This is a genomic window from Lysinibacillus sp. UBA5990 (genome assembly GCF_002429815.1).
In the GTDB taxonomy this organism is placed as follows: domain Bacteria; phylum Bacillota; class Bacilli; order Bacillales_A; family Planococcaceae; genus Lysinibacillus; species Lysinibacillus fusiformis.
Genome location: NZ_DJAY01000015.1, coordinates 812,119 through 869,789 on the forward strand (window position 1 = coordinate 812,119; position 57,671 = coordinate 869,789).

General features: G+C 38.3%; 58 protein-coding genes, 1 pseudogene and 1 riboswitch (2 of these 60 only partly in view). Of the genes and pseudogenes, 44 read left to right on the top strand and 15 right to left on the bottom strand.

Translation table 11 applies throughout. From position 1 onward, the window contains the following. Positions 1-380, top strand: partial view of a CcdC family protein gene (locus B3D94_RS16400; protein ID WP_291758425.1) — the 3' portion only. The gene continues 115 nt to the left of window position 1, outside the view; the window shows 380 of its 495 coding nt (coding positions 116-495); its start codon lies beyond the left edge, outside the window; its stop codon occupies positions 378-380. A 417-nt stretch (positions 381-797) separates the two neighbouring features. On the opposite strand, the gene B3D94_RS16405 is transcribed toward B3D94_RS16400, so the two are convergent. Further along, entirely contained in the window at positions 798-1,226 is a 429-nt protein-coding gene (locus B3D94_RS16405) for a DUF2621 domain-containing protein (RefSeq protein WP_193833627.1), read from the bottom strand. A 120-nt stretch (positions 1,227-1,346) separates the two neighbouring features. Here B3D94_RS16405 and B3D94_RS16410 point away from each other — a divergent pair, with 120 nt between their 5' ends. From B3D94_RS16410 to B3D94_RS16440, 7 genes are all read left to right on the top strand, one after another. Beyond that, positions 1,347-1,562 (top strand): DUF1659 domain-containing protein, encoded by a 216-nt coding sequence (locus tag B3D94_RS16410; RefSeq protein ID WP_036125071.1) that lies wholly within the window; start codon positions 1,347-1,349, stop codon positions 1,560-1,562. Positions 1,563-1,575: 13 nt separating this feature from the next. After that, positions 1,576-1,800 carry a DUF2922 domain-containing protein gene (locus tag B3D94_RS16415; RefSeq protein ID WP_069480900.1) on the top strand — a complete coding sequence of 75 codons (225 nt, stop codon included), beginning with the start codon at positions 1,576-1,578 and terminating at the stop codon, positions 1,798-1,800. Between the two features lie 67 nt (positions 1,801-1,867). Then, positions 1,868-1,990: a YvrJ family protein gene (locus tag B3D94_RS16420; protein ID WP_081791145.1), complete on the top strand. Its 123-nt coding sequence runs from the start codon at positions 1,868-1,870 to the stop codon at positions 1,988-1,990. Positions 1,991-2,093: 103 nt separating this feature from the next. Further along, a complete protein-coding gene (locus tag B3D94_RS16425) occupies positions 2,094-2,702 on the top strand; it encodes an SCO family protein (RefSeq protein ID WP_069480901.1) in 609 nt (202 codons plus the stop codon). A gap of 110 nt (positions 2,703-2,812) precedes the next feature. Further along, a complete protein-coding gene (locus tag B3D94_RS16430; RefSeq protein ID WP_291758431.1) occupies positions 2,813-3,325 on the top strand; it encodes a sigma-70 family RNA polymerase sigma factor in 513 nt (170 codons plus the stop codon). Beyond that, a complete protein-coding gene (locus B3D94_RS16435) occupies positions 3,318-4,205 on the top strand; it encodes a hypothetical protein (RefSeq protein WP_291758433.1) in 888 nt (295 codons plus the stop codon). The genes B3D94_RS16430 and B3D94_RS16435 overlap by 8 nt, the downstream gene beginning before the upstream one ends. A gap of 60 nt (positions 4,206-4,265) precedes the next feature. After that, positions 4,266-4,805: a DUF1572 family protein gene (locus B3D94_RS16440; RefSeq protein WP_291758435.1), complete on the top strand. Its 540-nt coding sequence runs from the start codon at positions 4,266-4,268 to the stop codon at positions 4,803-4,805. A gap of 39 nt (positions 4,806-4,844) precedes the next feature. Here the strand turns inward: B3D94_RS16440 and B3D94_RS16445 are convergent, their stop codons facing one another. Beyond that, positions 4,845-5,399: a delta-aminolevulinic acid dehydratase gene (locus B3D94_RS16445; RefSeq protein WP_291758437.1), complete on the bottom strand. Its 555-nt coding sequence runs from the start codon at positions 5,397-5,399 to the stop codon at positions 4,845-4,847. Between the two features lie 104 nt (positions 5,400-5,503). On the opposite strand from B3D94_RS16445, the gene B3D94_RS16450 reads away from it, so the two are divergent. The 3 genes from B3D94_RS16450 (at position 5,504) to B3D94_RS16460 (ending at position 10,490) form a co-directional block, all read left to right on the top strand. After that, entirely contained in the window at positions 5,504-6,328 is an 825-nt protein-coding gene (locus B3D94_RS16450; protein WP_291758438.1) for a hypothetical protein, read from the top strand. Between the two features lie 156 nt (positions 6,329-6,484). Further along, positions 6,485-8,164, top strand: coding sequence for a methyl-accepting chemotaxis protein (locus tag B3D94_RS16455; RefSeq protein ID WP_291758440.1), 1,680 nt, complete (start codon positions 6,485-6,487; stop codon positions 8,162-8,164). Between the two features lie 364 nt (positions 8,165-8,528). Next, a complete protein-coding gene (locus B3D94_RS16460) occupies positions 8,529-10,490 on the top strand; it encodes a methyl-accepting chemotaxis protein (protein WP_069480908.1) in 1,962 nt (653 codons plus the stop codon). A gap of 45 nt (positions 10,491-10,535) precedes the next feature. Here B3D94_RS16460 and B3D94_RS16465 read toward each other — a convergent pair whose 3' ends face one another. Further along, positions 10,536-11,930, bottom strand: a complete 1,395-nt coding sequence (locus tag B3D94_RS16465) for an alanine/glycine:cation symporter family protein (protein WP_069480909.1) — start codon at positions 11,928-11,930, stop codon at positions 10,536-10,538. Between the two features lie 186 nt (positions 11,931-12,116). Here B3D94_RS16465 and B3D94_RS16470 point away from each other — a divergent pair, with 186 nt between their 5' ends. The 13 genes from B3D94_RS16470 (at position 12,117) to B3D94_RS16530 (ending at position 25,159) form a co-directional block, all read left to right on the top strand. Continuing rightward, complete coding sequence (locus B3D94_RS16470; protein WP_291760607.1) at positions 12,117-12,815, top strand: aspartate/glutamate racemase family protein; 699 nt, start codon at positions 12,117-12,119, stop codon at positions 12,813-12,815. Between the two features lies 1 nt (position 12,816). After that, positions 12,817-13,875, top strand: a complete 1,059-nt coding sequence (locus B3D94_RS16475) for a P1 family peptidase (RefSeq protein ID WP_291758443.1) — start codon at positions 12,817-12,819, stop codon at positions 13,873-13,875. A 317-nt stretch (positions 13,876-14,192) separates the two neighbouring features. Continuing rightward, positions 14,193-14,894, top strand: coding sequence for a M15 family metallopeptidase (locus tag B3D94_RS16480; protein WP_291758445.1), 702 nt, complete (start codon positions 14,193-14,195; stop codon positions 14,892-14,894). Continuing rightward, the gene (locus B3D94_RS16485; RefSeq protein WP_291758446.1) at positions 14,891-15,685 is read left to right on the top strand and encodes a M55 family metallopeptidase; all 795 of its coding nucleotides are present in this window, start codon (positions 14,891-14,893) and stop codon (positions 15,683-15,685) included. Before B3D94_RS16480 ends, B3D94_RS16485 begins: the two co-directional genes overlap by 4 nt. Before the next feature lie 197 nt (positions 15,686-15,882). After that, positions 15,883-17,712: a peptide ABC transporter substrate-binding protein gene (locus B3D94_RS16490; RefSeq protein WP_291758448.1), complete on the top strand. Its 1,830-nt coding sequence runs from the start codon at positions 15,883-15,885 to the stop codon at positions 17,710-17,712. An 83-nt stretch (positions 17,713-17,795) separates the two neighbouring features. After that, entirely contained in the window at positions 17,796-18,740 is a 945-nt protein-coding gene (locus B3D94_RS16495; protein ID WP_069480913.1) for an ABC transporter permease, read from the top strand. Next, on the top strand, positions 18,740-19,714 hold the full coding sequence (locus B3D94_RS16500; protein WP_069480914.1) for an ABC transporter permease: 975 nt from the start codon (positions 18,740-18,742) through the stop codon (positions 19,712-19,714). Before B3D94_RS16495 ends, B3D94_RS16500 begins: the two co-directional genes overlap by 1 nt. Beyond that, positions 19,707-20,780: an ABC transporter ATP-binding protein gene (locus B3D94_RS16505; protein WP_291758451.1), complete on the top strand. Its 1,074-nt coding sequence runs from the start codon at positions 19,707-19,709 to the stop codon at positions 20,778-20,780. Before B3D94_RS16500 ends, B3D94_RS16505 begins: the two co-directional genes overlap by 8 nt. Continuing rightward, positions 20,767-21,720: an ATP-binding cassette domain-containing protein gene (locus tag B3D94_RS16510; protein ID WP_349679803.1), complete on the top strand. Its 954-nt coding sequence runs from the start codon at positions 20,767-20,769 to the stop codon at positions 21,718-21,720. The genes B3D94_RS16505 and B3D94_RS16510 overlap by 14 nt, the downstream gene beginning before the upstream one ends. Continuing rightward, entirely contained in the window at positions 21,717-22,649 is a 933-nt protein-coding gene (locus B3D94_RS16515) for a S66 peptidase family protein (RefSeq protein ID WP_291758455.1), read from the top strand. The genes B3D94_RS16510 and B3D94_RS16515 overlap by 4 nt, the downstream gene beginning before the upstream one ends. 7 nt (positions 22,650-22,656) lie before the next feature. Continuing rightward, entirely contained in the window at positions 22,657-23,442 is a 786-nt protein-coding gene (locus B3D94_RS16520; protein ID WP_291758458.1) for a serine hydrolase, read from the top strand. Next, the gene (locus B3D94_RS16525; protein ID WP_291758460.1) at positions 23,439-24,269 is read left to right on the top strand and encodes a C40 family peptidase; all 831 of its coding nucleotides are present in this window, start codon (positions 23,439-23,441) and stop codon (positions 24,267-24,269) included. Before B3D94_RS16520 ends, B3D94_RS16525 begins: the two co-directional genes overlap by 4 nt. Positions 24,270-24,823: 554 nt before the next feature. Next, entirely contained in the window at positions 24,824-25,159 is a 336-nt protein-coding gene (locus B3D94_RS16530) for a histidine kinase (protein ID WP_069480919.1), read from the top strand. 747 nt (positions 25,160-25,906) lie between these two features. Here the strand turns inward: B3D94_RS16530 and B3D94_RS16535 are convergent. The 3 genes from B3D94_RS16535 to B3D94_RS16545 form a co-directional block, all read right to left on the bottom strand. After that, positions 25,907-26,350: a hypothetical protein gene (locus tag B3D94_RS16535; protein ID WP_291758463.1), complete on the bottom strand. Its 444-nt coding sequence runs from the start codon at positions 26,348-26,350 to the stop codon at positions 25,907-25,909. Positions 26,351-26,459: 109 nt separating this feature from the next. Beyond that, positions 26,460-27,245 carry a glucosaminidase domain-containing protein gene (locus tag B3D94_RS16540; protein ID WP_291758465.1) on the bottom strand — a complete coding sequence of 262 codons (786 nt, stop codon included), beginning with the start codon at positions 27,243-27,245 and terminating at the stop codon, positions 26,460-26,462. Positions 27,246-27,374: 129 nt separating this feature from the next. Then, entirely contained in the window at positions 27,375-28,769 is a 1,395-nt protein-coding gene (locus B3D94_RS16545) for a hypothetical protein (protein WP_291758467.1), read from the bottom strand. 273 nt (positions 28,770-29,042) lie between these two features. Between B3D94_RS16545 and B3D94_RS16550 the strand changes: the two genes are divergently transcribed. From B3D94_RS16550 to B3D94_RS16590, 9 genes are all read left to right on the top strand, one after another. Further along, a complete protein-coding gene (locus B3D94_RS16550) occupies positions 29,043-29,996 on the top strand; it encodes an ABC transporter ATP-binding protein (RefSeq protein WP_291758469.1) in 954 nt (317 codons plus the stop codon). Beyond that, positions 29,989-31,506, top strand: a complete 1,518-nt coding sequence (locus tag B3D94_RS16555) for an ABC transporter permease/substrate-binding protein (RefSeq protein ID WP_291758471.1) — start codon at positions 29,989-29,991, stop codon at positions 31,504-31,506. Before B3D94_RS16550 ends, B3D94_RS16555 begins: the two co-directional genes overlap by 8 nt. A gap of 136 nt (positions 31,507-31,642) precedes the next feature. Then, complete coding sequence (locus B3D94_RS16560) at positions 31,643-32,281, top strand: DUF2975 domain-containing protein (protein WP_291758473.1); 639 nt, start codon at positions 31,643-31,645, stop codon at positions 32,279-32,281. An 11-nt stretch (positions 32,282-32,292) separates the two neighbouring features. After that, on the top strand, positions 32,293-32,505 hold the full coding sequence (locus B3D94_RS16565; RefSeq protein ID WP_008175687.1) for a helix-turn-helix domain-containing protein: 213 nt from the start codon (positions 32,293-32,295) through the stop codon (positions 32,503-32,505). Between the two features lie 45 nt (positions 32,506-32,550). Further along, a complete protein-coding gene (locus tag B3D94_RS16570) occupies positions 32,551-32,874 on the top strand; it encodes a DMT family transporter (protein ID WP_069480925.1) in 324 nt (107 codons plus the stop codon). A gap of 12 nt (positions 32,875-32,886) precedes the next feature. Next, the gene (locus B3D94_RS16575) at positions 32,887-33,258 is read left to right on the top strand and encodes a DMT family transporter (RefSeq protein ID WP_069480926.1); all 372 of its coding nucleotides are present in this window, start codon (positions 32,887-32,889) and stop codon (positions 33,256-33,258) included. 68 nt (positions 33,259-33,326) lie between these two features. Beyond that, entirely contained in the window at positions 33,327-33,989 is a 663-nt protein-coding gene (locus B3D94_RS16580; RefSeq protein WP_414673995.1) for an HAD family hydrolase, read from the top strand. Positions 33,990-34,148: 159 nt separating this feature from the next. Further along, positions 34,149-34,580, top strand: coding sequence for a hypothetical protein (locus B3D94_RS16585; RefSeq protein WP_193831594.1), 432 nt, complete (start codon positions 34,149-34,151; stop codon positions 34,578-34,580). A gap of 79 nt (positions 34,581-34,659) precedes the next feature. After that, positions 34,660-36,894, top strand: a complete 2,235-nt coding sequence (locus tag B3D94_RS16590; protein ID WP_291758480.1) for a YheC/YheD family protein — start codon at positions 34,660-34,662, stop codon at positions 36,892-36,894. Positions 36,895-36,976: 82 nt separating this feature from the next. Here the strand turns inward: B3D94_RS16590 and B3D94_RS16595 are convergent, their stop codons facing one another. Further along, positions 36,977-38,188 (bottom strand): ATP-grasp domain-containing protein, encoded by a 1,212-nt coding sequence (locus B3D94_RS16595; RefSeq protein WP_069480930.1) that lies wholly within the window; start codon positions 38,186-38,188, stop codon positions 36,977-36,979. A 140-nt stretch (positions 38,189-38,328) separates the two neighbouring features. Between B3D94_RS16595 and B3D94_RS16600 the strand changes: the two genes are divergently transcribed. Continuing rightward, positions 38,329-39,723, top strand: a complete 1,395-nt coding sequence (locus B3D94_RS16600; RefSeq protein ID WP_291758483.1) for a Mur ligase family protein — start codon at positions 38,329-38,331, stop codon at positions 39,721-39,723. Between the two features lie 146 nt (positions 39,724-39,869). After that, a complete protein-coding gene (locus B3D94_RS16605; protein WP_291758485.1) occupies positions 39,870-41,258 on the top strand; it encodes a UDP-N-acetylmuramoyl-tripeptide--D-alanyl-D-alanine ligase in 1,389 nt (462 codons plus the stop codon). Between the two features lie 50 nt (positions 41,259-41,308). On the opposite strand, the gene B3D94_RS16610 is transcribed toward B3D94_RS16605, so the two are convergent. The 4 genes and pseudogenes from B3D94_RS16610 to B3D94_RS16625 all read right to left on the bottom strand — a co-directional run bounded on the left by B3D94_RS16610 (position 41,309) and on the right by B3D94_RS16625 (position 44,608). Next, complete coding sequence (locus tag B3D94_RS16610) at positions 41,309-42,655, bottom strand: C40 family peptidase (RefSeq protein WP_291758487.1); 1,347 nt, start codon at positions 42,653-42,655, stop codon at positions 41,309-41,311. Positions 42,656-42,899: 244 nt separating this feature from the next. After that, positions 42,900-43,265: a VOC family protein gene (locus tag B3D94_RS16615; protein WP_291758489.1), complete on the bottom strand. Its 366-nt coding sequence runs from the start codon at positions 43,263-43,265 to the stop codon at positions 42,900-42,902. 83 nt (positions 43,266-43,348) lie between these two features. Next, positions 43,349-43,933: a TetR/AcrR family transcriptional regulator gene (locus tag B3D94_RS16620; RefSeq protein ID WP_193831599.1), complete on the bottom strand. Its 585-nt coding sequence runs from the start codon at positions 43,931-43,933 to the stop codon at positions 43,349-43,351. A gap of 11 nt (positions 43,934-43,944) precedes the next feature. After that, positions 43,945-44,608 (bottom strand): annotated as a pseudogene (locus B3D94_RS16625) (MBL fold metallo-hydrolase). Positions 44,609-44,793: 185 nt separating this feature from the next. Beyond that, a riboswitch (cobalamin riboswitch) is annotated at positions 44,794-44,982 on the top strand. Positions 44,983-45,199: 217 nt separating this feature from the next. Between B3D94_RS16625 and B3D94_RS16630 the strand changes: the two are divergent. From B3D94_RS16630 to B3D94_RS16665, 8 genes are all read left to right on the top strand, one after another. Further along, positions 45,200-45,367, top strand: coding sequence for a hypothetical protein (locus B3D94_RS16630; RefSeq protein ID WP_008175715.1), 168 nt, complete (start codon positions 45,200-45,202; stop codon positions 45,365-45,367). Positions 45,368-45,449: 82 nt separating this feature from the next. Next, positions 45,450-46,094, top strand: a complete 645-nt coding sequence (locus B3D94_RS16635) for a TetR/AcrR family transcriptional regulator (protein WP_291758493.1) — start codon at positions 45,450-45,452, stop codon at positions 46,092-46,094. Positions 46,095-46,110: 16 nt separating this feature from the next. Then, a complete protein-coding gene (locus tag B3D94_RS16640; RefSeq protein WP_036225052.1) occupies positions 46,111-47,130 on the top strand; it encodes a 2,3-butanediol dehydrogenase in 1,020 nt (339 codons plus the stop codon). 418 nt (positions 47,131-47,548) lie between these two features. Next, positions 47,549-48,910, top strand: a complete 1,362-nt coding sequence (locus tag B3D94_RS16645) for a PepSY-associated TM helix domain-containing protein (protein WP_291758496.1) — start codon at positions 47,549-47,551, stop codon at positions 48,908-48,910. A gap of 183 nt (positions 48,911-49,093) precedes the next feature. Next, positions 49,094-50,572 carry a sensor histidine kinase gene (locus B3D94_RS16650; protein WP_291758499.1) on the top strand — a complete coding sequence of 493 codons (1,479 nt, stop codon included), beginning with the start codon at positions 49,094-49,096 and terminating at the stop codon, positions 50,570-50,572. Next, complete coding sequence (locus B3D94_RS16655) at positions 50,550-51,236, top strand: response regulator transcription factor (RefSeq protein WP_291758501.1); 687 nt, start codon at positions 50,550-50,552, stop codon at positions 51,234-51,236. The genes B3D94_RS16650 and B3D94_RS16655 overlap by 23 nt, the downstream gene beginning before the upstream one ends. Before the next feature lie 141 nt (positions 51,237-51,377). Further along, positions 51,378-52,088: an ankyrin repeat domain-containing protein gene (locus B3D94_RS16660; RefSeq protein WP_291758503.1), complete on the top strand. Its 711-nt coding sequence runs from the start codon at positions 51,378-51,380 to the stop codon at positions 52,086-52,088. Between the two features lie 306 nt (positions 52,089-52,394). Next, on the top strand, positions 52,395-53,480 hold the full coding sequence (locus B3D94_RS16665) for a hypothetical protein (protein ID WP_291758505.1): 1,086 nt from the start codon (positions 52,395-52,397) through the stop codon (positions 53,478-53,480). 92 nt (positions 53,481-53,572) lie between these two features. Here B3D94_RS16665 and B3D94_RS16670 read toward each other — a convergent pair whose 3' ends face one another. The 4 genes from B3D94_RS16670 to B3D94_RS16685 all read right to left on the bottom strand — a co-directional run bounded on the left by B3D94_RS16670 (position 53,573) and on the right by B3D94_RS16685 (position 57,278). Then, positions 53,573-54,178, bottom strand: coding sequence for a response regulator transcription factor (locus B3D94_RS16670; protein ID WP_069480942.1), 606 nt, complete (start codon positions 54,176-54,178; stop codon positions 53,573-53,575). Continuing rightward, the gene (locus B3D94_RS16675; RefSeq protein WP_414674010.1) at positions 54,175-54,801 is read right to left on the bottom strand and encodes a sensor histidine kinase; all 627 of its coding nucleotides are present in this window, start codon (positions 54,799-54,801) and stop codon (positions 54,175-54,177) included. The genes B3D94_RS16670 and B3D94_RS16675 overlap by 4 nt, the downstream gene beginning before the upstream one ends. A 499-nt stretch (positions 54,802-55,300) precedes the next feature. Then, on the bottom strand, positions 55,301-56,431 hold the full coding sequence (locus tag B3D94_RS16680; RefSeq protein ID WP_291758509.1) for a DUF418 domain-containing protein: 1,131 nt from the start codon (positions 56,429-56,431) through the stop codon (positions 55,301-55,303). A 139-nt stretch (positions 56,432-56,570) separates the two neighbouring features. Continuing rightward, positions 56,571-57,278 (bottom strand): class I SAM-dependent methyltransferase, encoded by a 708-nt coding sequence (locus B3D94_RS16685; RefSeq protein WP_291758510.1) that lies wholly within the window; start codon positions 57,276-57,278, stop codon positions 56,571-56,573. A 181-nt stretch (positions 57,279-57,459) separates the two neighbouring features. Here B3D94_RS16685 and B3D94_RS16690 point away from each other — a divergent pair, with 181 nt between their 5' ends. Further along, positions 57,460-57,671, top strand: the 5' portion of a protein-coding gene (locus B3D94_RS16690) for a hypothetical protein (RefSeq protein WP_036225075.1). It continues 34 nt past the right edge of the window; the window shows 212 of its 246 coding nt (coding positions 1-212); the start codon lies at positions 57,460-57,462; the stop codon falls past the right edge of the window.

Below are 57,671 nucleotides of genomic sequence, written 5' to 3' on the forward strand. Positions count from 1 at the left end.
AGAAGAAAATTATTATTCCGCCAATCGCGATGTCTTCTGGTGCGCTCATGTTTTTATTTGAACAATTCCGAGTGCCACCCATGCAAATATTAGAAGCAGCCGCTGTAGGAATGGTGTTCTCGACCATATTAATTGCCACTTCCAAATTTGAAGTGAAGGGTCGAGATATTTATTTAAAACGTTCAAAAGCATTCGTTTTTATATTATTTGGTTTATTAATATTCCGAGTAGTGGCCAAAATGATTTTAAGCAACTCCATCGATGTCGGCGAATTAGCAGGCATGTTCTGGATCCTAGCCTTCGCCATGTTAGTACCTTGGCGAATTGCCATGCTGATCCAGTTTAAAAAAATCAAAAAAACGATTCCTCAACTACACTAGTACTCAAACTGGTGTAGTTTTTTTATGCTCTGAGTTAGGAGGTGGGGCAGATTGACTTGTCATGCTTGTGGTGGATTGAATGGTCATAGTGGTGGGTGGAGCGAGGAAAGTGACGGATAGAGCGCCAAATGAGGATGTTCCGATAAATGAGACGGATAAAAACCAGCAAAGTGACGGATAGATCGAGTAAAGTGGTGGCTAGGGCACCAAATGAGGCTATCTCCGCAAAAGAGGCAGATAAAACCAGCGAAGTGGTGGATAGAACTTCAAATGAGGCTAGCCCAACAAAAGTGGCGGATAGAGCCATCATAGGGCCGTAAAACCGCAAATAAGGATGCCACGCTAAAAAAGAAACGAAGAACAACCCCAATCGATCCAAAAAAACGCTGCACAAGTTTATGTGCAGCGTAGCTTACTTTATTCAAATAAATGTTCGTAGGGGGCGATGTCAATTTGCATTTGCTCTAATTTTTTGCGTAAAAATTTGTGATCGCGTTTCGGCGTTGCTTGGATGTAGCCGCGAATAATGAGGTCATTATTTATGGCAGATGCTTTTTCCTCTAAAGCGAGCTCGCCAATTTTCCCTGCAATTTTCTCCTTTGCTACTTGTCTAAAGAGCTCAGGGACAGGGCTTACAAGCTCATAGAGTAACTCTTTTTCAGCTTGTCCCCATAAATGGATTGTTTTATCTAAATAAAATTCCTGCCAATCTAAATCAGACTTTCCATCCTGCTTTGGGAGTGCTTTTAAAAACTTGCGGAACATGAAAAAGCCGCCAATCGCCATCAATGAAATGAGGACAACTACCCAAAATAAAATAAACCATAAAAACCAACCTTGTAACAAATCGTTCACCTCTTTGCCTTCTCTGATTCTATTATAAGAGCTTCCGAAAGAAAATTCATCCTATAATGTCCCTTTTTTAGCAATTCGTCTTTATATAGTGTTTGAAGGGAGGTGAGATGTATGGCGAATGAGAATTTTTTACATGCTACACTGCGACTTAAATATGTGGAAGGCTACAATGAGCAAAACGAGCCAACATTCACTACTAAATCGTATCGTAATATTGCTAAGACACATAGCGTAGAAGATTTAGTAGCTGTCGCACAAGGGATGGCCAGTCTCTCATCACAAGCACTGGCTGGTATTGAAAAGCAAGAGACAAGCGAATTAACTTAAGGGGGATCAGAAGATGGCACAAGTTTTAGAGTTACAATTTGCTACAGTGGATGGTAAAACATCTACGCTGACGATTGATGCACCGAAGCCAGCAATAACCGCAGCTGACATTCAAAAGGTCATGCAAACTATTTTGGCTAAAAATGTATTTTCTGGACAAGCTGGGTCGTTAGCAGCTATCAAAGGTGCACGCATTGTAGACCGACAAGTAACAGAATTCGATGTAGCAACAGAATAATGCAAAAATGGTCTTTGCTAAGAGAACTGCAAAGGCCATTTTTATCTTAGTGAGAGGGGGATAATTAATGGAACAGTGGTTAAGCATGATTTCGGATATTGGTTTTCCGATTTTAGTGTCCTTTTATTTATTACACCGTGTCGAAGTAAAGCTAGATGCGATTCATGAGGCACTTGTTTCCTTAAAATGAAATTAATTTCACAAATATGTACGAAAGCTGTCACCTAGAAGTTCTTGTCAATGCTTACAGCCTAAGTTAGGATGAGGATAGTTAGGTTAGGGAGAGTGTTAACATGAAACATAAACTAATTGGGCTAGTATTGCTTTTAGCCTGTGCGACTGTACTAGGTGCCTGTGGGAATTCCAAATTTAAAGCAGATTATAGTTTGGAAATACCTGATTTTGAACATGTCAATCAGCGTGGAGAGACGGTTTCGCTTGAAAGTTTAAAAGGCAAGCCATGGATCGGTATGTATATTTTCACGAACTGTGTATCGATTTGCCCACCAATGTCCTTGAATATGGCACAAGTCCAAGAAAAGCTTCAGAAAAAAGGGGTAGAGGATTATAATATCGTCGCCTTTTCCGTAGATCCAGATGTTGATACGCCAGAAGTATTAGCCAACTATATTAGTAAATATAATGTGCCAGATGATTCTAAATGGAATCTTCTTACAGGTTATTCACAAAAATATATCGAACAGTTTGCGGTTAAAAATACGAAAATTTTAGTGAAAAACGATCCTAATAGTGATCAAGTTATCCATGGTAATCAATTTTTCCTAGTCGATAAAGATGGAACAATCGTTAAAATGTATAATGGCTTCGCTGAAAATATTGAAGATGTACCAATTGATACAATAGCTTCTGATATTGAAACATATGTTGATGAAAATTTATAATTAGCAACCGTCTCGAACTTTTGAGACGGTTTTTTTATGTCCTGTAAAATCTGGAAAAATAATCTTTTTCTGGTTGGGAATCGTTTATAGTGTAGAAGGAGGGAATGTATATGTCTGATATAGAAAAATTGGAGCAGCTGATGGCTATACATACGGAGAGTTTGTTTCGTATTGCTTATTACTATACAAAGGATTTACAAATAGCAGAGGATATTGTGCAGGATGTTTTTATTAAATTTTATCATCAAAAACAATATGAGGAACGAGGAGAAATGAAGGCATACCTTGCCCGCATGACAATCAATAAATGCAAAGATTATTTAAAAAGCTGGGCCTATCGAAAAATTAAATTTCAACATAAATTTTTAAAGCAAAAAGCCATTTTTGAGGATACACTCATTCTTCAAGATGAACATGCTTTATTAGATGAAGCCATTTTGCGCTTACCCATCAAGCCGCGAGAAGCGATTGTTTATTATTACTTGGAGGAAATGACGATTAAAGAAATTGCTGAACTACTGGCAATCCCAGAGGGTACGGTGAAATCACGTTTGAAGAAGGGGAAGGAACTATTAAAGATAGATTTACAACATATTGAATGGGAGGTACTTTTCCATGGATAATCATACAATGCAGGTGTTACAGGATGTCACGGCACATAAAGAGGCGATTATTCAAAAGGTTCGACAACAAGTTCAGCACGAGTCGTATCCTTCCAAGTCAAAATGGACGAATCGTGCATTCACGATCATGATCACATGCTCTATTTTATTTTTCATTGCTTGGCAAGTAACACAACCAATGGATCAGGTGACGACAGAGGTAGAGGATGAAGGCAAAAAACTTCTATTCACCGATTTATTTCATACAGAAGTAGAAGGAAAAGATACAACGTTCAGTCAGTTTTTTCCGATAGCAAATTATTTAAGTCAGGCAAAAAATATCAAGTACTATGCACCACTTCAAGGCTTCGAGGCTATGCAATCAGTAGCAACTTTGCTGGGAAATGCTATCCATCTCACTAATTCTGAAAATCTGCCATTTAAACCGAACATTCAGGAAGTATATGCGGTAACATCAAAAATGGATGATGGTAGTCAGCAAACGCAATTCCAATTTAGTTTTAAAGAAAAATCTTACACTGGCGTGGATCTACAATATATTAATTTTACGGTGACAAATGTTGATCGAAATCCCTTAGCAGACTATGTAAAGTCTCAAAATATTGAAGATACTGCGGACATTAAGATCTCCAATGTAGCATTAAATTTTATGAATCCTTTGTTATTTCGGGAGATGACACCAAATCAAGGTTTTCCTTATATTTACTATAATTATGACGCAGCGGATAAGAGAATCTATCAAATGACTACAAGAGCCAACGAATTTTATTCATATTACAATGGCTATGTCTATCATATTGGTTACCAACTAAATGGAGATCCACAAGAAATGCAGGAAAAAATGGCAACCACCATCAGAGAATTTATTCTTGGTAATTAGCTAGTGAACTATAAGATTTTCCATTTATAATAATAAAAAAGAGGGGATGGGGGTTTGCTTATGACGATTGCACAAACGTATTTACAGGTCGTCCAAAAAAGGTTTAAAAATGTGAAAGAGTTAGGGGACGGGGCTCTTGCCCAATTAGAGGGGGCAGAGCTGCACTGGGCGTATAATGAAGAATCCAATAGTATCGCGGTCATTGTTAAACATGTTAGTGGTAATATGATTTCACGCTGGACTGATTTTTTAACGACAGATGGTGAGAAAACGACACGAAATCGAGATGATGAGTTTATCAATAGTCTGAATACAAAAAAAGCTATTCTCGCGGTCTGGGAAGAGGGCTGGCAAGTATTTTTAGGTGCTTTGGCGACTATTACAGAATCCGATTTGGAGGGGCATGTCACAATCAGGGGGGAAAAGCTAGCAGTAATCGATGCGATAGAAAGACAAATGGCTCATTATTCACAGCATATTGGTCAAATTATTTATATCGCGAAGCAAGTAAAGGGATCTGACTGGCAAACGTTAAGTATAGCGAGGGGACAGTCGCAAGCGTTTAACAAGGCTATGCTTGAAAACATCCACGAAAAATAAGAGAGATCGTAGCAATTTTTTAGTTGCTACGATCTTTTTTTATGACAAATAAAGCTTGTACATTGCAGTCTCCGAATCAATGGCTTGAGCTAGTTCAAATGCTTCCTGCTGATTTTTATGATGAGAGATTATTTCATAGAAAAAGCGAATAAGAAACATAAGGTTCGCGTTACCATCGATATAGTCATCTGGTGCTAAATAGGAATGACAGCCACTTTGCATAAATGCTGTTGCGAGCTGTTCCCACCCTAATGTACAGCCTGCTGCAATAACCTTTACATCTTGGAGGCGGCTATAAGTTTGTACATCCAATGGACCAAAGTATATACTCTTTGGTTCATTATCTTCATAGACATCCTCCCCTAACTCAGGCAGACAAAACCGTCCTTCATCTCCGTGAAAGTTCAAAATTAGATAATCCATTTTGCCATGAAGATCAACGCCCGATAAGACATCAATCAAATCATTGGGTCTACCAATCAAATGAAGTGTTACCCTTGCACCAAAGGACTCAAGTGCAGCTCGAATGGCCATTGATTCAAAATCACAATTAGGTCCTACTACTAAGTTAACATATAATTCTGGCTTGCTCATTTCACGTTCCACCTCCATCCTTTAGTATAGATGAAACTTATTGGATGAGTAAACCGTATATGACAATAATTACTATATGTGTAAATATTAAAGGAGTTTTAGCTATGAAACGGGTTGGACATTTATTTACATTACTACTTGGTGTGACGCTTAGCTTCATCACCCTCTTACTATTTTTGGACAATGAGAGGCAAAGAGACGAACTAGTATCTCTACCTTATAGTCAATTTCAAACTATCCAACAGGCATGGTATATGTCTGGAAGTGATGGCAAGGAGCAATATATATATCCATTAAAGCATGTGTTCTACCTTAACCGTTATGAGGTAAAAGAAACAGAACACCTTCAACAAGCTTTACGGTCTAAAAAAGTCCTTATCAGTCGACCAGCCCAACCTACCCCAACAAGCGATTTATATATACGTTTCGATAATGGAAAGGAAATGGCCGTCAAAGTGATGGTGGAGGACGAACAATTATTCCTCATGGATCAAAAAACGATGCAGTATTATCAACTGCCTACAGAAGAAGTGGTAGATTATTTTCGTTTGTTGAATGAAGAAAGCCGAATGCCGTTGTTATTATTTATTATTTATACAATTTTATTTTTTAGTCTAGCTTATATGCTTGCAAAGAAATTAATAGGAGGTAAATCAAACTCTATTCCGACAAAAAAATTAATGAAAGAGAAAGGGAAGCGACTTACTTCTGATTTTCTTCTTCCTGTCATCTTGCCTTTAACCGTCACAATTTCGATGCACATATATGGGGCTCAGCATAGCTTATTATTACTAAGTGTCATGATGCTTACTTCAGGTATTCGAGAATATGTTGAAAAAAGAAAGCTTTTCATGAAAATGGTACTGCTTCTTCCGCTCTTTTCGCTTTATCTCCATGGCTTTCAATGGATTACTTCCTATTTTAACTAGCGAGATAGTGGATATTATTGTCAATAGTTTTCAGGTGGAGTTTTCATTATTGTTAAATTTTAGCGATGTTTTGTGAGGAAAGGTACATATTCTATAGGATAATAGATTTAGGTAGGATATACTCAATGGTGATTACAGTAGAATTGAGGGAATCATATGAGATTAACTGTGGAACGAAAACTACAAATTGCTTTTGGTATAGTGCTAGCCTTCTTATTAATGATTACAGCTATTGCGATGTATTTCTTAACTAATAATAATAAGACACTAGCTGAAATCGAAGACAATACGGAATTAATCCATCTATATCAAGATATCTCGTTCCAAACAGTGCGTGCAAACGCAGCTATTCGAGGATATATATTATATGGTAAGGAAGAAATGTTGAACAATCATCATGAAATTCGCAATACCTTGCATACATCCATTAATCGCCTCCAAGAAATAGGCGCACGCAATCAAGATTTTGAGCAATTTTTACAACAGCTTGATGATTGGGAAAAGGCGATAGATGGACAGATTATTCCGCTTTATAAACGTGGCGCAATAGAACAGGCTCAGCAAGTAGCCTTGCCGATTTTAGGGGATGGATCTTTGAAGCTGGTGGTCTTTGGAAAGACGATGGCTACTGCACAACAGGAAGACATGCTAGCACATATAGAGGCGACCAAGGAAAAAGGGGAAAGAAGTGGTATTGAAATCATGATATTGGCGGCAATTTCTCTCCTCATTAGCATCATTATTGCTACTGTATTTGGTAGAAGAATTGCTAAAAACATCCAACTAACGGTCAGTGAAATGGATACATTCTCAGAGGGGAATTTACACGTTCATCTACAATTCAAAACAAAGGATGAATTTGCACAACTAGCCGAGTCATTCAACAGCATGTCAGAAAAACTTCGTCAAATGATGAAGCAAGTAGGAGATTCCTCTGAGCAAGTAGCAGCGACCTCTGAGCAGCTAACAGCTAGTAGCTTGGAGGTCACACAGGCAACAGAAGTCGTCACTGAATCGATTCAAGATATTGCACAAGGAATTGATGAGCAGGATACTTTAACAGGCGATGTACGAAATTTATCGGCCCATATTTTGAAGAAAATGAATGATATTTCCACTAGCATTCAAAACGTTAATGATGCAACCGTCGAAACAAAAAATATGGCGAGTTTAGGTCGTTCATCTGTCCATGATGCCACGGTACAGATGGATGAAATTTCAGCTAACACGAGTGAATTAAATACGCGTGTCCAAGATCTAGATGATAATTCTGCAGCCATTGTAGCAGCTGTGAATGTCATAAAAAGTATTGCGACACAGACCAATTTACTTGCTATCAATGCCTCCATTGAAGCAGCACGAAGCGGTGAACATGGGAAAGGGTTTGCCGTTGTCGCTGAGGAAGTACGCAAACTGGCAGATGAGTCGAGTCTTGCAGCAGTAGAAATTGAAAAAGTAGTAGCACAAATTACTGACAGTACAAGAATAATTGAAGACGATATAGTCAATAGCAATGATTCGGTGCATGTAGGTCGTAATAAGGTCAATGTGGCAAGAGATAATTTTATACAAATTGATGATGCCATTACTGATGTACAAGCACAAACGGAGTTAGTTACCGCTGCTATAAGTACCATCCATCAAGATATTGAACAGCTGGTACAAGAGATTGATTATATAGGTGAAGTATCTATGAAATCTAGCCGTCATGTGCAAAGTGTTGCCGCTTCTTCGGAAGAGCAAAATGCGGCAATGGAGGAAGTAGCGGCAGCTTCCACACATTTAGCGAAAATGGCGATAGATCTACAGGAATCCATACAAACATTTAAATATTAGGTTCATGATAAAGGGGGTGTCTAGTGGTCGAATAGATCATTGGGCAACCTCTTTTTATTTACTCTCCAATCATATCGGCAAGTTCAAAGTCCATTAGAGTTTGGATTAATAGTTGCCATTTTTCTTGTAGTCATGATTAGGAAGATATGGGCTAATAGTTCGTTCTTCCTGACAATTATAGGGATTTGTGGTTATCTGTAAGACTAAATAATAAAAAAATCATAAATATGTTTGAAAAATAATATTTCATCCGATAAAAGATATGGGAGAGATGTAAAACAGATACAGAGTGGGGAACGGTTTTAGCAAATATCAGGCTGACAAGTGATATTTTTCACTTCAAGAAACAAAAGGAGAATAATATATGAAAAAAATATTTAGCAGTTTTAAGGGCAAGCTTTATACGCTATTTGCGCTAGTATTACTAATCCCTGTTATATCTGTAGGTAGTTTATCTTATTTATCAGCTAAAGATTCTATAGAAGAAGAAATCTTATTTAGTGCCAATGAAAGTGTGGGCATTTTAAATAAGCTTATCGATCAAACTATTACTGATAAGATGAATGACATTCAAGTGTTTAGTAGTGAAATAGATGCACAGCAAGTTAAGCAATCACAAGCTTCTTTAGAATCGAAGTTTAAGCAATATGGACAGCTTAATCCAGACGTTTTAAGTATTTATGTTGGAACAAATGATGGTTCGTTTTCTCAGGTACCAAAATTGAATGATGCGGACTATAATCCATTAGATCGAGATTGGTATAAACAAGCAACTGCTTTAAAAGGTGAAACTTTAATTACTAACCCTTATAAGGATGCGGGAACTGGTGATATGGTTGTAACGGTTGCTAAACAGATCAAGGATCGGTCAGGGGTTGTTGCTATTGATATTAAGTTAACAAACCTTCAAAAAATTGCAGATTCCATTCGAATTGGGAAAAATGGTTATCCCTCTATTTTTGGGGAAGACAATCTGGTCATTTCACATCCTACATTAGAAGCGGGTGGCAAGCTAAAAGAAAGTTTCCTCGATAAAATGTACGAAAGCCCCTCTGGTACCTATGAATACGTCTTTAACGGCGATGATCGTATTTTGTTCTATACGACGAATGAAGTAACCAATTGGAAAATCACAGGTACGATCTTTTCCAAGGAAATTGATGAGTCTGCTTCATCCATTTTATCTCATACCATCATAGTTCTGCTTGCAGCTGTCGTTATTAGTTCTATAATCTTCTACTTCGTGATGAAGGCTGTCATTAAACCAATTAAAGCATTAAAAGATAGCGCCGTTACGATCAGTAAAGGTGACCTGACAGAGACTGTTACAATAACTTCGAAGGATGAAATTGGACAATTAGGACAAGCTTTTAACGATATGCAGGAAAGTTTGCGGACGCTTATTCAAAAAATTGAACAAAATGCAGAGGAAGTGGCATCGTCTGCTGAAGAGCTAACAGCTAATGCGAATCAAACAAGTATAGCAACCGAAAAAGTCGCTATTTCTATTCAAGATGTTGCGTCAAGTGCAGATGGTCAGACTATTAGTGCCAATAAAAATGCAGAATCATTACATGAGCTTTCAACAGCCATTCTTCATATTGCTGAAATTTCTTCTGCTGTGACGGACCTTTCACAGCATGCGACATTACAAGCAGATGAGGGCGGACAAGCTGTACAAAATACAAAGGATCAAATGCAGTCTATTCATTTATCTGTTGCTGATTCCAATGCTAAAATTCAAACCTTACATGAGCGTTCACAGCAGATTACATCCATTTTAGATGTAATTACAAGCATTGCGGATCAAACTAATTTACTGGCTTTAAATGCCGCTATTGAAGCAGCGAGAGCAGGGGAGCATGGCAAAGGCTTTGCAGTTGTCGCAGATGAAGTCCGTAAGCTAGCCGAGCAATCACAGGAATCGGCTAAACAAATTTTTGATCTGATACGTGGGATTCAACAAGAAACAGAGCAATCTGTTAGTATTATGGCTAAGGTAACGGAGGATGTTCAAAGTGGTTTACATATTTCTGATGAAGCCATTACGAAATTCCATGTAATTATGGCAAGTATGAATGAAATTACACCGAAAATGGAAGAGGTTTCTTCTGCCTCTGAGCAAATGTCTGCGGGTGTACAAGAGGTAGCTGCTGTGACGGAAGATTTGGCCTTCTCAGCCAAAGGCAATGCTTCTGCTTCTGAAGATGTTGCAGCCTCAACAGAGGAGCAGTTAGCATCAATGGAAGAAATCAACGCCTCGGCACAAGCACTTGCACATATGGCGGATGAATTAAAACAACTAATTAGCCAGTTTAAATATTAAAACAAAACGCCCTTCCATTCATTTAAATGGAGGGGCGTTCCTATTTTATCGATCTTCTTCCCAACAATCTGTATTTTTTAATGTCGGAATTGATTTGGCATAAAAGACAGGATTTTTACCCGCTTTGCGTTGGCCTGTAAAATCATCTAATACAAGGAAGGCAATTTTACCAAGAATCATGATAATAGCAATATTGATGAGAGCCATGAGTCCCATAAACAAATCTGCTAAATTCCATACAAGTTGAACTTGTGCTACGGAGCCAAACATAACCATAACTAGTACTAAAACACGATAAATAATCATCCAACCCTTATGGGCATTCATAAATTCGATATTGGATTCACCATAGTAATAGTTACCGATGATTGAACTGAAGGCAAAGAAGATGATGGAAATGGCAATAAAATAAGGAGCCCAATCCCCTACATGAACAGCTAGGGAGTTTTGCGTCAAAATAATGCCATCGCTTTCACCTTTATCATATAAACCAGCTAAAATAATGATAAAGGCTGTTGCTGTACAAATCATAATCGTATCGAAAAAGACACCTAAGCTTTGTACAAGCCCCTGCTTGGCAGGGTGTGAGGTATTGGCAGTTGCCGCCGCGTTTGGCACACTACCCATCCCAGCCTCATTCGAAAATAAACCACGACGAACCCCTTGCATGATAGCAACTCCAATTGCTCCACCAGCAGCTTCTTGTAGACCAAATGCATGTGTGAAAATTAATTTAAAGACATTCGGTATTTCTGATAAATTTGTCACCACAACAAAAAGGGCTACAAGTAAATAGAAGATGGCCATAACCGGTACAAGAACTTGTGTTACCTTTACAATTCTTTGTACACCACCAAAAATTATTAATGCTGTTAGTGCTACTAGCAAGACGCCAATGAGCTTTGGACTTATATCAAATGCTTCCCCAACTGAAGTGGCAATTGTATTAGATTGCACTGCATTAAATATAAATCCAAAACTTAGTGTTAATAGAATACTAAAGATAATACCTAGTTTTCTTTGACCTAACGCTTTTTCCATGTAATAGGCAGGCCCACCTCGGAACGTATCGCCATCCTTTACTTTATAGACCTGTGCTAATGTACTTTCAATGAAGGCTGTTGCCATCCCTAATATAGCAATAATCCACATCCAAAATACTGCACCTGGCCCACCGACACCAATGGCTAAGGCAACACCTGTAATGTTACCAGTGCCTACACGTGAAGCGGCACTAATCGTAAAGGCTTGGAACGGCGAAACTCCTGAATCGCCTTCTCTTTTTTCGACAATTAGACGAAACATTTCAGGAAAAAGACGAATTTGTACAAATTTTGTACCAAATGAAAAATATAGTCCTGCGGCTAATAGTAAGATAATCAGGATATATGTCCATAAAATATTATTTCCACTATCAACAATATTTGAAATCCATTCCATAAGTTATTCCTCCTTTCACAGTACGCTTTAGTCTACACTGTTTTTTTATGAAAAATCAACCTTTCTAATATAATAAATTATAATAAAGTTTTGACTTTTCCTATAAGAGTGATAAATTCCGAAAATTCTCTTATTTTTATTCTACTAACGCGTATAATAATAGAATAAAAGGAGGGAGATTTGATGATGAAAACAATCGGATTGATTGGTGGGATGAGCTGGGAGTCCTCAGCCGAATATTATAGGCTTCTAAATGAACAGGTCAAACAAAAGCTTGGGGGCCTTCATTCTGCAACATGTATTTTGTATAGTGTTGATTTCCAGCAAATTGAGCATTTTCAAGCGAGGGGACAATGGGACAAAGCTGGCTTCGTGCTTGCTCAAGCCGCACAGTCACTGGAACGGGCAGGTGCAGATTTTATCGTTATTTGTACAAATACGATGCATAAGGTCGTAGCAGTTATTGAGGAGGCCATCACTATCCCCATTTTACATATTGCTGATGCCACGGCTAAGCAAATAAAAGAGGCTGGCCTACAAAAAATAGCACTCCTTGGCACTATGTATACAATGGAACAGGAATTTTATAAGTCGAGGGTAGAGGGGTATGGAATAGAGGTCATCGTGCCGAATCACAACTCACGTATGGAAGTAAACCGGATCATTTATGAGGAATTATGTTTAGGGAGCATTGTACCAAATTCGAAGACCTATTATATCCAAGTGATCAATGAGCTTGTGCAGGCAGGAGCGCAAGGAGTGATTCTTGGCTGTACCGAAATTGGCTTGCTCATACAACAGCATGATATCGATGTACCAGTATTTGATACAACGGCTATTCATGCACAGGCAGCTGTATCTATGGCGATTCAGGAGGAAACGTAATATGCAGGGAAAGGTAAGGCAATTCGGCATTGAAGTGGGGACATTGCCAGTTGGGCAGAAAAACTGTATTACCGATGTTGCAGGGGTACGAGTAGGACATGTCACATTGGATAAGTCGTTAGATCATGAAGGTGGTTATGCTTGTACAGGTGTCACAGCTATTTTACCGCATGGGGGGAATTTATTTCAGCACAAAGTTACAGCGACTAGCTATGTGTTAAATGGTTTCGGCAAAACAACCGGACTCGTGCAGGTGAATGAGCTAGGTGTAATCGAATCACCGATTATGCTCACGAATACATTCGGGGTACCAGCGGTTACGCAGGGAACATTGCGATATATGCTCGACATGAATCAGGACATAGGGCAAACGACTGGCACCATCAATCTGGTTGTAGGCGAATGCAATGATAGTTATTTAAATTCCATCCGAGCATGTCCAGTAACAGCTGAGCATGCCATAGAAGCCATCAGTAATGCCTCTTCGAATACAGCGCAAGAAGGGGCCATTGGCGCAGGAAAAGGGATGATGTGTTTTGGCTATAAAGGGGGAATTGGTTCCTCTTCTCGTATTGTCAAAGTCGATAACGATGAAATTAGCTATACGGTGGGCTGCATGGTGCTTAGTAATTTTGGTCATAGTTCCGAATTTTTTGCGGAACGTTATGTTGCCCCTACAATACAATGTGCCTCGACACTAGCTCCAACAGATGGTTCGATTATTATAGTCCTTGCCACAGATGCTCCACTTAGCAGTCGTCAATTGAAGAGAGTCATTAAACGTTGTGGGATAGGTTTAGGTCGGACAGGCAGCCATTACTCTCATGGCAGTGGAGACATTGTGATAGGCTTTACAACTGCGCTCAACATCCCACATATGTCTGAACAGCTTGTAGAAACAAGAACACAGCTCCGTGAGGATCATCCTGTTATGAATTGGTTATTTGCAGCTGCGGCAGAGGCAACTGAGGAAGCCATTCTCAATTCACTAGCTCAGGCACAAACAACAATTGGTCGCAACGGACATCGAGTAGAAGCCTACTCTTTTCAAAAGGCATAGCGAAAAGGTTATTGAGACATAGACAGTGTTTCAATAACCTTTTTTGCGCAAGTATACAAGATTCATAATTTTTTTAGCATGTGTGGGGCATGTGATGAATAAAATCCTTAAATAGAGGATAAAGGAGATTTTTCGACGATATGTTGCTGGATTATAAGTCATTATAAGAGAATAACCATTATTTTGTAATAATTGTGTTTTTGTCTAGTCAACGATAGAGAGATGTGATAATATTCATTTTAAAAAAACTGAATTATCTAATAATTTAGTGGGGGTGTTCTAGTATTGTAAACCTCTTTCAATCGATTGGAACGGCTTTGAATGGAAACTCTCCTGAGAGCCCATCTGTTAGCGAAAGCCAAGAGCCTCTAATACAGATTACAGCTGCACATAGAAGAATTTTTATAGAACCTATCTACTATCAGCAAAAAATTTCTAATAGTTTACGAGCCATTTATGTACGTGAGGGTGTAGTTGAACGCTTGCAGCATGCTTTGACATTATTACCTAAGGATTATAGCCTGCTCCTCTATGACGGCTATCGCCCATTCCAAGTTCAGCAGTATTTATTTAATCATTTTTCAAAGCAATTGGCGCGCATCATGCCAGATGCCGCGGAACAAGAATTACTACAGGCAACCAAAAAGTATGTCGCCTTGCCAAGTGTAGGTGCTGCTCATTTGGCACCCCATTTAACAGGAGGTGCTATTGATATAACGCTTGCTGATAGACAAGGGAAAGCTCTGGATCTCGGTACAGCCTTTGATGAAATGAATGAAAAATCAGCTACACGCTATTTTGAACATAACCCAAAGGAGAATCCAGAGGCTTGTCAACATCGACGTTTATTATATAACTGTATGACACAAGTAGGCTTTAGTAATTATGCAGAGGAATGGTGGCATTACGATTTTCACAATGTGGCCTGGGCGAGACGAGTTCAAGCAAAAACAGCCTTTTATGGAGCTATTCAGGTAACGATTTTAGATCATGAAATAAAGGAGATTCGATATCAATGAAAGTTTATATTAGCGCCGATATAGAAGGTATTACCGGTACAACTACATGGAGTGAAACAGAGTTAAATGCACCTGACTATCAATTTTTTCAAAAACAAATGACTCGAGAAGTAGAAGCTGCAATTGACGGGGCGATAGCGGGTGGAGCAACAGAAATACTATTGAAGGATGCGCACGATTCAGCACGCAATCTTGATATTTCATATTTACCTATCAACTGTAAGGTAATCCGTGGCTGGACTTACGATCCGATGTGTATGGTAGCAGGTCTCGATCAAAGCTTTGATCGTGCGATTTTTATTGGCTATCACAGTAAAGGGGGAAGCGAGCGTAATCCGCTAGCCCATACACTTTGCACGTATGCTGATGTCAAAATAAATGGTGAGTATGCGAGTGAATTTTTAATCAATACGTATGCAGCGGCATTACATGGTGTTCCTGTTTCATTTGTCAGTGGAGATGTAGGCTTGACCGAAGAAATTCATGCAGTAAATGAAAACATTGTGACCTTTGCGACCAAAGAAGGAATAGGGAATGCAACTATTAGTGTCAGTCCGAAGCTAACGCTTATGGAAACCAAGCGACTGGTAGAATCCTCGATGAAGGTGCCACGAGAACATATTCAGGTACCATTACCAGAACGCTTTATAGTAGAAATCATATATCGAGATCATACACGTGCTTTTCGTAATTCCTTTTATCCAAATGCCACATTTAAACCACATAATACAGTAGAATTCATCACAGACGATTTTTATGAGGTATTACGTATTTTACAATTTTTAACTTGACTGTGAGGCTGGATTTTTACTTAGGCACGTGTGAGCCAATAGGACACGCTGTTGTCATGCTGAATGAGTAGTTTTGGATTGCGTATATAGAGAGAAGGTCATATAGACGGACCTAGCTAATGTTTGAAAAATCCTATTGAAGGTCATGACATCGGCCCTTCCAATAGGATTTTCATTATAAAAAGATAACTAGGGGGATGCATGTGAGAAAATATTGGTGGCTTTTCGTATGTCTGGTCGTATTGTTTTGTGTAGCCTGCAATGATGAATCATCGAGTGAAAAAGCATCGGAATATCGTGTCGTGTATTCAGGGGAAATTAAAACATTAAATTATTTAAAAACGTCTGAAACAAATGAATTTGCGGTGGCGGCGAATATGGTGGATGGTCTTATTGAGTATGATAAATACGGTGTAGTCCAGCCGGGATTAGCGAAAGAATGGTCGGCAAATGAAGATGCAACGGTATGGACCTTCAAATTGCGTGATGATGCCAAATGGGTGACACATGAAGGGAAGGAATACGCAGATGTAGTTGCACAGGATTTTGTAGACGGTTTGCAGTATGTCCTTGATGCCAAAAATGAATCCTCGACAGCCTGGATTGCGACAGTTGTAAAAAATGGAGAGGCTTTCTATAACGGTGAAATGACGGATTTCAAGCAGGTAGGCATAAAGGCGTTGGATGAACATACAGTAGAATATACTTTAGAAGCTTCTACACCTTATTTTCTTTCTATGTTAAACTACGTTTGTTTCTTCCCAGTGAATGGTAAGTTCATTGCAGAAAAAGGGGCGGACTTTGGAACAACACGTGAAAATTTCCTTTATAATGGCGCTTATATTTTAGATAAATTTGAGCCACAAAATGAGCGTGTTCTAGTAAAAAATAATACGTATTGGGATAAAGACAAAGTACTGATTGACCGTATCCGCTACAAATATAATAAAGAAGCAGCAACGGTAGCACCCGAACTGTTTTTACGAGGAGAAATTGATTCCGCTAGTATTCCTACTTCCATTATTGATGAATGGTTTAAGGATGATAAGAAAAAATCTCAAGTTCGCCAAACACAAAATAACTTCTATACCTACTTCTACGCTCTCAACTTTAACCCACAATTTGACGCAGAATATGAACCAGATAACTGGAAGATCGCCGTCAACAACAAAGATTTCCGAAAATCAATATTCCATGCAATGGATCGTGTTTCCGCAATGCTAACGGTGGAGCCTTATAATCCAGCCGATTTGCTGAGCAACACGATTACTCCAAAAAACTTTGTAGATGTTGCAGGAGTAGACTACACACAATTAACGCCACTTGCGACAATTTCCAATGAAGATTCCTTTAATAAAGAACTAGCACTTGAGTTCAAAGAAAAAGCTAAAGCAGCGTTAGCGGGGAAAGCTACATTCCCTGTGAAAGTGTTATTGCCATATAACGCGGGTAGTCCAGACTGGGCAAATCGTTCTCAAGTAGTGGAGCAGCAAATTGAAAAATTACTGGGGACAGATTATGTCGACATTATTGTAGAGGCAGGTCCAGCGACAGGCTTTTTATCTGAGGTGCGTCGTCCTGGCAAATTTGCGCTTTTAGAAGCAAATTGGGGTCCAGATTATGCCGATCCATCCACGTATACAGACCCATTTACAGTGGATGGTACTTATAATAAACCTGAATTAGCTGAGGGTTACACAGAAGCCAATGGAAAAACTACGTATCAAAACTTTGTGGATGAAGCAAAAGTAACGATTGATGTGGCAAAACGTTATGAGCTATTTGCAAAGGCAGAGGCCTTTTTAATTGAAGAAGCCTTTGTGATTCCATATTCCGTTGGTGGTAGTGGCTATGTTGCATCCAAATTAAATCCTTTTGAGGCACAGTATTCACCATTTGGTGTGACTGCTGAGAAATTTAAAGGTCAGCAAGTTTTGGAAAAACCAATGAGTAATGAAAAATTTAAGAAAGCGCTTGCTCAGTGGGAACAAGAGCGTGCTGACGCTTTAGCGAATGCTAAAAAGTAGTAGGGGATCGTAGATGAAAAAGGAGATACCGAAAGGAACAGTCGGCATCTCCTTTAGTCTTTTTGACATAGGAGGATGGCGCGATGTTGCAATATATAGGAAAACGACTCTTACAATCCGTGTTAACCCTTTTTATTATTATTACTATTGTCTTTTCGTTATTACGATTAATGCCAGAGGAAGGATATTTAGGTGCGGCAGCCGATAAAATGTCCCCTGCTCAGCAAGAAATCTATTTAACGAATCTAGGATTACGGGATCCATTGCTTATCCAGTTAGGGAACTTTTACACGAAATTATTACAAGGGGATCTCGGGAAATCGGTGACCTATCGTACGGATGTACCTGTTACAACGATTATTGGGGACAAAATTATGTATTCACTACTTTTTGGTTTAGGAGCCGTTGCCCTTTCACTCCTAATTGGTGTGCCGCTAGGTATTATGATGGCTTATCGTAAGGGGCGTTGGCTCGATCGACTTGGGACAGGCTATATAGTTTTTGTCGTAGCTGTACCTGCAGCTGTTTATTATTTAGTGATACAAATGTATATTACAGATTTCTTTCAATTGCCGATGCTCTTTGATGAGTATAGACCGATTACATGGATTCTCCCACTAACTTCTATGGCATTGGCTCCTACAGCCTCCTACGCGATGTGGATGAGGCGTTATATGGTGGATGAATTGAACAAAGACTATATTAAACTAGCGAGGGCTAAAGGAATAAAGGAACGAACATTAATGTTCAAGCACGTTTTGCGAAATGCCTTTATCCCAATGGCGCAATATTTACCTGCAACCATTTTGTTCACCATTACTGGCTCCATTTATATCGAATCTTTGTATTCCATTCCAGGGATGGGGGGCTTACTCGTAGATGCGATTCAACGACAGGATAATACGATTGTTCAAGGCTTAGTGCTGGTGTTCTCCTCCCTTGGTATTATCGGACTTGTTTTAGGGGATATTGCCATGGCACTCGTGGATCCTCGGATTAAACTGGGCAAGGGAGGTGGAGTACGTTAATGGGCATGTATTCGAATGAAATTCATAATATTTCTAATAAATCACGGGACACATTGTTTGAATTTGCGGAAGTCGATGCGCGACAAGCAGAAGAAACAGGTCATTCTAATTACTCCTATTGGCGTTCCACATGGCAATCCTTTTTGAAAAATCGACTAGCTGTTTTTTTATTAGTAGGCGTGCTTATTATTGTTGGCTTTACGATCCTTCAGCCGTATTTACCAGTACAAAAATCACCAACGGAAATTTACCTAGATGAGCAAACCGGGATGCAGGCACGTAATATTGCCCCCAATGCTGAATTTTGGTTTGGTACAAACTCAATTGGGCAGGATTTATGGTCACGAATTTGGGCGGGGACAAGGACATCCTTATTCATTGGCTGTGTAGTCGCCTTGGTAGAAGCCGTGGTTGGAATTACAGTTGGTACACTATGGGGCTTTTCGCGAAAGTTAGAGGTGCCTATTACACAACTGTATAACGTAGTTGATAATATTCCAACAACCATTGTACTCATTTTAATGTCTTATATTTTGCGACCAAGTATATCAACGATTATTATCGCCATGTGTATAACGGGGTGGGTGGAAATGGCTAGATTTATTCGCAATCAAATTGTTATTTTGCGGGACCGTGAATACAACTTAGCCTCTAAATGTTTAGGGACTCCTGATTACCGTATTATTGTTAAAAATTTATTACCCTATTTAATTTCTGTCATTATGTTACGCATGAGTCTAGCTATTCCCTTTGCCATAGGGGCAGAAGTATTTTTAACGTATATTGGCTTAGGGCTGCCAATTAGTGAACCATCCTTAGGTAATTTAATTAATGAAGGGCGTGTGCTCATGATGTCGCCAGACTTACGATATCAACTGATTTTTCCGAGTATTGTGTTAAGTGTCATTACTATTGCATTTTATATAATTGGTAATTCCTTTGCAGATGCAGCAGATCCGAAAAACCATGTATAAGGAGATGAAATCAGTGACATCTAAAAAATCACGCCTATTAGTGATCCAAAATCTAATTATTCAATTCACAGTACGTGGTCGTGTTTTAACAGCAATTCGAGATATTTCTCTTGATTTATATAAAGGAGAAAGTTTAGCTATTGTTGGTGAATCCGGTTCGGGCAAATCTGTACTAATGAAATCCATTATGGGCTTGCTCGACAAAAACGGCAGCATTAAGCAGGGCAGAATCATTTACCAAGCACAGGATTTAGGACAATTTACGACAGAGCAAGAATGGCTCCGTATACGAGGTAAGGAAATTGCGATGGTGACGCAGGACCCGATGACATCTTTAAATCCGCTAAAAACGATTGGTAAGCAAATTGAGGAATGTGTGGTGCTACATCAAGGCTTAAAGGGGAAGGAGGCTTATGAAGAAACATTAAAACTACTCACAGATGTTGGAATTCATGATGTGAAAAAACGCTATAAGCAATATCCTCATGAATTTTCTGGAGGTATGCGCCAACGTATTATCATTGCGATTGCGATTGCCTGTAAGCCAAATATTTTAATATGTGATGAACCAACAACCGCTCTAGATGTAACGATTCAAGCGCAAATACTGCAACTATTAAAAAATTTACAGCATAAGTATGGCTTAACGATCGTCTATATTACGCATGATTTAGGCGTGGTCGCCAAAGTGGCTGACCGTATCGCGGTGATGTATGCGGGTGATGTGATTGAAGTTGGGAAAACTCATGAAATTTTCTTTAATAGTAAGCATCCTTATACATGGGCCCTTATTTCCTCTCTGCCGCAGCTCGGCTCTAAGGGAGAGGCGTTGTATTCGATCAAAGGGACGCCGCCCAATCTTTTTCAGGAAATAAAGGGGGATGCCTTTGCGCCACGTAATCAGTATGCGCTGAAAATCGATTTTATCGAGCGCCCTCCTTTTTTTCAGGTTAGTGACACGCATTATGCACGAACTTGGTTATTAGATCCACTTGCACCAAAGGTAGAACCTCCAGCTGCCTTACAAGCCTTTTTTGCAGAGGGGAGGGAGTATGCTAGTGAGTGAAAAAGAAATAGTACTGGAAGTGAAAAATTTAACCGTCGATTTTGGCAAGGGGAAACATAAATTTACGGCCATCGATGATGTAAGTTTTCATATTTTTAAAGGCGAAACATTTGGCTTAGTAGGTGAATCTGGGTCAGGAAAAACAACGATTGGTCGGTCTATTATGCGCATCAACGAGGTCACCGAAGGGCAAATTTTGTATCATGGCAAAACTATTCATGGGAAAATTCCAAAAGATTGGGATAGGGAAATTACGCAGAAAATCCAAATGATTTTTCAGGACCCGATGGCATCGCTCAATGAGCGTGCCAAGGTTGATTATATAGTGGCGGAAGGTCTATATCCTTCCAAAAAATATAAAGATGAAGCGGAACGTCAAGAAAAGGTACGCAAGGCATTATTAAACGTTGGTCTACTTCCAGAATTTTCGAATCGATTTCCTCATGAATTTTCGGGTGGTCAACGCCAGCGTATTGGCATTGCTCGTGCTTTAGTGATGGAGCCAGAATTTATTATTGCTGATGAGCCAATATCCGCCTTAGACGTATCCATTCGGGCACAGGTGTTGAATTTATTAGCAAATCTTCAACGACAAAATCATTTAACTTTTTTATTTATTGCTCATGATCTATCCGTTGTACGTTTTATAACGGATCGGACGGCCGTCATTTATAAAGGGAAAATTGTAGAGCTAGCCGAAACAGAACAGCTTTTCACCCATCCGCTTCATCCATATACGAGAGCTTTGTTATCAGCTGTACCTGAGCCAAATCCTTATAAGGAGCGAGAGAAAATTGTAGAGATTTATGATCCAACACAACATCGTTATGATGATAGTCCTCCTTCATTTGTGGAAATTGAGGATGGCCATTTTATTTTAGCTAATGAAGAAGAGCTAACAGTTTATCGTACTTCATTGAAACGGGAGGTAAATGAATGATTCGTCCAAAGGCATTGAAAAAAGGTGACACAATTGGTTTAATAAGTGCTTCAGGTGCTACTCCACCTGAAAGATTACAGCCAGCTATAGCTAGTATTGAAAAGCTTGGGTTGAAGGTGGTCGTAGGAGAGACGTGTCACGCGCGACATGGTTATTTAGCAGGCACTGATGATCTGCGGGCAGCGGATGTTCATCGAATGTTTCAAGATCCAACGATTGACGGCATTTTTTGTGTTCGCGGTGGCTATGGGGCTACGAAAATTTTACCGCTTTTAGATTTTGAGGTAATTAAGGCGAATCCTAAAGTCTTTGTAGGCTATAGTGATGTGACTGCTTTACATATAGCCTTCAACCAGCTTAGTGGCTTAGTTACGTACCATACACCAATGCCTTCAACTGAATTTATTAGGCAAGAGATGGACGATTATACATGGCAATCCTTTTGCCAGCACATAATGGCGGCAGAGGTGGAGGAGTATGACTTAAAAAATCCTGTAGATCAACCAATGTCCAAGCTCGTAGCTGGAAGTGCTACAGGTACACTTATTGGGGGCAATTTAACATTAGTGACAGCATCACTTGGTACACCCTATGAAATTGATACAAGAGGAAAAATCCTATTTTTAGAAGATATTGATGAAAGTGAACAACGAGTTGACCGGATGTTAACGCAATTAAAACTGGCGGGGAAATTAGATGGCGTAGCGGGTATCTTATTAGGAGCATGGACAAATTGTGGACCTGAAAATCCACATAAGCCCGAGCAAAGTTTATCGCTACAAACGATCTTCGAGGAAATTCTAGTGCCTTTTAACAGACCTATTATTTCAGGAATAGCGTGTGGACACTGTTTACCAACGATGTCACTGCCTTTAGGAAGAATCATTATGATGGATGCAGACAATCACCAAATTCGTGTTGTTAGGTAGGTGTTATATGGAGAATCAAATCCAACACCTCATCCAAAAAACTCCCTATAAAGTGCATCTCTTTGTAAAAAATCCAAAAACCGAGCAATTTCTATTTAGTCATCAAATAGAGGAGTCATTTTCTAGTGCTAGTATTATAAAAGTGCCGATTCTTCTAGCTGTTTTAGCGTATATCGAGAAACACAACATATCCCTTCATTCATCCTTAACAATTGCTCCTGCTGATTGGGTAGATTTTAGTGTATTAAGGGAGCAACGTATGACGCAAAGTACGCTTTATGAGCTACTAGTATGGATGATTATAACAAGTGACAATACAGCAACAAACGTCTTAATTGATGTAGTGGGAATGGAATTTTTAAATGATTATTTCCGTCAAATAGGCTTACAGGAAACGATGTTACAGCGAAAAATGATGGATGTCGAGCGACTTGCAATGGGTGTAGACAATTTTACGTCTGCACGGGACATGGCTCACCTTTTTACCCGTATTTATCAACAGGATTTACTAGCATCTCCTTACAATGGGCTTGTCATCGATATTTTAAGTAGACAACGCGCACATGAAGGCTTAAAGCGCTACCTCGTAGATGATATAAAACTAGCCCATAAAACAGGAGGGCTTGACACAGTCGATCATGATGTAGGTATTGTCTACAGTAGCTCGATTGATTATATGATTGGTGTTTTCATAACAAACGTAACGGAAAATGATCTGGCTCGCCAACTTATTGGTCGTCTTTCAAAAGTTGTTTATGACCATATGATGAAGCAGAGGGAGGAACAACAATGAAGTCTATCATTAAAGCCATGATTGCCAATTTGCATGCCAAACCTGATGAAACTTCTGAATTAATCGATGAAGTTTTTTATGGCATGACAGTAGATATTCTGACAGACTGTCATGAGGATTGGGTATATGTCCAAACTTCCTATCGTTATAAAGGATATTGTCAGAAGGCTGATTTGCTACTGGATGAAAAAAAGGCAGCTATATGGCACAGCGAAGCACAGCATATCATTATTCAAAGCTTTGCAGATGTTTTACAGCAGCCTCGTATCCAAAGCACTAAGCTGATGACTCTTGTGAAAGGTTCTAGTCTAAGCATTGTTACGCAAGAGGACGTACCAGAAGAATGGTCTGCTGTACAATTAGTGTCGGGGAAAATAGGCTATGTTCGCACTAAGTGGCTACAGGCAAAGCGATCTCAAACGCAAATAACCGAGCATTCTTTTCGAGAAAACGTGATCGAAACAGCGTTAGGCTATCTAGCTACACCCTATCGCTGGGGTGGCAAATCACCATTAGGAATTGACTGCTCCGGTTTATGTTCAATGGCCTATATGTTAAATGGTGTTACTATTTTTCGGGATGCCAAAATGGTAGAGGGATTTCCTATTGTGAAAATAAAGAAAGAGGTTAGACAAAAAGGTGATTTGCTCTATTTTCCAGGCCATATCGCTTTATATATGGGCGATAATCTGTATGTCCATTCTTCACTTGGTGGTAATGAAGTGACCATTAATAGCTTAGATAAACAGCATGCACTCTATCGCCACGATTTAGCCACAACACTAACAGAAGTAGGTACTTTATTTCCGGAGAAGCCAAAGCTATAGGCTTCTCTTTTTGATTTCAATGTAGCAACACTATTAAACTCAAAGGACAGAAGGGGAGCAGTTGGGGCTGATTTGAAATAAAGTCGTACCGTTTATAAAAAAGATGTTCCGTTTAAAATAAAGTTATACCTTTTGTAAAAGTTGCACCGTTTTACTCCTAACAGAAATCCCTTTTCTTTCACACTTGTCATTTTGATACCGTTTGGATAGCATGTTTAAAGCTTCTAATACATCTTTTTCAAAAATACTATTCTTATCAGTGTTGGAATGGAGAATTGTGATTGAAGAAAGAAGAGAACATAAATACAATAAACGCGTAATTTACTTTTAATTACAAAATAAGAAATATTAATGTTATATCTATTAAATTCGATTTTAGTTTAGGTTTAAAAAAATCTATAAGAATGGTAAGTTTTTCAATTAATAATTAATAACTAATTGTAGTTGTAAAATTTCTTTATTGTTAAATTGGTAGGTAAAGACACTAAAATCGAATTTTTATAGTTGACAAATTGTTGCAATCTTGATATTTAATAGGGCGGAAGGAGAGGAAAATGAAAAAAAAAATAATTATCTTTAATCTATTATTTTGTATAGTAGTTATTTTTGTTAATTACAATTATTTTAATTCTAAATCTCGAAACGCTATCGTATACAACTATGTGGAAAACTATATTGAAACTAACTATGGCATTGCTAAAGAAAATTTAAAATCTGAAGAAATCGATTACATGAGAGGAATGGGCTTGTTTGAAATAGAAGTTAAAGATATAGAAACTAAAAATTATTATTTTTTCGAAGTGGATATTAACGATGACTATTCATTATATTATATAAAAGATCTTACTGAGCTTCATCGTAAAAATCATCCTAAAAATCAAGCTAATTAAAGAAAGTTTATAACAACAGGTATCAGCAATATTTTGAGATAGATATAAAGGTTAACATACCACAATATATCCCGACTTATAAAGCATTCTTGAGAGAGTGCTTTTTTATTATGTTTAAAATTAACTGAATCAATTTCATAAATCATCATTTTCAAAATTTCAAAAGGCAACTAAACCGATACCTGCATTTTAAGAGAGGAAAAGGGATAGGTATTTGTTAAAAATTAGATCACAGAAAATGCTCAAACTTTTTTATAAAAATTAAACAATACTTCACAGAGGAAGAATCCGTTTTGATCAATCTTTTTTCAAAAGGGATACTTCTTATTTAACATAAAATAAGGGTTTTCGAGGTATTTTTGCTCGAAATTTATTTCAAAGCAACAGTTAGGGCAAGATTAACAACAATTATTACGTTCCGTTTTAAGAGAAGAATTAGCACTCGCCAATCACCGGCTTGATGAAATTGAAATTGAAATTGACACGCAAGAAATAAAGACAGATGTTCATGTGATAAAGAATGAGGCCACGAGCTAAAGACAGAGGTTCATACACTTCAGAAGGATACTAAATAGCTAAAGGATAGACAAGCAGAACTTCAAAAAACATTGTCGAGAATTTGGGTCAATTTACGGAAAAAATCGGGCTTCCGATAAAGGATCATACAGGGGCGTTAAATATGCGTATGTTTGGAATAGAAACCGTCATCCACCGACTAACCAATATATAATGTCTTGCTTTATTAGGTCAAATCCTATAAAGCTTTTTTTTATGGTCATTATTTTGGAGGGTTTGCCAAAATAAATAAACGACAAACGTACAGATATTGATTACAAATAATGCGACTAGCTGCCATAATCCAATTAAAAAAGTGACCATGTATAAATCAAAGGCTGCTTCACCGAGAGGCATATGTGGGAAGGGCGTTAACTGACTATAATGCCACACAAAATAACAGGCTAATGCAGTACCTTGTCCTACATAAATAAAGATCCAATGGATATAAAATGATATTTTAAGTCGACAACAACAAAGGAACACGTTCATTACAATAATGAACAGTGGGAACAGGAATATTTGAAAAAAACTTTCAGCTATTTGAGTCATAAATAATAAATTGTAGCTAAGCTGAATGAATGGCAAAAGTACTAGGTTGATGATGATTAGGCTGAGCAGTTGTGTACGAGTCACTATATTCCTATCCTTTCCTTGCCTCATTTTTACATAAGGACGTTTGAAAAAAAGAATGGTTTCGCACAAAAAATCTCCATGCATAATTTCTACGCATGGAGATTTTCGCCTAATAGTGATAAATATTTAATTGCATACCAGCCTCAAGTCGATCTGACCGCAACTGATTCCACTGCTTAATAGAAGTCACATTGACATTATAGACCTCGGCGATATCAACTATGGAGTCCCCATCCGTGACCGTAATTGTTTTCTTATCCTTTACGGGGCTGTCATATTGTTGTAGGTCATACTGAGCGATAAGTGAATTCAATTTTTCGTTATATTTTGAATCAGTGGCATAGGAGCCTGTTAAAAACTTGGTCGCATCTGTATAGGATTTGGTGTTACTTTTGAAAACACCTGCATAAAATTCCTTGTTCCACGAAACACCATTTCGCATTAGCTTTACATAGTCCTGCATAGAAGCCTCGTAGGAAGGGTATTTACGGAAATCAGCCATAATGGTCGACAAATTACCTGATCCATCATCCTCTGACGTTTCAAGTTTTACGGAATTATTTTGATAGCTGCCTTTCATGCCAAACAGATTATAATTGGGGGCAGAGCCAAGGCCACTTTGTCCGCTCTCGCTTTCGAGAATGGCTTGTGCAATCATCACGGATGCATACAAGTCATTATTGGCACCAAGATGTCGTGCAGTTTCAGCGATTTTGCCAATAAATTCTTCCGCACTCGGGCGATCATCAATGACGACAGGCTCTTCTTTTTCTGTCGTATTAAACAACTGTGTCACCATAAAAAACGAAATACAAATAACAACGACAGCAATCATAAGTCCTTTAAAAAAATTAACAACGTATTTCATGGTAGGCTTGATGTTGGTAGTGACCACATCTCCCTCCCTTCTATTAAAAGTTTAGCTATCTCTTATTATGACAAAGAGTGAAAGAGAAATAAAGAAGTGTAAAAATAAATAGCTTTTATCATTAATAGAACGTTGCGAACGTTAAATAGTTCCATGTCATTCCGCTGAAATGTCTATCTTAAAATTTTGAGACATAAATTGTTTAAATCTCTCAAAATATTGTTCGGAAGCCTCCCAGCGCCTAGTATTTAAAAAAGCTATTTCGTGGCGACCAAAATGGTTAGGTGGTTGGTAGTGCCGGGAAACATAGGATGGATTTTCTAATGAATAAAAATAATACGCTTCATCAGGCGTTTGAATTTCAATACGAGCATGAATGAAATCACCATCTTCATCTGTATAGGCATGGCGGAAACTATAATATTTAGAGCCGTCCCAGAAACCATCTTCATCCTCGTCAAGCCCTTGAATTTCCGGATGTTGTAAAATATGTTCTACATATTGAATCTTGATTGTAGGCACATAAAGGGTAGCAACATTTACACAAGTTAATAACATGATCCAGTGATCCTGAATATCCACTAAATGCTCCTGAGGTAAATCCGTAATGTCCCACCATTCATCTCCTTCATCTAATGATTTTCTTAATAGGGAGACGGTTTGATCCTCATTGAGCCAAATAAAGTAATGATACTGGGAAGTTTTCATATAAATGCTATCATTCGTGTTGTCTCCGTCACCTCCGATATGAGCTCGCTGAACAGTGAAATGCACACCTTGTTCCTCAAAATCAAAATAAGGCTTGTCTCCAGTCATCAAAATACACTCAGTTAGCTTTAGAATATTTTCCACATCGATGTGATTGTCCGTAAAATATACATGAGTTGCCTTCTTGATTTGGGGGATTCCCTGTAAATTAGACAGAGCGGAACGTCCTTCTTTAAGGATACTCACCAATGTGACGAATGAAAATTCAATATCTTCTTCATCGTCATCCATATCATAAAAAACCTCGTCTATTAACACATGTTCTATACGGATGGGGAGTTCCTGATAAACACCATCTCCGTGCCAAACGTTGACGATACATGGCAGTGACTTCTGTCCATTGACGTTGAAGCGATACTCATCATCTTGAACTAATACTGTTGCCTGAAGATGACCATTGACAATCGTTTCCCCGTGATTATAGGAGCCACACAAAATATCCTCTACTGTCAGGTGTCCGTGAACATAGATTTCCTGGCCACCTACAGCTATATTTTTAGCTGTCAAATTGCCCATCACCATAAGTCCTATTGCACCATCTGTCTCTGCATTGTATAGATTATCTACCGTCAAATGACCTTCAATAAAAATAATGATCACATTGTCTTGCTGTGGGAAAGGAATGTCCCAATCCAAATCAAGAAAAGGAAGCTGCAAATCGCCTTTATAGTACGCTGCGAGATCATCATCACTAAAATCCGTGTAATGGGTTGCCCACCAAGAGTTTTCTGGGAACTTATCAGCCAGTTTGCTAATAGGTATAAATTGAAAGACATTACTCATATTTCATAACCTCCCAATTGCCGTTTTTTTTATCTTCTCATACGGAGGAATTAACAGTCAATTTAGTAGATTGGTAGAGTTATGTGTAATTGGGATTAAAATGATATGATAAATCTCAAAGAGGTTTTACTACCATTTTTACCAATGGTTGAGAAGTTAGGGGTAAGGTGAACCAACTAGCTTTCGTACAATGTTTGGAAGGGCTACTATTTGTGAAATATATAGACGAATACGAATTTACTATTTCATGAGCGAATTATAAGGAGATGACAGATGATAACATTTGATAATGTCTCAAAAATGTATAGTAACGACCATGTGGCTGTCAAAGCCCTCAATGTGGAGATTAAAAGAGGTGAATTCTTCGTTATTATCGGCCCGAGTGGATGTGGCAAAACTACTTTATTGAAGATGATCAACCGATTAATTCCATTGACTGAAGGAACTATTTGGATAAATGGAAAAAGAGTTAGTGATTATAATATTCACGAGTTACGCTGGAGTATTGGCTATGTGTTACAACAAATTGCTCTTTTTCCGCATATGACCATCCAAGAGAATATTGCAATTGTCCCAGAATTAAAAAAATGGAGTAAAACAAAAATTCAAAAGCGAGTAAATGAGCTATTGGAATTGGTGGGACTTGAGCCTGAAAAATATCGTCACCGCAAGCCAAAGGAGTTATCTGGAGGGGAGCAGCAAAGAGTGGGCGTTATTCGGGCATTAGCAGCTGATCCAGAAATTATTTTGATGGATGAACCTTTCAGTGCATTAGATCCCATTAGTCGTACGAAGTTACAGGATGATCTACTGGATATGCAGCGTAAGATTCAAAAAACCATCGTCTTTGTCTCACATGATATGCAGGAGGCACTGAAGCTAGGTGATCGACTATGTGTCATGAAAGATGGAGAAATTGTTCAAGTTGGATCTCCCCAAGAAATTGTAGAAAATCCTGTGAATGATTTTGTCCAACAATTTATAGGGGTAAATTCAGTCAACAATAGGTTTGATATTCGGACTGTTATGCAACCATTCGTAAATGTTAGTGAGCTAGGGGATACTATTGCTATCAATGAGCCCATCACAACCATTCTTGAAAAACTTACGGAGCATAACGTTCTTGGCGTGGAAGAAGATGGAGAGATGATTGGGTTGGTGACTCGAACAACTATACTGCAATTTGTAGCAAAGGATTTCAGGGAAAGAGGTCGAGCGCATGACTAATTTTGTGGCAATGTTTCAGGAACGAAAGGAACAGCTTCTGTCAGCCTTACTCGAACATATACAAATCTCCTTCATAGCTCTATTTTTTGCCATCATTATTGCCATTCCTCTAGGTATCTATTTAACCAATAAAAAGAAAATAGCGGAAACTATTATTGGTATTAGTGCAGTGCTACAAACGATTCCATCTCTAGCGTTACTTGGGCTATTAATTCCACTGTTCGGTATTGGGAAAGTTCCTGCCATCATTGCCTTAGTGGTCTATGCGCTTTTACCGATTCTCCGAAATACTTATACAGGGATTAAGGAAGTGGACCCTTCATTGAAGGAGGCAGCATTGGCAATGGGCATGAACACACCTAAACGTTTATTGAAAGTTGAATTGCCTCTTGCTTTGCCTGTCATCATGGCTGGTATTCGAACAGCTATGGTATTAATTGTTGGAACAGCCACATTAGCTGCTTTAATTGGAGCAGGTGGTTTAGGGGATATTATTTTACTAGGCATTGATCGTAATAATACCGCACTCATTATTTTAGGGGCTGTGCCTGCTGCGATATTAGCATTGATCTTCGATGTTTTACTGAAAAAGCTTGAATCGCTGTCATTTAGAAAAACAGTAACAACCGTTAGTATAGTAAGTATCGCTGCTTTGATGATGATCTTCATTCCACTGCTAAATAGCAAAGACCAGGATGAAATTGTCATCGCTGGAAAACTTGGAGCGGAGCCTGAAATCCTCATCAATATGTATAAGTTATTAATTGAGCAGGATACAGACTTAACGGTGCAATTAAAGCCAGGACTTGGAAAAACTTCATTTGTATTTAATGCGTTGAAATCTGGTAGCATTGATATATACCCAGAATTTACAGGCACAGCCATCTCGGAATTTTTAAAGCAGGAAGCAATCAATAACAACGAGGCAGATGTCTACCAGCAGGCGAAAGATGGTATGCTAAAGCAATTTGATATGGTTATGCTTAGTCCGATGAACTATAACAATACGTATGCGTTAGCAGTATCGGAGGATTTGGCTGAAACATATCAACTACAAACGATTTCGGACCTTAAATCGATAGAACAGGCTGTTAAAGCAGGATTTACATTAGAATTTAATGATCGTGAAGATGGATATATCGGGATTCAAAAACGCTATGATATTGCCTTTCCATCTATTGCAACAATGGAACCTAAGCTACGCTATCAAGCGATTGAATCGGGAGATATTAACCTACTTGATGCTTATTCAACGGATAGTGAAATTCGTCAATACAAGCTCCGCGTATTAGAGGATGATCAAGCGCTGTTCCCGCCCTATCAAGGAGCCCCATTATTACGGCAAGAAACGCTTATCGAGTATCCAGAAATTGAAGCATCTTTGAATAAACTGGCTGATCAAATTTCTGATAATGATATGCGAGAAATGAATTATCAAGTGAATGTAGAAGGAAAGCTAGCGGCAGAAGTAGCAAGAGAGTATCTACTAAATGCCGACTTATTGAAATAAACGATCAGGACCCTCTAGCATTAATGTGCTAGAGGGTTTTATTTCTATCAATAATAATTTAATGATAAACGTTAATTTATTATTGATAGAGACAAATGAAACTGTATAATAAAATAGAAGGAAGGGGATGCTGACAATGGAGAAAACGATTCAGAGTAAAGAATTTCAATTGTTGACTAAGGGACTTCGTACGATTTTTACGATCATCATGGTTCTCATGATTTTTGGCATGGCGTTAATGACAGTTATTTGGGTTGGCGCAATGATTGTGTCAGAAAATGATGTGAATGTTTGGTTAGCCAAGGCAAGTGTGACTGCTTCCATCCATTTTGAGGGGTTGGAAATGCTGCTGTCCGAGCAGACAGTTCAAGATATGCACTACTCGAAAATAGCTGTCGTGAAATTATTATTAACTGCTACAATATACATAACTATTTTATTTTTGATGGTTGTTCAAGTAAGGAATATTTTAAATAATTTATCAAAAGGGATCATATTTTCGTTAGATAATAGTAAAAAAATAGAAAGAATTGCGTATTGTGTGATAGTCTTGAGCTTAACTGTGAATGCATTTCGTACATATATCGTTTATCTAATGATGCAACCATTTAAGCTTGAATCGCTTTTTGTACAAACGGATTTTATTACAGGGATCAGCTATCATTTCACAGGCATTAATTGGACACTATTACTATGTGGTTTGGTGATTTGGACCATTGCGCGTATTTTCCGTTACGGTGCTTTTCTCCAAGATGAATATGATGCAACAGCTTAGGAAGTGAAAATATGACCATAATTATTCGCTTAGACCGGATGCTAGCGGATCGTAAAATGCAGCTGAGCGAGCTTGCAGAGAAGGTTGATGTGTCGATTGTCAATCTTTCAAATTTAAAAACAGGCAAGGTAAGAGCCGTGCGTTTCTCTACTTTAAATGCCATCTGTAAGGCTTTGGGCTGCCAGCCGGGGGATATATTAGAGTATGTTGAGGATGAAGATTAGTTATCGTAGCATCTAAACATAGCAGCAAGAAAGGGTTTTTGAAAAATGAAGGTTTTCAGTTTTTTATTCATCGCCATTGTAGCAGAAGTTTTTGCTAGCTCCATGCTCAAGCGTACCGAAGGCTTCTCCCGTTTTTGGCCATCTCTCGGTGTGGTGGTCGGCTATGGAACGGCCTTTTATTGTTTAGCCTTAACCTTAAAAACCATCCCCATTGGCACTGCCTATGCAATATGGGCAGGGTTAGGCACAGCACTAACGGCTATTGTAGGAGTTGTGCTATATAAGGAAATATTCAATCGTAAGAAGGTACTAGGGATTCTTTGTATTATTGTAGGTGTCGTGGTGCTCAATCTTGCGGGTGGTCATTAGGAGGCTAACGCGATGAAAGGCTATTTATTTTTATCACTTTCGATTATTAGTGAGGTCTTTGCGACAACAATGCTGAAGCTATCGGACGGCTTTACTGTTCCAGGACCATCTGTGGCGGTGGCGCTTGGCTATGGAATATCATTCTATAGTCTATCATTATGCTTAAAAACCTTGCCATTAAGTCTAGCCTATGCCATCTGGTCAGGTGTCGGCACCGCCTTGACAGTGATTGTAGGCATTGTCATTTGGAACGATTTGTTTAACCTCTATTCTGCGCTTGGAATCGCACTCATAATAGGCGGCGTTATTTTGCTGAATCAAGGAGATCGAAATGGCAGAGAGACCGATAGCAAAGTGGAAGTAACGGATAGCATGCGAGAATAGACGGATAGAACCAGCAAAGTGAAGGCTAGCATGCGGGAACGGGATATTAGCTTTTTTGGGGGAGGAGGATGTTAATGAAGGCTATTATTTTTGATTTTGACGGGACGATTATTGATACAGAAACAGCTTGGTATACGGTTTTTAAGGATGCTTATGCATCATATGGTGTGGAATTATCGTTAGAGACGTATGCGAAATGCCTGGGGACAAATCTTCAGGATTTTAATCCTTATACTTATCTCATTACACATCATCAGATGGATTTGGATGTGGAGGCATTTCGAACAACTATTCAGGGAAGGCATGCGGAGCTGATGGAATTGGAAGTGATACGACCTGGTATTTTAAATCTTTTGCAGCAAGCAAAGAAAGCGGGTTTAAAAATGGGTCTTGCAAGTAGCTCAAGCCGTCAATGGATTGATCGGTTTGTGGATGCATTGGATATACGAGAGTTTTTTGATTGTTATTGTACGGCTGATACGGTGACAAATGTTAAGCCTGATCCTGAGCTGTATTTGCAGGCGCTTGAACAGTTAGGTGTAAGTGCTAGTGAAGCGATAGCTATGGAGGATTCGCCAAATGGAGCACGTGCAGCTTTGGCAGCGGGCCTTCATACGGTAGTTGTTCCCAATACCATCACCAAGCAATTACCTTTTGCTACAGGTCATCATACAATAGATGATTTAGAACAATATGATTTAGAAGATCTACTGGCATGCTTTGTCAAATAATGATTTGCTTCGAACCTCTAACCATTCATTTCGTTTGGTAGAGGTTTTTTTAGTTTCTTTGTGAAAAAGTCGTCATATTATTTATCTGTACATATTATAACGAGAGGGCAACTTACGGGGACCAAGATACTTATTCAGACTAGAAAGGGGGGCTACGATTTGAATAGTGAGAAAAGAAGAAATCATTTTTTATGCGAAGCTTTGTGCGATTTGAAGGATCTTCAGGATATTATGATGGATTTTCATTCTAAATATTTCGGTCAGCTGCTTGTAAAAATAGTTGGGAGTGATACGATTCCGTTTTTTTTAATTACCAATAGTGGCGCTCATTTAAGGTTAATGGATACGGTAAAGAATTTTGAAACGGAGTTTTTCCGTATAGAGGATGTCGATAAAGATCGATATCGGGGCACGGTGTCATTGCTGCGCGCCTTTGACTATGAGGGGAACGATACAAATTTCCTTGCAGATGTAGTGAGGCTAGAAAAAACAAGTACAGAAAAATCCATTGAACTTAGTGGCATTTCAGCGATTCAGCTATTGAAGCCAGATATGCTAAAAGGGAAATTTATCATAGAACCTAAATGGTAGCATCATATTAAACTACTAGAGCTAGAGCATCTGTCTATATGAAAGGGATTAAGAGTGAATGTATTAGAGAGAGAATCTAATGAAAGGAAGTTTAGCTATGACGATTATTGGTATGTTGCATCATCGACTTGATCCAACGACAGTTCTCAAGTCTTATGCGTATGCAGCAGTTGCGAAGGCAGAAGGGGCACAGTTTTTTTATTTTACACCTAAAAGTGTTGATTTTGCGAAACGTTCCATTCGAGCTAAGGTTTATGAGGATGGGCAGTGGCAGGAAAAATCAATGCCCTTTCCAGATGTTATTTATAATGCGGGGAGTCCCGAGAAGTTATCTGTGTCCAAAGAGATTATTGGTCGTTTAAAAGAAGAGATTCCCTTTACGACGTATTCGATAGGGAATAAATGGAATGTAATGAAGAGATTAAAGGAAGCTAAGGAATTTGAACAGTATTTGATTCCTTCTGAAATTGTCAAGGATGCCGATGTATTTCATAAGTTTATTAATTATTATAAAAGGGTTGTGTTTAAGCCAATTGATGGTCGTAAAGGAAAAGGAATTTATTTTATTACGAAGGCGGGACCGAAGAATTTTGAGGTGAAAAAGGATAGTACGAATACAATCTATTCAAAGCCTCAATTAGATGCCTTATTAAAAGAGCAGCTTGCGTCAGGTACTTTTATTATGCAGCCTTATATTCAATCGATTACAAAGGCAGGTCAAGTATATGATTTCCGTCTGCATGTGCAAAAGAATGGTGAAGGTAAATGGGTGGTGACGACTGTCTATCCTCGGATTGCTCCAAATGGCTCTATCATCCCGAATATTAATAATGGAGGATTCACCAATTACTTAGATCCATTTTTAGAGCAAGAGTTCAAGGAAGAAGCTTACAACATTCGGCGAATGCTAGAGCATTTTTCTTTAGCACTGGCACATCATCTAGATGAAATACAAATGGAGAAATTCGGGGAGGTCATTGATGAAATTGGCATTGACGTCGGTTTAGATCATCAACAAAAAATTTGGATGTATGAGGTTAATTGGCGCCCAGGCTGTCCTCCTGCTTTTTATTTAGAATTAGATGTTGTGATTAATTCCATTCGCTATGCGATGTATCTAGCAAAAAATCAAAAACCTGTAAAAAAGAAAATTGTTCAACAGAAAAGCAATCAAACGGACGTCAAAAAGGATATTGTACAACCAAAAAGCAATCAAGTGGAGATCAAAAAGAACCTACCTATTATTGCCATTACGGGAAGTGCGGGAAAAACAACAACCAAAGCATTTGTCGGTTCGATTTTATCAAAAAAATGGAATGTGTTTGAATCAAAGGATTATTGGAATACGACAGAGCATACAAAAAAGCATAAGGAAGAAATCAATGATTCTCATCAGGCTGTCGTATTAGAATATGGGATGGCCTACCCAGGTATTATTACGAATCACTGTAGCATTATTCAGCCGAATATTAGTATTGTGACAAATATTGGTTTAGCCCATGTAGGTAACTTTGATGGGGATGTAAGAGGAGTTGCGAAGGCGAAATCTGAATTGATTCATGGAATGGATCAACAAGGGCTATTAATATTGAATAAAGATGATGAGAATTCAAAATATTTAGAGACACAGCAATTTAAAGGGAAAATGTTAACGGTAGGTATAAAAAGTGATGCTGATTACCGAGCATATGATCTTCAGTATAAGGATATTGGCATGTCCTTTAAAATGAAGCTACATGGGCAAGAAATAGAATTGTATATTCCTATACTGGGAGAGCATCATGTTTATAATGCCCTTAATGCTGTAGCGGTAGCTGATTATTTAGGGTTTAGTCCATTGGATATTCAGGCGGGGCTCAACTTTAAAAAGCCACCAAGACGATTAACGATTTATAACTTGCGCGATGATATTACGGTCATAGATGATACGGTTCACTCCCATCCACAAGGAGTCCGAGCAGCCATTGATGTACTGACGAATATTGCTAAGAAACGAAAAGTGGCGATTATTGGACAAATGCGTGAGCTTGGGGTGTTGAGGGAAGAAGAATATCGGAAGGTTGGCGAGTATATTTATGAGGTAGGCATCGATGAATTCATCACCTATGGATTTAGGACAGATGAAATGAGCAATGCAGCGATTGAAATGGGCATGGACCCATCTAGGGTACACCATTTTATTAATAAAGATGCCTTGCATGCACTGCTAGATAAACTGATCAAGCCTCATGATACGATTCTCGTCAAGGGTGCTAGTAAAACGAATATGTTTGAAACGGTGAAATATTTGGACCAAACATTAAAAGATGAATAATTAATTACGTTAAGGTAACTGAATGGATATAAAAACCCGAGTAACTGTCCACTGGCAAGCGGCAATTATTCGGGATTTTTTTTCATACTCTTAAAATAAACTTAATTTCTTTGGCGGCATTTGTTGCATGATTCCGAGCTTCAGATAAGGTTGAACCTTGTGCAATGACATAGGCATAACGGTGACCCATTGATAAAGGGGGGGTTAATAAAGTACCTTTCCTTGGCTTAACATAAACCTCAACCACTCCAGTTGAATTCGTCGCTCTTGTTCTGCCAATCACTTTTTCTAAAATTCCTTTGCTTTCCACAATGACATATTTTGTGTAAACAAACTTTTTATGTCTAGGCTTAAGATTAGGCTCTTCGCCAAGTAGGAGCTTGAGTGTTTCTTCCACTAAACTAAATCCGAGAGCTGCATGAAGCATATTGTTCATGGCACCTCCAGAAATCCTTGGGTTAATCTCAATGAGTTTCCAGCCGTTTTTTGTCAATCGTAGCTCCAAATGAAGAGCGCCATTTTCTATATCAAAAGCTTTGACGATGGACTGAAGAACTTCCTCAATGCCTGCCTGAATATCCACAGGAGCTTTCACTAATACTCCATAGCCTGTTATGATAAACCGTTTCCCTTGAGTAATTTCCTGCTCAATAATGCCAATTACATGTGATTGCCGTTGATATACGACCGCCTCCACTAAATATTGAGGGCCTTCCAAATATTCTTCAATCATAATCGTTTCATAGGGGTTTTTACTGCGCAATGCTTTGAGGTGGTTATTCAGCTGGTCGGCATCTGTTGCTAATAGTACATCTTTTGAACCTGTTGACTTTGGTGATTTCACGATTAATGGAAATGTTAAATTTTTCGCAATGGGTTCATTAGGCCTCATGAGTGAAAATTTTGGAGAGTATGGTTGGTCTTTTAAATAATTTCTGGTTTTTTCTTTATCCTCCATAATTTCAATTGCAGAGGAGGATGTATAGTTATGACAAAATTCATCACATAGCATTGAAGCAACATGGACAAATGGATCAACAAAACTAACGATACTTTTTATCTCTAATCCGGTTTTCCCTAGTTTATCAATTTCCTCTTTCATTCTCTCGATATTCAAAGTATCAATGAGTATCATTCTATGAATATCGGGGTAAGATCGGCGCTGCTGAAGTTGTTTTTCATTATTGGTGAAAAGTATTGTGAAATAGCCTAATCTTTCTGCTGCTCTTGTTGCTTCACGACTAGACCCGGATTTGTTTGTACCGATAAATACAATCGCTTTCAGGTATATCACTCCTTCTATTGGTACTTAGATACTTAATCACCTTTATATATATGCTACGAAATAGTTTTCTTCTAGTTGTGTATCTTGTCTACATCCAAGCAACTTTTAAGAGGTTACATATACTAGAAAAGAAAGGAGGGAGAAAAGATATGAAGCCTCTTTCGGTGAAAAATTTAGCAATGATTACGGCGGGCTATTTAGTGCAAGGGTCTGAGGAAATGCTAATACAGCATGGTGCTTATCGATTAAAACAAGTGAAAAAGCCCAATACGGCCCTTTTTACAAGTAAACGTATTGTTAATTGGAAAAGTCTTGAGCCACTTTCTCCTCTTGTAATAGTGACCGACAGAGCATATCGGCCAAATGACATTCCAGCCCAGATCTTCATCATACAGGTTGCGAATGTAAATGAGGCATATTGGAAGTTTGTTCATTTTTATCGCAATCAGTTTCATATCCCCATTGTTGCGATTACTGGTACTTCAGGCAAAACAACGACGAAAGAGATGATTAAACATATTCTATCTGCTGATCGACAAGTGACAGCAACGACATTAAGTAGTAATTCAAGAACGGCTTCATTACAATACTTACTGAATATTGAAGAAGACACAGGAGCTGCTGTATTTGAAACAGCTGTTGGCTCACCAGGGGATGTCACGAATGCCGGGAAGTATTTCAAGCCGACTATTGGGATTATTACTAATATTGGTGCCCATCATTTGAATTATTGTAAGACGCTTGAAGGCTATATTCAGGCAAAGGGAGAAATGCTAGACATCATTCAACCTAAAGGAACCCTCATCATAAACGCCGAAGATATGAATACTCAAAAATTAGATATCTCTAAGTTCAATGGGCGCATAGTGAAAGTAGGCATCCATGATTCTTGTCACTTTCGGGCGAGCCATATCCAATACTATCAAAAGGGTATGAACTTTAAGTTGCATCATAATAGAAAAATCTATGACATTTTTGTACCAGGATTTGGTCAACATCAAGTATACAACGCCCTTGCTGCCATTGCAGCTGCCTATGAAATAGGAGTACCCATTCCAGTTGCCGCCAATCAACTTCAATCTTTCCGACAATTGAAAAAGCAATTACAGCTCTTTGAGGGCATTAATCATTCCATGCTTTTAGATGATACATGGAGTATTACTACAACTTCCTTAGAGGCGGCCTTAAAAGTGTTGAATGAGCTCGGAGAAGGTAAGAAAAAAATTGCTGTTATTGGCACTATTACCGATTTGGGTTCATGGGGCTATATTATTCATGAGCAGGCGGGTGAATTAATTCAACGTATTGGTGTGGATGTGCTCATTACTATTGGAGAGCATGCGCGAATTATGGCTGATCATGCGGTGAACTTAGGGTTTAACGCTCCTGTGTATACCTATAAAAATAGCACGCTTGTTTATCCATTGTTGCAGAAAATTGTGGATGAAAATACGATAGTCCTTATAAAGGGTGATATGTATAGTGAACAGATTTCGAAATTAGCAGCTGATCTTAAACTTAAACCCCCACCTCCCACAGTTTAGCTCACTTCTTCATTTATAGGATATTAACTGTGTCATATAGAATGCCACTCTAATAAGGTATAGTAATTGATCAGAAATGAAGCATTCGTGATCAAGAGAATTAATAGGTCTGAACAAGATTGATAAAGAAAGGAGGCGTAGTACACTTGCAATCCATTAGTGTGCAAAAAATTAGAAGCGTCCTACAGGGGGAAATTATCCATGGATTAGATCAATGGTCTGTGAAGCATGCAATCTACTATAATCGACATGATTTAACTCACAATCATACACTTATGTTTGTTAGTCGAAGTGATAAAATCAATTGGCAAGAGATTGATAGAAAGGGCCCCTCCCTTGTCATTTCCGATAAACCGGCTACTGAGTTGAAAAATGCATTAGATAATACAACGGTTTTACACGTCAAAAGCGTTGCGCAGGCATACTGGACATTTATCGAATATTATCGTGGCCTTTTTCAAATACCGGTTGTGGCATTGACTGGAACCTGTGGTAAAACGACAACGAAAGAGATGCTAAAACATATTGCTAGTAAACATTGGCAAGTGCAAGCATCTGTTAGCAGTAAAAATGAGCCAAGGCAATCATTGCCCTATTTGACGGGCGTTGATGAAAAAACACAGGCTGCCATTTTTGAACTAGGCTTGGGGAATACGGGTAACATAAAACATCAATGCATGATCTATCAGCCGACTATCGGCATTATTACGAATATTGGTGTTCACCATTTAGATGGCTGTCTCAATCTTGAAGGTTATATTAAAGCGAAAGCAGAGATAGTAGAGGGAATTCGAGCAGATGGTACACTAATAATTAATGCAGATGATGCCAACATCCAAAAAATATCATTACAAAAATTTAAAGGGAAAATTATTAGATTTGGCTTACAGAATACGGCTGATTACAAAGCTTCCGCTATCCAATTTGCTCATACAGGCATGAAATTTGTGCTAGAAGTAGCAGACACTAAGTATAATGTGTTTGTGCCTGGTTACGGCGAGCATCAAGTATATAATGCGTTAGCCGCCATTGCTGCCTGTAGCGAAATGGGACTTTCCATACGTCAGGCTATTGCAGGGTTAAGAACCTTTAAACAAATGGCGAGACATTTAGAATTTACGACTGGTATAGGTGAAAGTACGATTATTGATGATACGTGGACCAACAATCCGACTTCTGTCGAAGCAGCTTTGAAAGTGTTAGACACAGTAGGAAAAGAAAAAAAAGTCATTCTTGTGCTGGGGGATATAAAGCGATTAGGAAATTTTGAAGAAAAATATCATCGGGAAATTGGCTCCAAAGTAGCTGAAAGACAGATAGATACATTAATTACGATCGGCAAAAGGGCAGAGGCAATTGCCGACCAAGCAAAAAAAGATGGAACTAAAGCAGAGGTTCATACGTTTAAAGATGTAACAGGTGTTTTAGAATTATTGAAACCAAAGCTTGACGCGGACACGATTGTTCTCATAAAAGGACCGATGTCGAGTAGATCCATGATTGAATTTGCCAACAATCTTAAAAATTTATCCTAAATAAAAAGGGTGTCTCTACTAGTTGAGACACCCTACCATTTAAAGCTTTGTTATTTTAACACACGTCGAGCTGTAACAAAATTCTTTTGCGCCCAAGTGGAGCTTAAATTTTGTTTAACAACATTGTTAGTTGTCATACTAATATATTGATTATTTCCTAAATAGATGCCTGTTTGCGTGATATTTGCTCCTCCATCATTCGTTGAGAAGAACAATAAATCACCTTTTTGAAGCTGAGCTTTAAGCACTTTTGTACCGACTAAAGCCTGTTTGCTCGCTAGTTTATCCTTTAAATCAATGCCGTTTTTGTTAAATACATAGTACGTAAATCCCGCGCTTGTGAAAGTTAGTGCACTCTCATTATACGTATAACCAAATTTTGCTTTGCTTGTTAAACCTGAAGCTGTAGCAATAATCTTATCGGCCGACGTATTTGCTGAAGGTGCACTTACAGAGGGGGTGTCAGAGAAAACCCGCTTAGCTGTAATATAGTGTTCTTTATAGTAATCAACTAATAAAACTCTCGTCATCACGCCATCGGAATTAGGGATGATAATACGGTGATCACCGGCATAAATCCCAACAATTGAAGGATTTTTTGAGCCTGTCACACTATTAAAGAATACTAAATCACCCTTTTTCAAGTTTGCACGTGCTACTGTTGATCCTTGGTTCATTAAATCATTTAACGTTTTTGCCCCAAGTGTCACACCGCTTTTACGATAGACAAAATCAACAAATGCTGGGGCTGTAAAGCGTAGACTCGATTCATTCGTTGATGAACTAATCGTTGCTTTATTTTTATAAGTTAGCGCATTCTCTACAATTTTATCACCTTTTGTTGCTGGGTTGGCAGATAGAAGGGTAGGTAAAACGCGTCGTGCTGATACATAGTTTTCAGTATAATAAGGTTTACTATTTAAATCTGAGATCACAATATTTTGCTTGGAATCAGCCATGTGGATCATTTTATTGCCACCGATATACATACCAACATGGTCGGGATCCGTTCCTGTTTTTTTACTCTTAAAGAATAGTAAATCACCTTTTTGTAATTGGTTTCGCGCTACATATGTGCCTTGTTGAATCATATAGTTTTCATTATACGTCCCAAGATCTACACCATTTTTCTCGAAGATATACATTAAAAATGAAGCACAAGAAAATTTATATGGATATGTAGGCTTGTAAACCGTATTGCTATATGTCGATTGACCCATTAAGCTTTTACCAGTTTGAATCAATTGATCGGCTTTAGCGGCAACTGCCTGTGCGTTGTTTTGTGCATTTGTTGTAGCTGCCTCTACTTGAATTGGCTGCATCGCTGTTTGGACTAATCCGAATGAGCTAAATCCAATTGTTAATGCAAGTGTTGTAGATAAAAATCGTTTATTCATGTTGATTATAACCTCCTGAAGCGTCTAGTAGGATTTCTCCTGTATCGTCTTGCCTTGGAAATAATCGTAGCATGAAAATATAGGGCTTCTCGGCGGTAAATGTTTCCAAGGTGAAGTAGAGGAGTGCCTCAACGCCTGCTATAAATGGCTTTATCGAAGGAATTTACAGTTATATTACAAATGTTTCAGTAAACTGTAATATGGGAGGATTTCATATAAAAAAACTGCCCCAAAATAGGACAGTTTAGGCAATTGCCTGAATGATTTCTACTCGATTACCAAATGGATCTCGACATTCAAAACGCTCATAATATGGGATAGGTACAGATTCTACTATTTCGATTTGATGTGCGGCTAGTTTCTTCTTCCAGTAATCAATATCTTCAACTTGATACGCAATATGAGCCTTTGTCGACAATCGATCAAAGTCATCCTCTGTTCCTACATGTACCTCTTGGTCACCAAGCTGTAACCAAAATCCGCCTCTACCTTTAAGAGAATCGGGTTTTTCTTTTTCTTTCAGACCTAAGACACCGCAATAAAAATCTTTTCCTTGATCCTCTGAACCTTTTGGAATAGTAATTTGCACATGATGTAAAGCAATAATCATAGTTAGACCTCCTGTTTCAAATACTCATAGCTAATTATAGATTTATTTCTAAATATTAACAATTGAAGACGGTGTGGCAACATCTACGTTTCAGGCTGATTCAACATAACTGCATGAATGCCTTCTATAAAAGTATTTATTAAGATGGAGAAGCTTTTATTACTATCAAGCGGCATCCCGAATCCCCCTAATTGTTCAATGGAAGTGAATCCATGAAGAATACTGCGTAATCCTCTGACCATATGAATCGCCATTTCGTCTTGCAAATGATAGGTATCTAATACACGAAGAACAAGCTGCACGATAGATTCTTGAGCCTGCTGTAATTCAGGATCATTAGCATCTGGAAAACGAGTGGTAGCATCATATAACCCGGGGTGCTCCCGAACAAATTGAATATAAGCTTTACTAATTGCACGAATGGCATCATCACCTGAACGTCCCACTGCAGCTTGAAGCATATATGCTTGCAAGCTCTTGATGCCTTGAATGGCTAACTTTTGCTTCAATTCAGGTAATCCATCAAGATGGTTATACAGGGAAGGAGGTCGCACTTCTAATTTCTCTGCTAAAAGCCCAATTGACAGTTGGTCCAATCCGTGTTCATCCACTAATTCTGTTGCCATTTGTACAATAATAGATAAATCTAATTTCATACGACGAGACATTTCCTCAGCTCCTATTGTCTTTGTAAACTTTTTTCTGCTTCTGCAATAGCTGTTTCCAAAAGCTTTTCTGGCTGCATTAACATCTTTCCATGTCCGACGGCTAGTAGACTTGGCTTTAATTTACTTAATTTTTTTGCGCTTTCAAGTGCCGAGCTTTTATCCCATGTAGCAAGGTCTTGTTATAAGGGCGTCTCCAGCAATTAAACTTCTATTGCGTGTGTCGAAAAGAGTAATAGAACCAGGAGTGTGACCTGGGGTTGCAATTACTTCTAATGAACCTACACGTGCACCATCTTCCAGTAATATATCTGGCTTAGTTTTAATGTTTTTAGGAAGGCCTCCCTTGATGGGTACAGGCTTTTCATTGGGAAGCAAGGTTTTATTCCCCTCCAATAATAGGGCATCCCTTGAAGAAATGTACACCTGACAATCAGGTATTACTTCTTTTAATGTATCTAAAGCCCCTATATGATCATTATGTGCATGGGTAATAATGATCTTTGTTATTGGTTTTCCTATAGTTTTAGCTGCATCCATAATACTTTTTGCACTATAAGGTAATGCAGCATCAATCAGTGTTAGCTCATGTTGCTCTTCTACAAAATAACAATTAACAGGAAATATTCTAGGCATAAATGACAATTGATACACGGTATTGATAGAAGAAACCTTCATTCTCATAATACCTCCTATAAACTAATTATATTTTCATTTTAACTAATACAATTAGTTTTCGCAATATTCTCTTTAAATGGGGTGTATAGCGCTAGAAATAATGTGGCAATAGCTGAATGGGTGAATAAATTATAGTTTTTTGGAATCTAGTAAGATCGTATAAACCTTATGGTATAATAATAAAAACGGAATAATAGGATAGAGGTACAAACCAAATTGGGTTTGTTTAAAAGGGAAGATCGGTGAAAATCCGACGCTGTCCCGCAACTGTAAATGGGAGCACATTTCAAGAGACCACTGTTACGCCTTGTAATGGGAAGGTGAAAGGTGTGAAGAACATAAGCCAGGAGACCTGCCTTTATCTAGTACAGCCAAAAAAACCTACGCGGATAGGGGGTGTTGAGTGTGACTAGAGAAATTCTCCTGCATGCTCATAGTGCGATGAATGCTAAAAGGGTAGCTTCTATGAAGAATAGAAAGCTCATTTCCATACGGCAAACATCGTATTATGTCGTGTATTTGTCATAAAAGACATCTTTCTAATGAGGGAAAGATGTTTTTTTTATGTAAATTATTAAAGGAGTGGTCCACATGAATCCACAAGTTGTTGAGTACTATGAAAGTTTATTTAAATTTGAAATTATGCAAGAGCCAAAGCCCTTGAAGGAGCTTGTTGAACAATATGTTGGGCATGATACGGCACATGAGCAATCTATTTTAGCAGCGTACGCAAATGTGATGAAAGAATTAATTGGATAATCAATTGAAGGCTACTTCTTATGGGGTAGCCTTTTTTATTGCGCATTTGTTGACAACATTTTGTAGGAGGCGTAAGATTCTATTGAACAATTGTTTTGAACGTTTGTTCAAAAAAGAGGTGAGACCTGTCGATAAGAAAGATTTAGTACAAAAAGAAAAAAATAAAGAGGTAAAAGATCAAATTTTACAGGCGGCAAAATTATTATTTTCTTCAAGAGGATACGATGGAACGACGGTGAGACAAATTTGTGATGAGGCGAATGTATCGCTCGCACTTGTTTCCTACCATTTCGGTGGCAAAGAAAATGTCTTTAATGCACTATTCGAGCCGCTCCGCCATACTTTTATGAATGCGCATTATGATGTCAATGATTCACTAGAAGCACTTCGTAGCTTTTGCAGAAACTTTGTCCTTTATCGCATTCAAGAGCATGAATTAATTGATATTTTACAGCAAGAGATTGTGATGAATAGTCCTCGATTAGAGATGCTGAAGGACGTATTTTTACCTTCATGGGAGCAGCTTCGGACAATTTTACAAGCTTGTTTAGAGCAACAAACAATTCATTTTGATTCCATTGATGTTGCCCTTAACTTCATCATGGGGACATTAATGTACTCACTCAATAATCCATTTTTAAATCGATCCGAATTGCCATTAACACCTGAACAAATTGCAGATCTTGCAGTAGATTTCGTGTTAAATGGTCTACAAACAAACTATTAAAAAGAAGGTAATCGCAATGAAAGCAGCAAAATTTTATGGCATGAAAGATATACGAGTAGAGGAAGCCGAACTTCCTGTACTAGAAAATGGAATGGTGAAAGTAAAAATTGCATTTGCAGGGATATGTGGCAGTGATTTACATGAGTATGTAGGTGGTGCTTATGCATTCCGTACACAGCCAGTATTAGGACATGAATTTTCGGGAGTAGTTGTGGAGGTCGCAGAGGGTGTCACTCACACCAAAGTGGGAGATCGTGTGGCAGTGGAACCACCTATCCCATGTGGAAAATGTGCGAACTGTAAACGTGGCTATTCAAACTTATGTAAAAGCGGCCAGTCATATGGCTATACGATTTCAGGAGGTTTTGCTGAATATGCTGTTGTGCGTGAGGAAAATATTTATCATCTTCCTGAAGGTATGAGTTTAGAGCTAGGCGCACTCGTTGAACCTACAGCCGTAGCCGTTCATGCGGTTCGTCAAAGTCAATTAAAGCTTGGAGATACAGCTGCTATTTTTGGAGCAGGTCCCATTGGCTTATTAATTTTGCAAGCTGTGAAAGCAGCAGGAGCAAGTGAAATCTTTGTAGTAGAGGTTTCTGATGAACGACGCCAAAAAGCATTGGAGCTAGGCGCAACCTATGTCATTAATCCGATCGACACAGATGCTGTTGCCTTTATTCGTGAGAAAACTAACGGTGGGGTGGATGTTGCCTATGACGCAGCAGGTGTCCAAGCAACCTTCTCAAGTGGCGTAAGTGCTGTTCATCCTGGTGGAGAATTTAAAATTGTCAGTGTTTGGGAAAAACCAGTGGAATTCAATCCGAACGCGGTAGTTTCTCCTGAAGTGAAAATTAGCGGATCATTTGCTTACGTGAATATTTTCCCAGAGGTCATTCGATTACTAGCACGTGGGGTAATCGATGGGCAGGCAGTGATTACTAGCCAAATTGCTTTAGAGGATATCGTTGAAAAAGGCTTTGAAGCACTCATGAAAGATCGTAGCCAATGTAAAATCCTTGTGAATATGAGTTTATAAAGCTAACCTAAATCGTAGCCAAACCGGTGTCATCACTGGTTTAGCTATGATTTTTTACATCTTTTAAATAACAGAATACCACTAGGAATACATTTGTTTGTCATAAAACTGCCTTTAGGACTTCATTCATATTTCACTTTTACTTTATATAATAAATTTGATATTTATCTTCATTCAGCAAATATTTGTACAGAAAGTAGTACCAAATACAGAAGGTTCCTCCTTCATAGGAGCGATGAATGCTAATTGAGTGTTCAAACGCCTACTGAATCAAGATAATGCCTCAAGCGGATATCACAGATTTTGAAGAGGAACTTTCGAACTTTCCGGCCAAGCTCCTCTTCAAAATCTGGTCGCAGCCTACCATCAGCGGCAATTACGGTGAGGCGTATTTGATCAAATAGATTGGAGATTAAAAATGAAAAATCTGCTTTATTCAAGGTTTTGGCGTTTGCATTTTTTCGCAGCCCTTTGTATTACGCCATTACTGCTATCTCTCACATTAAGTGGGATCGGTTATTTGTTTTTTACAGATGTAGAAAATCGCTTATATGATGATTATTTTTTTGGCGATAGCCATAAAGAAGAGGTCTTAACAATTGATGAAGCAGTGGAAAAAGCAGAGGCAGCATTTGCAGGATACTCCACGACAAAAGTGATTATGTTGGAAGAGCCTTATAATACACGTTTAACCTTATCAAATGGCAATGAACAGAAATATGTATTTTTAGATGATCAAAATCAAATGGTTGGGAGTCAGGATGCCAATTATACATTTTCTAATATTATGAGAAATACCCATAGCTCTCTATTTATTGGTGGTACATTTGTCAATTATTTAGTAGAACTTGCGGCATGCTGGACGATCTTTTTATTACTATCTGGACTTTATATGACATTGAAAGGCGATTTATTGAAAAAGCGCAAGTCGGAAAATAAACGACAAAAAAGTAAGAGATACCATGCGCTTGTTGGGACAATCATTACTATTCCAATGGTGATGTTCATTTCTACAGGGCTTTTATGGTCGGCTTTTCAAGGTTCAATACTGGCCAATATAGCGTCAGAAAGCCCAACTTTCGGCTACCCATTATTACAGCAAAAGCCACCAACATCCGATGTGTCTGAAATTCCATGGGCAACTCGTCAATTAGAGGCGCCAACATCTGAGGGAGAACATGCACAGCATCACGGTGGTGGGTCTGTCCGTTATACAAACGACAACCAAATGACCATTGCTAATCTTGAAAAAGAAATCACGGCCATGAATATCGCCAAACCTTATTCGATTATATATCCGTCAAACGAAGAAGGCGTATATACAGTGGCAAAGGCTAGTAATTCAGGTGTAACAGGACTTGATGTCAAGCCTACAGACGAAGCAACGATGTATTTTGATCAATATAGCGGCAAGTTTATTGATCAAGTTAACTACGAGGATTATGGTATGCTGGCGAAGTTCTTCACATGGGGCATTCCTTTACATGAAGGTCATTTGTTTGGCTGGCCAAATAAGCTGTTAAACTTACTCGTATGTTTAGCCTTTTTAGCAGTAATTGTATGGGGAATTCGTACTTGGATTTTACGTAGGAAAAAAGGTGAGCTATCTGCGCCACCACAAATTTCACATAAAATCTCACTACCTTTCGTCATCTTCCTTATTATTTTAGGAATTATCATGCCATTGTTCGGTGCCTCGTTGATCGCAGTGGTGTTGATTGAATATTTCATTTTAGGATGGCAAACCAAAAAGAAACTAAGAGCAGAAGAAACTAAATAAAAAGAATGGATACGGCACAACCAAAATGTGCCGTATCTTTTTTTGTGGTGATTATTTCATTTGCGTAAGCCGAATACTATGTTGATGCTGAAAATTATTTATAGATTTTTCAGCACGATTTTATAAAGTTTTAAGATTTGTATGATACATTGCTATTAGTTTCAGCTAATTGGGGGAATTTAGATGTCAATTAAAACGAGGTTTTTGCTATCTTATGTAGGCGTTATTATTATTGCGATCACGCTTTTACTTGCAGCGGTTTTTCTTTTTTCCTTTGCTATCACAGGTGATGTTAAAGCAATTGAGCATTTTTACAAAAAATCATATGTCCAAAAGCCTTTAACAACAGTAGAGGAAAATGCTTTTTTAGATTTGAAATTATTGGCTAAAAATAATCCCCAGCAGCTTTTAGATATCGAACAGCTACAAACGATAAATGCTCCTTCCATAGAGATTGTTGTGCGTAAAGACCATCAAATTGTTTATGCAACACAGCAAGAGCATCAACAATTATTACTGCAAAGTTTACCAGGTTTTGAGGCGACCAATATTAATTCACGTGACACAATCATGATCAATCAAGCGTTTTATACGTATGTGAAGTTTGATTTTTATTTCCCAGACAAAACGGAAGGGAGTATATTTGTTTTAAGAGAGGTTAGTTCACATGCGGAAGTAACGCGAGAATTATTACCTATTTTGTTAGGTATCTTATTTGTATTATTTATGATGATTATCGGTTTACTCAATTATTTAGTGTCTAGAAGCATTATTAATCCAATTACAGCCTTAAAAGAAGGGGCTCAACGGATTAAATCGGGTGATTTAGATTTTGAAATTACATCTCGTTCTAATGATGAAATAGGTCAGCTCAATCGATCGTTTGAGGAAATGAGAGTCAGGCTCAAGGAGTCTGTACAAATTCAGCTTCAATATGAAGAAAATCGAAAAGAACTTTTATCGAATATCTCCCATGATTTAAAAACGCCGATGACCTCTATTATTGGCTATGTGGAAGGCATTAAAGATGGTGTAGCGAATACGGAAGAGAAAATGGATAAATATTTAACAACGATCTATACGAAAGCTAAGGATATGGACGTATTAATTGATGAATTATTTTTATTTTCCAAATTAGATTTGAAAAAGGTTCCGTTCCAAATGGACAGTGTGGATCTTCAACAATATATGCATGATTATGTGGAGGATGCTAGCTTTGACTTTATTGCCAGAGATATTCATTTACAATATATATCAGCAGGCTCACCGCTTATTGCTATGGCAGACAGGGATAAATTAAGACGTGTCTTATCTAATTTATTGAGCAATAGTGAAAAATATATGGATAAATCCTATAAGCAGATCATAATTTCCTTACATGAGCGAGTAGATGATGCAATCATTCAAGTTACGGATAATGGTACGGGTATTGATCCTACGGCATTACCACATATATTTGATCGTTTTTATCGTGCGGAACCTTCTCGAAATTCGCAAACAGGTGGTAGCGGTCTTGGGTTAGCGATTGCAAAACAAATCGTCCTTGAAATGGGCGGCGATATTTGGGCAAAGAGCGAATTAACAAAGGGAACGAGCGTTTTCATTTCATTGAAAAAGGATGAGGAAATGAGGAAAGATCATGAAAAAAATACTATTAATTGAAGATGAAGTAAGCATAGCAGAGCTCCAACGTGATTATTTAGAAATTAATGATTTTATGGTAGATATACAACATAAGGGCGACGAGGGGCTGAAGCAGGCACTTCACGGTGATTATGATTTAATTATTTTAGATATTATGCTTCCGGGTATGAATGGATTTGAAATTTGTAAACAAATTCGAGCAGTGAACAATATCCCCATCTTATTTGTGTCTGCCAAAAAAGAGGATATTGATAAAATTCGTGGCCTGGGTTTAGGAGCAGATGATTATATTACCAAGCCCTTTAGTCCAAGTGAGCTTGTGGCAAGGGTCAAGGCGCATTTATCAAGATATGAGCGTTTAGCCTCTAACCAACCAACGAATAATATGATGTCGATCCATGGTATTACAATCGATACATCCGCTCGTAAGGTTTTTGTGAATGGTGAAGAAGTGGCCTTTACGACTAAGGAATTCGATTTGCTTGTATTTTTTGTTAAACATCCGAATCAAGTATTAAGTAAAGAACAATTATATGAGCGAAACTGGGGCTATGAATCAGCTGCAGATGTTTCTACAGTTACCGTGCATATACGAAAGCTTCGTGAAAAAATTGAACGTGATCCTGCACAGCCAAAGTTTTTAGAAACCATATGGGGTGCAGGTTACCGCTTAAATGTATAAAATCAATGCCTCGTCGTCTTGACGAGGTTTTTTTATTGAAATTTTAGACTTTTTTAAGAAATGGTTAATAGGTAATTTAGCAATGACTTGTAAACTAAGAATATAACGACAAAATTAACTAGTGAGGACGGTGCATAGCAAATGAAAAAAATGCAAGCGGTCACGATCGCTTTATCATTTTTACTGCAGGGATGTGCCCCAAATGATACGGAGGTCATAAAGCTTAATAAAGGAGGAAATGAGGAAATGGCAACAGATTTGGTTAGTCAATTGTTTCAAGCAGTAGAAAAAAGAAATATAGAATCGCTTAAAAAGGTTATCAATGAAAAAGTAGATATCAATGCTCGAGACTCAAACAATCGAACAGCATTAATGATTGCTACATATAATCAGGATGTGGAAGCAGCGAAATTACTAATCGATGCAGGTGCCGATGTAAACATCCGGGATGATATGAAAAACACGCCTTTCTTATATGCTGGTGCGGAAGGCTATTTGGATATATTAAAGCTAACGATTCAAGCAGGTGCCGATCCTACAATTGTAAATCGCTATGGTGGAACGGCATTAATTCCTGCAGCTGAGCACGGCTATATTGATGTCATTGAGGAATTATTAACTACCACTAGCATCGATGTAAATCATGTCAATCATTTGGGGTGGACCGCATTGATGGAAGCGATCGTTTTAAATAACGGCAATCCGACACAGCAAACAGCCATTCAATTGTTGATTGATCATGGTGCTGATGTCAATATTCCAGATAAAAATAATGTATCACCTTTACAGCACGCGAAACAGAAAGGGTTTAAGGGGATAGAAGAAATCCTTATTGCTGCAGGAGCCAAGTAAAGCTGAAGCAGGAGTCATCGCCCTTCGTTCCAAGCAATTTCTGCATAAAGCACTACATTTCCAATTTGTTCCTAAATTTTAAGTGGGGTGAAAACAAGAGGGAGCTATTAATTCATTTATAGAAAGCCTACATAAAAGTCATCGAGAAGATCACACTCTCGATGACTTTTGTTCTATCGTCAACTCTTCTTAAATATTTTTCTCTATTTTTTAATTCTTTTTTAATAGTTTATTTATTGGCAGTTTAGATATGGACTTTATGATAAATAGTGTAAACCAAATTAAACCAAAAGGGGAGTTTGTAAGATGAAAATAAGAAAACGTATTGTGCCAGCAGCACTAGCTTTATCAGTATTATCAGTAGGTCTAGTCACATTTAGCGAGCCGTTAAATGCAGATGCAGCAGGTCATAAAGTAGTAGCAGTTACGAAAAATGAGCAGGTGGCGAGAATTACTAAAGTGAAGCCATTAAACACAATGACATTACAAGTTACTTTTAACCAGCCTTTAGCAGCAGCCGATATTGATCCAAACAATTTAGAGGTTATTAAAAAAGATTTTAATTTTAATGGAAATTTAGAGATTGTCAATGTTCCACGATTAATGACAGGGTCTACGAGTACATATATTGTACCTGTTACGTTCCAGGAAGATGATTTCATCTACAGATTGAGCTATAAAGAACAACCTAATAGAATCTTTGAAGGGACAGATGAAAAAGTACTTGTACGAAATGTAGCGCAAGTAACAGATGATACTTTTACATTGGAGTCATTGCAAGAAGATGGTGTAGTGGATTATGCCAATATCATTGAGGCTTACCGTGGAGGACGTGAAGATCTTGCTTTTAGCTTAGATCGTCAAAATCGTGATGCAAGTGGCAAGCGCTTTGATGTTATTTCTTCTTTACGTGATCGCTATGTGACAGTGAAAACAAGTGAAGGGGAGGAGTTTGTTGCTAATTATGTGCCTTTTACACAAGCAGCGGATGGTAAACAAGCACCTCAATTTAGATTACCGGCAGGTCAAACTTTAAAACAAGGTGTCACATACCGAGTGTACTCTCAATGGGCAGAAATTGATGTAAAGAGCTTTGTTGCAAAAAAAATAGAACCGTTTACATTGCAATCAGCTAAAGCGATCGATAGTAAATCATTTGAATTACAATTAACAAATGACCCCCAAACTGACTTATTAGCTGGCAGAAGTGTCGAACTTCGTGGTAATGATGGCAGCACATTACAAGCTCAATATCGATATTCATCACGTAAAGGGGCAGTAGGAGTCTTTGATATTGCGAATGGTGGCACATTAAAAGCTGGTGTAAGTTATACGGTGAGGCCATTAAATAATTGGGCTACAGCGACAAATGTAGTTCTACAAGGTAAATAAACAGTAATAGAATAATGAATATGTCAATTGAAATATGTAGCATACGTTCTCCTATCAAAAAATCCCGTCACAGTGTGGCGAGATTTTTTGATTTATAGCCAGCCTTTATCACTAGCAATTTGAGCAGCTTGCTGTCTTGATTCCACTTGGAGCTTCTGTATAGATGTTGATAAATAATTACGAATGGTACCTTTAGTTAAAAATAATTGTTTACTGATTGCGTGAGTGGTTAAGCCTTCCTTCACCAGTTGTAGTACGGCAATTTCTCGCTCATTTAAAGGATTTTGCTCCTTCATAAATAAAGTAGCGGCCAAATCTTTACTGACCACCTTTTCGCCCTGCATAATCTTGCGAATCGTAGCGATTAAATAATCGATCGGTTCATCTTTCAGTAAGTAGCCGTGTACTTCACAATCCATTGCTTTTTGTAAATAGCCTGGGCGTGCAAACGTTGTGACAATCATCACTTTACAGGGCAAATTGGCCTCTTTAATTTTTTCTGCAAGCTCTAATCCAGACAGATGGGGCATTTCTATATCTACAAGGCAAACATCGGGTAGTTCCTGCTGAATGTAGTCCCATGCTTTTTGACCATCAGAAACTTCAGCTATTACTTCAATATCTGGTTCGAATGACAAAAGGGATGTTAAGGCACCACGTAACATTTGTTGGTCCTCTGCTAGTAAAACTCGTATCATGTCAAGGGCTCCTTTCCATCTTGAATTGGTATGCTAAATAACACCTTCGTGCCTGTCTTTGTATCCCCTTCAAACAGGGCATACCCTTGCAGAACACGCATTCTTTCTTTCATCGAGTTCATGCCATTGCCCAGTCCCTTCTGTTCCAAACCAATCCCATCATCTTGAATAGCAATGGTATATTGTGTATTTCGACAGTGGATTTGCATCTGGCAGTTCTGAGCTTGACTATGCTTCAACATATTAGTAGTAGCCTCACGTACACATAAAGCTAGCATTGTTTCCTCAACACTTGAAAGAACAATTTTTGGACAGTGATTGTGAATGGTGGTTGTAATATTGGCACTTTGTAATAGCTGCTGGCAATGTAGCAGCTCCGTTTGTAGAGACACGAAATTCATATCTGAAACGAGCTCACGTACTTGCTTTAAGGCTGTACGTGTAGTAGCTAAGATGTCATTTAATTCTTGTTTGACACTAGAAGGATCTCGGTCGATAAGTTTAGTTGTCAATTCGGTTTTCACTTTAATCATTGTCAGGGTGTGACCAATGGTGTCATGAAGATCTCTAGCAATGCGCTGTCTTTCCTCTTGTTGAACAAGCTGGGTATTAACATCTGCCAATTCATTTTGTAGATTTTTCGATTTTTCTACAAAATAAATGAGGACAGGGAATACCAATTGAATGATCATCATGGGTACTAGTACTTGTGAATCAACGAGTGCTAGGGAATTTGTGGTCGCCAAGAAAACGATTAAAAACATGACAGCCATACCAAAAATTCCGCTAGCAATATGCCATTTTGATTTTGCTCTCCCTAATAAATCGGCAAAGGTAAATCCGAAAATAAGCATGAAGATGTCCTCGTAAATGGCAAGGATGGCAATAAGAAGGAAGCCCACAAGTGAGGCAAGTAGTAGCTTCCAATCTCGATGCCATAAAGCCATGTAGAAGGCACCTAGGTACAAGCCTAAAATAGCTATTTTAGCTGTGAAGGGGAGTCCGGATTGAGACCATAACACCATCGCTACCAAAACTATTATGGATACAACATCGATGATTAAATAATGTTTAACTTGTTCTCTGGGATATATTTTTATGGCTTACACCATCCTCTGTTGTTTATTCTTTTGTTAGAGCGTGAATCGTTTTTTTACGGACCCATTCCATCGGGCCAATATGGAATTGGTGCTGCCAAAATGTTGCTAGGACTAGCTGTAGGCAAGATAGGGCAACCCAAATACTTATAACAAGAATGCTATTTACATGCCCACCTAAGCCAAGTCCCCAGCCGTAAAAAATAATAGACGCCAGCACATTTTGCAGGACATAACAGCTCAATGACATTTTGCCGACATCGGCAAAGCGTTGCCAAAACCAATCTAGCTTCTTATATTCTACCAGTTTACCTAAAATTCCAATATAGCCAATTGATAGTATTGGCGCACATAAATAACGAACAGGTAAATCAAAAAGTCCCCCGGGAATAAAAATTAACAGATTTAATGGAATTCCAATGAATACACCGATTGTAAACAGTTTTTGTCGAGCCTGATGTCCTTTATTCGTTGGCGAAAAAACCTCATTGCGCATAAACTTGACGCCAAGAATAAATAAAAAAACATTCATAGGGATAATAAAAATAGCTTCTGTTCGATAAAATAAAAAGTTTGTTAGGCGATGCTGTACTTGCTCCAGCCATGTACCATTTTCATAGATGGCTGCGACAGTTTCCATCCCATTTAGGGAAACGCTACCCGCAAGCAAGGAAATGACAAAAATAAAGAGAATGAGGAGGACATGAAAGCTACCCAAAAGATAGAAAGCCCATGTCATCACTTTGTCGCCTAATCTAATTAGAATAGCCACGATCAAAGCAGTAACGGCGTAGCTCATTAAAATATCATATTCCATGACAAATGTGTAATGAAGCAGTCCCTCCAACCCTAAAAAGACAATCGTCCATAGATACACGCCAGGCCAAGCTCTTCCTCTACGAAGTGCTTGCTGGTATTTTAGCTGTAAACCTACCCCAAACATAATCGTTAATAATCCTAGGAGCTTTCCGTTTACAAAAAATAGTACTAACATACGTAAAAAATCATTGAAAGACCACCAACCAGAATAATTACTCGTTGTGATATACGATAAATCACCGAGATAAGCAAAAATCCAAATATTCGTTCCGAGTGTTCCTAAGACAGCGAAACCTCTTAGCATATCGATAAAGGGAAGCCTTTGTTGTGTTTTCATTGTTCTATCACTCTTTCCTTGTTTTTCTTATATTCATGATAAAAAAAACAGGAGGGGAAAACCTATTCACACGAGTCAAAAAAACTATATGACAGGTGTCACAAAAAAACCAGCAACGCTTTGGATGCTGGTTAGACGATTATTTTGTACATGTATAGATGCGATAATCTAAAATAGTATCGTATTTTTCGTTCATCCTAATATGCTGATCCATGACATCATACAATGTGGATTCAATATCCTTAGAAATGTGGAATTCTGGCTTGGATGAGATATCCTTGTTTTTTTGTATGCGAATATCTTGAAACCCTGTCTCTTGGAATAAAGCAACCCAATCCTTTTTCGTGAGGAGAGCATCGAATCCGTAAAATTGTTGGATGTCGTCTGCCAGCTGCGTGGAAAGTAGCATAGGGATGGTAAATTCAATGGCAATCAAGCGTCCACCTTTTTTCAATAAACGGAAAATCTCTTGCAATGCACGTTGTTTATTTACAAAGGCAAGAACTGATTCAGCAAGTACAAAGTCAAATGCTTCATTGGATAAAGATGTTTCCTCAATCGAGCCTTGAATGATATTGACTGATAAACTTGCTTTTTTCATGCGGTGACGTGCCTTTTCTATCATGATGGGATTGATATCGATACCCGTTACATTTGTTGCATAATGGGAGGCCAAAAAGGCAGCTGTTTGTCCTGTACCACAGCCAACATCTAAAATATGAGAGGCGGGCAGAATACTCTCATTCTTCATGATTTCCTTTGATAGATTAATGCCCCCAGGATGGGCACCACCAACACCAAATTTCGCTAAAAATTGGAGATAATTAGAATTTTGAATGAAAACCACCTTCTTTTTATATAGTATGAAAAGAAAACTAGTATGGTTCCCTTACATATGGTAAAAAGCTAGAAATCCCTATTTTTTATAGGACAAAAATAGATAATTTTTGATACTTCTTCATACGTCTAATTCCTTCATAAAAGACGCACATATACTAGGGAAGAGCTTTTAGATAGGAGGTGTATAAATGCCACATTTTCAGCCGAATTATAGAAGAGGAGTCTATCCTTCAAACAATATGGGAACTTTTGGTCCTCCATTTCGAGGTAGAGCGATGCAACCTAACTATCCACCCAATCAGCAATTTCAAGGTCCTAGAATAGGAGGGAGGTTGCCAGATCATCTAAATACAATTATGGGTCATGCTGGAACGATTACGAATGGCGTAAATATGTTAAG

Coding starts and splice junctions, on each gene's coding strand:
- B3D94_RS16410 (WP_036125071.1), top strand. CDS start 1,347: ATGGCGAATGAGAATTTTTTACATGCTACACTGCGACTTAAATATGTG.
- B3D94_RS16415 (WP_069480900.1), top strand. CDS start 1,576: ATGGCACAAGTTTTAGAGTTACAATTTGCTACAGTGGATGGTAAAACA.
- B3D94_RS16420 (WP_081791145.1), top strand. CDS start 1,868: ATGGAACAGTGGTTAAGCATGATTTCGGATATTGGTTTTCCGATTTTA.
- B3D94_RS16425 (WP_069480901.1), top strand. CDS start 2,094: ATGAAACATAAACTAATTGGGCTAGTATTGCTTTTAGCCTGTGCGACT.
- B3D94_RS16430 (WP_291758431.1), top strand. CDS start 2,813: ATGTCTGATATAGAAAAATTGGAGCAGCTGATGGCTATACATACGGAG.
- B3D94_RS16435 (WP_291758433.1), top strand. CDS start 3,318: ATGGATAATCATACAATGCAGGTGTTACAGGATGTCACGGCACATAAA.
- B3D94_RS16440 (WP_291758435.1), top strand. CDS start 4,266: ATGACGATTGCACAAACGTATTTACAGGTCGTCCAAAAAAGGTTTAAA.
- B3D94_RS16445 (WP_291758437.1), bottom strand. CDS start 5,399: ATGAGCAAGCCAGAATTATATGTTAACTTAGTAGTAGGACCTAATTGT.
- B3D94_RS16450 (WP_291758438.1), top strand. CDS start 5,504: ATGAAACGGGTTGGACATTTATTTACATTACTACTTGGTGTGACGCTT.
- B3D94_RS16455 (WP_291758440.1), top strand. CDS start 6,485: ATGAGATTAACTGTGGAACGAAAACTACAAATTGCTTTTGGTATAGTG.
- B3D94_RS16460 (WP_069480908.1), top strand. CDS start 8,529: ATGAAAAAAATATTTAGCAGTTTTAAGGGCAAGCTTTATACGCTATTT.
- B3D94_RS16465 (WP_069480909.1), bottom strand. CDS start 11,930: ATGGAATGGATTTCAAATATTGTTGATAGTGGAAATAATATTTTATGG.
- B3D94_RS16470 (WP_291760607.1), top strand. CDS start 12,117: ATGAAAACAATCGGATTGATTGGTGGGATGAGCTGGGAGTCCTCAGCC.
- B3D94_RS16475 (WP_291758443.1), top strand. CDS start 12,817: ATGCAGGGAAAGGTAAGGCAATTCGGCATTGAAGTGGGGACATTGCCA.
- B3D94_RS16485 (WP_291758446.1), top strand. CDS start 14,891: ATGAAAGTTTATATTAGCGCCGATATAGAAGGTATTACCGGTACAACT.
- B3D94_RS16490 (WP_291758448.1), top strand. CDS start 15,883: ATGCATGTGAGAAAATATTGGTGGCTTTTCGTATGTCTGGTCGTATTG.
- B3D94_RS16495 (WP_069480913.1), top strand. CDS start 17,796: ATGTTGCAATATATAGGAAAACGACTCTTACAATCCGTGTTAACCCTT.
- B3D94_RS16500 (WP_069480914.1), top strand. CDS start 18,740: ATGGGCATGTATTCGAATGAAATTCATAATATTTCTAATAAATCACGG.
- B3D94_RS16505 (WP_291758451.1), top strand. CDS start 19,707: ATGTATAAGGAGATGAAATCAGTGACATCTAAAAAATCACGCCTATTA.
- B3D94_RS16510 (WP_349679803.1), top strand. CDS start 20,767: ATGCTAGTGAGTGAAAAAGAAATAGTACTGGAAGTGAAAAATTTAACC.
- B3D94_RS16515 (WP_291758455.1), top strand. CDS start 21,717: ATGATTCGTCCAAAGGCATTGAAAAAAGGTGACACAATTGGTTTAATA.
- B3D94_RS16520 (WP_291758458.1), top strand. CDS start 22,657: ATGGAGAATCAAATCCAACACCTCATCCAAAAAACTCCCTATAAAGTG.
- B3D94_RS16525 (WP_291758460.1), top strand. CDS start 23,439: ATGAAGTCTATCATTAAAGCCATGATTGCCAATTTGCATGCCAAACCT.
- B3D94_RS16530 (WP_069480919.1), top strand. CDS start 24,824: ATGAAAAAAAAAATAATTATCTTTAATCTATTATTTTGTATAGTAGTT.
- B3D94_RS16545 (WP_291758467.1), bottom strand. CDS start 28,769: ATGAGTAATGTCTTTCAATTTATACCTATTAGCAAACTGGCTGATAAG.
- B3D94_RS16550 (WP_291758469.1), top strand. CDS start 29,043: ATGATAACATTTGATAATGTCTCAAAAATGTATAGTAACGACCATGTG.
- B3D94_RS16555 (WP_291758471.1), top strand. CDS start 29,989: ATGACTAATTTTGTGGCAATGTTTCAGGAACGAAAGGAACAGCTTCTG.
- B3D94_RS16560 (WP_291758473.1), top strand. CDS start 31,643: ATGGAGAAAACGATTCAGAGTAAAGAATTTCAATTGTTGACTAAGGGA.
- B3D94_RS16565 (WP_008175687.1), top strand. CDS start 32,293: ATGACCATAATTATTCGCTTAGACCGGATGCTAGCGGATCGTAAAATG.
- B3D94_RS16570 (WP_069480925.1), top strand. CDS start 32,551: ATGAAGGTTTTCAGTTTTTTATTCATCGCCATTGTAGCAGAAGTTTTT.
- B3D94_RS16575 (WP_069480926.1), top strand. CDS start 32,887: ATGAAAGGCTATTTATTTTTATCACTTTCGATTATTAGTGAGGTCTTT.
- B3D94_RS16580 (WP_414673995.1), top strand. CDS start 33,327: ATGTTAATGAAGGCTATTATTTTTGATTTTGACGGGACGATTATTGAT.
- B3D94_RS16590 (WP_291758480.1), top strand. CDS start 34,660: ATGAAAGGAAGTTTAGCTATGACGATTATTGGTATGTTGCATCATCGA.
- B3D94_RS16600 (WP_291758483.1), top strand. CDS start 38,329: ATGAAGCCTCTTTCGGTGAAAAATTTAGCAATGATTACGGCGGGCTAT.
- B3D94_RS16610 (WP_291758487.1), bottom strand. CDS start 42,655: ATGAATAAACGATTTTTATCTACAACACTTGCATTAACAATTGGATTT.
- B3D94_RS16615 (WP_291758489.1), bottom strand. CDS start 43,265: ATGATTATTGCTTTACATCATGTGCAAATTACTATTCCAAAAGGTTCA.
- B3D94_RS16620 (WP_193831599.1), bottom strand. CDS start 43,933: ATGTCTCGTCGTATGAAATTAGATTTATCTATTATTGTACAAATGGCA.
- B3D94_RS16630 (WP_008175715.1), top strand. CDS start 45,200: ATGAATCCACAAGTTGTTGAGTACTATGAAAGTTTATTTAAATTTGAA.
- B3D94_RS16640 (WP_036225052.1), top strand. CDS start 46,111: ATGAAAGCAGCAAAATTTTATGGCATGAAAGATATACGAGTAGAGGAA.
- B3D94_RS16645 (WP_291758496.1), top strand. CDS start 47,549: ATGAAAAATCTGCTTTATTCAAGGTTTTGGCGTTTGCATTTTTTCGCA.
- B3D94_RS16650 (WP_291758499.1), top strand. CDS start 49,094: ATGTCAATTAAAACGAGGTTTTTGCTATCTTATGTAGGCGTTATTATT.
- B3D94_RS16655 (WP_291758501.1), top strand. CDS start 50,550: ATGAAAAAAATACTATTAATTGAAGATGAAGTAAGCATAGCAGAGCTC.
- B3D94_RS16660 (WP_291758503.1), top strand. CDS start 51,378: ATGAAAAAAATGCAAGCGGTCACGATCGCTTTATCATTTTTACTGCAG.
- B3D94_RS16665 (WP_291758505.1), top strand. CDS start 52,395: ATGAAAATAAGAAAACGTATTGTGCCAGCAGCACTAGCTTTATCAGTA.
- B3D94_RS16670 (WP_069480942.1), bottom strand. CDS start 54,178: ATGATACGAGTTTTACTAGCAGAGGACCAACAAATGTTACGTGGTGCC.
- B3D94_RS16680 (WP_291758509.1), bottom strand. CDS start 56,431: ATGAAAACACAACAAAGGCTTCCCTTTATCGATATGCTAAGAGGTTTC.